This window comes from Arcicella sp. GW458-12-2-14-TSB2 (assembly GCF_059423785.1).
Genome location: NZ_JBWKYN010000009.1, coordinates 1 through 57,290, shown reverse-complemented (window position 1 = coordinate 57,290; position 57,290 = coordinate 1). Strand labels below are relative to the sequence as shown.

Genomic DNA, 57,290 nt, shown 5'->3' with positions numbered 1-57,290 from the left:
GCGAGGGACTTAAGTCCCTCGCTAGAGATAAGGATTGATTATCAATTATTTATATACTCGTGGTTAATCAATAACACTTATGTCCCCCGCTAATAGAAACTACTAAAAATCATTATCATACCGAGATTTTACATACCAATGCCCGCTTGAATAAATCATCGTCACTACCTCCCCCCCTGCTACTTCCACCGTGCCAGCCCTTGCCGTACTGTACAAAAAGTAAGGAGAACTGTCGTTCGTATTGATTAAGGTTACCTCTTTGCCATTATACACCGTCCCGACAAAATGCACGCCGCAAGGATAAGCCAGTGGTGTTCCTTCAATAACATCATATTTGGAAACATCTACTTCATAGTTATATCCAAACATATTGAATGTCAAACACGACCGCCCCTGCAAGGTTGCCTCATTTAACAAAGCCTCTCCTTCAGAAGCAAAAATGGCTAAATTCCTGATTCCTCCGCTTGCTTTGTGCTGAGAACCAATATTCCATCCCGAAGGATTGCTTGCTCCTTGTTCAAATCTGGCACTGCCATAAACAGACGATGACGTTGGATATATATTCGTCCCGATGCCCGTAAACTGATTCTGAGGGTCATTACGTAGTACAATATACGCATCAGCATTAGAATCGTTTTTTAAGGTGTTGCCCGATATTTCCAAAATACCAAACTTCCCTTTACTCGCAATCATCGTCCCATCTGCATAAAACCGACATGGTGCTATTGCCCTGTTGGCATACGTTTCTCCAAACCATGCCCTAATCGACCCGTCGCTTGAATTATCTGCCCCACAAATACCTGCTTGCTCCTGATTGCTGTCGTCCGTCAAGACCAATTTCTCTCTGAAAAACGTCGAGCCATCCTGCAAAACCCTGAACGGGGCTATCGCACGATTTTCAAAAGACGTTCCTGCCCAAAATCTTACCGAGGCGTCGCTCGTTCCCTGCCCAGTGATGCCTGCTTTGATGTTCGTGTCGTCGCCTGCTAACTGGATTCGTCCCGATGTCACCACGCCACCGTCGATGGTCGTTTTCGTGTTGTCATAAAAGGTTGCCATGTTCCAGTCTAAGGCATTGTAGCTACTCCCTGCCAATTTTTGGGTAATGCATCTACGTAAATCCGTGCCGTCTGTCCAGAGGTCGCCCACATCATAAGGCGGATAGGGCGTATCTACAAAAATCCTCCTTTTCCCATCAGCAGTATCCTGTGCCCTACTCGCTAATTCATACGCCGCCAAGGCATCGGTATCCTGTATACGTTCCCACGAATTGGTACTGGCTTTATAACGATAGAGCTTTTTGTCGGTCAAGTGATACCACATATCCTTGTCGTGCTTTGGGCGTTCATCTGCCGTCCAAACGTTCGGGTCGGCATCCTGAAACCATGCTTCTATCTTCCCGTCTAGCTGTGTTTGGGTAGCTGTTTGCGTAGGATAAAAAATATCATCTACAAAACTTATCAAGCTGGCGTCGTCGGTATATTTACTGGCCTTCTCCCAATCTGTTCCTACAAAATCGCCTGTTTCTCGAGCAATTTTACAAACCATTATTTCGCCTGACACACCTTGCGTCCAAAGGTCACCTACATCATACGGCGTATAGGGCTGAACGGCAAAAATTCTCCGCTTATGGTCTGCCGTATCTTGGGCGACACTTGCATTGTTCAGTGCCTCCGTTACGCCAGTATCTCTTACTTCGTCCCAACTGTAAACGCCACCTGCGTGTTTATACCGATAGGCTATCCCTGTGGATGTATTGAAAAATAAATCATCAATGTGCTTATACCTTTCCATTCCCCAACTAACGGCTGGCTCATTTTCTGTTGTCGGTACGTAGTCATAAAACCAAGTCTCTACCTTGCCATCTATTTGACCTTTGATGTCAATTACATCCGTCGGGTACGTAGTATTGATAAAGTTGGTGGTGCTATCTACAAAATCTTCCAAATCTTGATTCAGTTCCTCCAGATTTTTATAGTCGCCATTGGCATTGATAAAACTTATCTTTCCTGCTATCTCATTGGTGTCTAAATCAAAATACGTTTGCCCGTCGAACGACTGGATGCGTCCTGTTTTGATAAACCTCCCATTGATGGCCGTTGCGCCATAAGTCAGTGAAATCCACCGCACGCCATTCGTGACTGAATGAAGGGTACCGACAAGGAAATGAAAATACGACGAGTCGTCATCTACCCTGATTTGCTCTGTCGAGCATATCAGCAGACCGTCGTTGTAGTCGGTCTTATGACATTTGGCGTAAATATACCGTGCGTTATCGTCTGGCAAGGTATAATTCCCTCCTGCTATTTGCCACGTCACGTTGTTTTCAAAAATGGCATAATGCACCAATGTGCCGTTGGACACTTGCACTACATTTTTATGCCCTTGAAAATTGGGTTCTATCACTACTTGCAACACAAACTGCTGTGACTTTACGCCCACCACCAACATAGAAGTATTGATACTCAATGGTTTAATATTGCCAGTATCAAAAAAACCGTCGGTATCAAACACCATGTTCAATAGCTCCTGCGTATTTCTCCAACCCATTCTGGCACGGGTAGCATCATACAACCTGTTCAGTTTGATGATTTGCTTGGTGGTTTTTATCTCGCTAAAAACCTTTTCCACGATGGATACTTGTACGGAATCACCTACTTCAAGGCTGTATCGATAGGGATACTGACAGTCGCGGGTAATGCCCGTAATCCGTGTACTGCCGTTGATTTGCATATCGGCATCAATGATGTTGATGTAGTCGCCAAGGTTGAAAAAGTTCTGAATAGCCCCTCCGCCCGATATGCTTTTAAGGTAATATTCGTAAATCTCCAATCCGTATTGCACCCTTGGCGACTTGTTTTGGTTCAACAGCGTGATGCCTTCGGCCAACAGTTTGGCTTCGGCGGTGGCAATGTAACTGCTTGGCAAATTGATGTCTGTCAACACATAAGTATCCCCAACGGCTATCTGAAAGGCGGTGTCGGTGGCATTCGGGAAGACGTATCCTCGGTCGTCTTGATAAGTATTTACCGTAAAGGTCTGCGTGGCGTGGTCATAGTTTGAAATTTCAAGGGAAATGCCCGATAATCCTCCTGTATTAAAATTGATTTTGGGACTAACCCCTGCTACCAAATTGGCATTGACATCAAAGTCCATCGAGGCATCCGTAAATATCAATTCCGAACTGCCTAGACTGGTTACTGTCCCCAAGCGTTTGGGATAAATGTCTTCCAAAGTGACGGTATTTTCAATCAATCCGAAGGAGGCAATACTGGCATCATCTTGCAAATAGGCATCTGACGTCCTCAGTCTCAGTGAGTTATTGCGGTAGCCCGCAGGAATGTTTTTATTCCCTCCGAACAAATACAAACGGTTGTACACATTTTTATCCAACAACGTATCGCGGTTGAGTTTATACAACCCTCCCGACTGCCCATATTCGTAGGTATGCGCGAGTATCCTACCAATCTTACCCAGATTCAACACCTTGTTACCGTGACCGTCTTCAATAATCTCAAACTCGGTGTCAAACTCCTTACAGATTTTCTGGAGAACCGCCAAACAGCTTTCATCGTTGAAGCTAATCGTTTTTTCTTCCGTACTCACACACGACCCGATGCTCCACTGCCCTGCAAAAACCCTTGCAATATTATTGATGACCAAATCCGCAAAATCTCGCAGGTTGCCCGTGAGCGTAAAATCGGGACTAGTGTTAAAACCACTGACGTCGGTATCAAAATAAATCGCCCTGAGTAAATCGTATTGCACCGACTCAAAGGTAGCTTTAATCTTGAAAACGTGCTGAGAAATCTTTTCGGGCGAAGGCAGGTAATTACACGTATAACGCTCGCCAAACATCAAAATACTATCACCAATTTCAATCACCACCGGCACGCTCGAATCTATCTCGATGCTCAATTCATTGATGCCCAATAGTTGCTTGTGTTGTTCGGCCTTCGTAATGCTGATGACAGGGTTGATGCTCTGTAATAAAACCTGCGTGCCGTTGGCTTTAGATAAAACTATTTGCTGCATTTTGTATGATTCCGTTGGTTGAAAAGCTCGTAATTTCCTCAATTACCCCTGCCACAATGATATAATAATAGCCGTTGGTAGCATAAGTATGGGTTTTGGTGACCTCCCCATACACGTTATCCGTTTTAGTACCATCGCCCCAGTAGATAGTCACCAATTTCGGACTATTCAGCGTTATCGATGCCGTCGTGTTGTCGTCGTTGCGGATAAACAAAATGCTTCTTTTGATGGGCTGAGGCTCATTTAAGGTCAGTTTAAAACTACCAATCATCTGCGAGGGTCGCCATTTTTTCTCTATTTTCAACCCCGTAGCCAGATAGACCTCATACACAAACACCTTGATACCATTATCAAAATGCAAGCGTTTCGTCCCCGAACCATAAAACTGGTTGATAAAACTGGTGCATTTCTGGACAAAATCCTCCGCAGAACTAGCATACAGCCAGCAGTCTAGCTCAATCACTTTTGATTTATAGCGAACATCGTTCAAATCAACAAAATCGCCGTGATAATCCTGCCATTCAATCGTAACAGGAGGTTTTATTTCTGGGGCATCAAACATCCCCGTCGAGGCTTGAACCCGCACGCCATAGTTTTTAAAACTATTGCCATTTATTTTATAAGTTATTTCCATTTCTTTGATGATAGGAGGATTAAAAGTGCCACTTTGATAAACCACGCCATCGTATATTTTCAGTTCGTCGATGGCAAAAAAGCCCGTCGTATAGTTGTTATCGTTCATTAACGAAAAGCCCGTAGGCATTCCCCAGTCGTCTGGGAAATCCTGTTCAGCCACCAAGTGGGTATTCACAAGCAACCTTACCTTTCGTCCTTCTTGAATAATTTCAATCAACGTCCAGTCGATGCACCTCGTCTTGGCATCCAAGTACAGGAAATCAAACACGCCGTGGAATTGATAAAAAAGCCAAGTGCTGTGTGGATATTCCCCCGAGGCCTCCGCTTTAAACCAACACGACAGCGAGAAATCTTTACTGAAATCAATCATTTCATAGCCCACCGTTTGGGCAAGACCTTCGCCCGTGAAATGGAGGGCATGGTCTTCTTTGCCCTCCAGCCATTGCCCACCCTCGATGCTTAAATCATAATGATATTGCGCAATATCGAGAGCAACATCTCCGCTAGTTTCATTAAACGGTACGTATAGTTGTAGTTCATTCATTTAGGAGTTTAGGGTTTAGGAGTTTAAGGTTTACAAGTTGAAGGCTTAGGATTTAGACTTTAAGCTCATAAACTTCAACCTAAAACTTCACTCTTAATATATTGTCTCCAGAATTGAGTTTATTTAAATTATTATCTATTCTTTCCAGAAAAGGTAGGAATTTGGCTTGTAAAGTAAGTTGCTGACTAGCAATCATTTCCACATTACGAAGTGAGACAAGCTGGCTAGTAGCCACCACCCTGAGCTGTGTAATATTCCCTGCCAAAAGCCCTGCCGTATCTTCAGTAATACTTTTCACCGAGCCTGTTAATGAATTAGCACTTGCGGGTTTGTTTTTCCCAAAAATGTCTAAGCCATAACCTTTGCCTGCCGCATTCAAAGCCGTCAGAGCTTCTTCATACATTTTAGTCAGGCTTGGCGCTTGAGCCATAAACTTCTGCATATCGTCTAACACGTTTTGGTCACCATTATCAGGGTCAAAACTATTGGTCATATCTTTTTCTAAGTCATCAAAAGCTTGCTTAAAAATCTGATTGAAAACCAACTGATTCAGCATACTTTCAAGAATTTCAGTAACCGATTTGCCAAAAGCTTCTGCTGCCGAAGTACCATCTTTGAAGGCATTCAAAAGTCCATCTCTTAATTTACCGCCCAAGTCACCTGCCAAATCAGAGATAATTTCTTTAATCTGTCCTTTGGTTTTCTCCATTTGGTCAGACCAAGTGATGGAATCTTGCAACATTTGCTTCGTTGCATCGTCCACTTGGTTATTACTAATCAAGGTTTCGGCTAATTCTTTGTTAAAAATCTCTTGCCCGTTAGTAGCCTTTTGTATTAATTCAGGATACTCCTGTAACAGTCCTGTAAACACATCCTTCTTCTTCTTTCCTCCAAACAACCCAATAATCCCCCCAACGACCGCACCGATAGCAGTACCGATTATAGGTACAATGGCTGTTCCCAAGGCTGCACCCATTGCCGCACCACCACCCACTTTGCCCCAATCTACAGCATTTCGTTGTCCTACCTTTGCTTTCCCCTGCTCTAGCTTTTTTAATGATTCTTGATATTTTGCACTCGCATCATTGTACATCTTGAAGCCGTCTTTGAGCCTAACAGCGTAATCTTTGACAAAAACATTTTCTTTTGTTTTCGCCTCCGCCCCTATCCTCTCATTGATGGCGACCTTATAATCTTGTTCAAACTGCAAGGCATTTTTGCGATATTCTTCTTCGGCTTTTTCTCTTTCGCTAGCTGAACTAGCAACCAAATCAATCAAGCCAATCGTAGCCGTGATACCAGTCATCCATTTATCAGTAGATGTAGCTCCTTTTTTGAAAGCATTGACAAGATTATCCGCATTTTGTGCCAAGCCTGATAACAACTGACCAGTATCCCCAATCGCTCCGTTCATTTGAGACAGTACACCACCTAATTGTCCACCTAAACTAGCGAATTTGGAAACTACACTTAATAGATGGTCGTTAAGATTTTTTTCAGCGTCTTGTACCTTTTTTAGTTGCTGAATGTAATCATCAAAATTTGTTTCTTTATTTATCGTATTGAGAGTCTTTCTTTCTGTCTCAACCTTTTCTTTTAAATACTTAAGGTCAATAATTCGTAAAGAATCTTGAAGGGATTTAAGATAAGCTATTTTCTCTTCATTCGTTTTCTTAATTATATCAAGTTCTTCCTCTTTTCCCTTTTTTAGTTTCTCAAGGTTTTTAAGGTATTCAGCATTTGTTTTGTCTGTATATTGGCTCTCTAAGGCTTCTCTTAATCCTATATGTTTCTTGATGATGTTGTCCTTTTGCTCTTCATACGTTTCATGATTACTTAAATACTCTTTCAGATTTTCAGCTATTTGCTCTTTAGTTTGGTTGGCTTCTTCTACAACCGCATTTGCTTCAGCTTGATCCGTAGATGTATTGCTTTTTAATTTCTCTTTTAGCTTTTCAATATACTCAAGATACTCTACCAAACTTTTGGCTTCTTTTTTAGCCTTCAACATGTCCTCCTTGAGTAACTCCACACCAGATTTTTTCCCAGTGACTATCTGATATTCAACCTTATACTTTACTAAATTGTCTTGTGCTTCGGTTTTGGCGGTAGGGTCAAGATTGACATCATTTTGTTTAGTCTCAAACTCTTTAATCTTTTTACTTAGAAAATCAACATAATTATTTCCTTGAGGAAGTAAATCTTTAAACTGAGGATGATCATCTGCTACCTTCTTTCCGATATTTTTTACCCAATTTTCATACAAAACATATTGTTTCTTTTTCTCCTCAATCTCTTCCTCAAAAGTTTTAATCTTACTTTTTGAAAGCTCATTTTCTAGTTGCTTATCATTTGCTTCTTGTAGCTCAGCCTTTTTTCTCATCGCCTCTCCCTGTTCAACAATCAAGGTAGTCAATGAACTTTGATTAGTTGTTCTTTCTTGAAGATACTTTGAACGAGCGATGATTTGGTCATAATACGCAATTGTTCCTTTTAGTTTTTCATCAACCTGTGGTACATTATTTGTATTATTTGAGCCTTGGTTTACATTATAATTTTTTAATTCGTTTTGAGCTTCTTTAACTGCCGCTTTTAATTTTTCATAATTCTTAGCCCCTTTTTCAACTTTATAAAAATCCTCTTGTCTTCTCTTTAATTCTTCGTCCCAATAAGACTTATTTTTAACTACTGTATTTGATGGCTTATTAGTATTTTGAAGTGAGTCAAGCTCTTTTTGATGCTTTTTAATCGAGTCTTCAAGCTGTTTATATTCTGGACTTAAATTATTTTTTATTCCTTTTAGCCTTATCTTTTCCCCCTCAATAGTAGCTTTTAATGCGTTTACCGCTGGGTCATTTGCATAAATGTTTACTCTATTTTTATTTAATTTTTCAATTTCATCTTTTGATTCTTGTAATTGTATTTTCGCAGCGTCAAGTTCTTTTTTTAATTGTTCGAGGTCGTACATTAAACCTAAATTATCTTGACCATCACCATATAATTTTAGCTTATCAGCTTGTGTACCTGATTTTTTTAACTGGTTTACTCTTTTAAGCTTCTCTTGATATGCTTTATCAATGTTATCATATACTTCTTGAAGGTCATTCCTTTGCTTAATACCCTTTTTTAATGCCGATGAATTACCTTCTAATTGTATCTTTTGTTCTAATTCAGCAATATAGTTTCTTGTTACAAGCGTAAGGTCTTTAATTTTTGCTTCTTCTAAGCTCATACCCTCTAACAACTTAGGGCTTAACTCATTGATTCTTTTGTATGCTTGCTCACGTACTGAATCAGCAACATTTTTATTCTTTAAAACTTGAATATTTGCTAAAACCTCCTCTTTCTCGCCGATATGATTATCTCTTACTTCTTTGATGGATTCTGCCAATAGTTCATTGGCATTTTTCAGTTCTATCGTTTCTTTTCTTGTCAAAACCATAGCACTTACAACCGCAACAATACCAGTAGCCATCAGTACATAAGGGTTTACTGCCATTACAGCATTCAGTTCTGCTGTTGCCATCGATAATCCTTTTGCCCCTACTGCGGCAAGCCCTTCCGAAACAGATAATGCTCTTCCAGCCAATGCAGCTTCAAGTTGCAATTGTGTTTGTATACCCACAACTACATTGTAGATAATAAGTGATGCTTTACTTGCACCATACGTAATAGCTAATACTTCAAGTATTTTAGCAATGCTCTTGTAGTTTTCAAGCATCGAAACACCCATCTGAAGCGTACCTGCAACCAAACCGTCGGTATCTTTCCCTATTTCATTATATACCCTATTGATAGACTCCTCCAAGTTGGTCATTAATGCATCGACAGATTTAGCCTGTTCCTTCATTACCCCTGAAAACATCCCTCCCGTAGAAGTCATGCTTTGGAAAGCTAGCTCTATTTGAGGTAACCCTACCTTACTAGCTTCAACCATTTTTTCCACTCCATCACGGTTGGTATTCAACACCTTACGAAGTTCTTCAAAGATAGGAATGCCTTTTCCAGCCATACCTTGTATATCACTCAGGCTAGCCACTCCGTTTGTTCTGATTGCCCCAAAGGTATTCACAAGGTCTTCAATAGGTATATTCACACCACGGGAAACATCGCCCAACATTTGCAGGTGTTGCATCACGCTATCTACAGAAAACCCATAAGACAATAACATCTTCGCAGATTCTCCTACTTGTGTCAGCGACAAAGGTGTTTTAGTGGCTAAATCAGCAACCTTCGTCATTAGCTCATCTGCCTTTTGCTTAGACCCCAGCATTATCTTAAACGTTCCTTCAAGTGCCTGAAACTCACCACGCACTTTAATGATTTCTAGTGCAACTTCTTTAAGATTATCACTATTAAAAGCATTATCAATAGCATCTCCTAATTTTGAAAATAGCATATCTGTCTTGCTTGCTTCCTCTCCTGCACTCGTCGTAAATCTTTTGATACGTTCCTCCATTTCCTGAAATGATTTCAAGAACTGAGAATTATTTATCAAAGCATCAAAGCTTATGGCACCACCGTTATTGTTCATTTTTCTTTACTTTATGAATGGTCTTTAGGTAATCTTCGAACTTCATTGTCTTTTCTTCAATACTTTCTTTTTTGGGCAGATTGTACCTTGGTTGATCGGCCAAAATCTTTTGAATTGTTACCCACGGAATTTGCCACATCAGTTCGTGCCAACTCCAGCCAAATTCTTTTGAAATAATGCCTATACTGCCATAGATTGATTTTAGTCCAGTATTACTTCTTCCTCCTCCGTCGCTATTTTCTCTATCAAATGAGGAGGCTTGATTATCATCTGATGAATCGAAAGAAATTTGATAGAGAGTATAAAATCCGTTGGATTGCACATTTGGTTGATAATCATCGCCAACTCTAGCAATTGTTTGGGTTCAACCCTGTTCAGAAAATAGTTGGCTACAAAACCGCCAAAGTATTTAATCAACACTTTATTCCTTAACACGGCTATCATAATGATGCGTGAAAGGGGCTCTGGGGCCGTTGCCATCAGGTTTTTTGATTCCGACATCCAGTTGTCATCAATCTTCTGCGGATTAAAATTTATTTTTTTAAACTCCGCACTCAGCATCAGCATTAAGCCTAAGCTAAAGGGTTTGATGATAAATTCACGGGTTTCGGAACCTACAAATCGTAGGATGGAGCTTTTCTTGCAGTTCCATTTTAGACCTCGTTCTATCAGAGCGTCTGTCTCTTTTTTTTCAAGGTTGTTTATTTCTTGTTCAGACATGGGGTGTAGGTGATAAAAAAATTATACAATCGCAGCAGTCGCTCGCTTCCAAGCGAGTGACCATTCTTATAAGGCTTCCAGCCGAAAAAAACTATTAAATTTAAAGCTATAAGTTACTCATGCCATGAATGAAATATCAATCATAGAAGAGCTTTGGAGCTTTATCAATAGCGAGGGACTTAAGTCCCTTGCTATTCATGAAAGTAAATCGAATATTATAACGCTAATAAATATACGTGAACGAAAAACTTTAAAAATCATCATTACTTTTCATGGCTGTTTTTAAAGAACTAGAAATACTATCCAAGATATCTTTTACATTGGATATTCTAGAAGAATAGCTATTGTAGCCTACTTTTAAGCCATTAACCTCTTCCTCATATTTTTTTAATTCTTTTTTAGACATATTACTAGTTGACAATGCAAGTATGTTATCTAATTTTGATTTAACTGAATTAAGTCCCAAAAGCGTTTTTTCAATTGATGAATACGAACTTACAAAGTTACTAGTACCTGCAAATCCAATATTTATCTCAGTAATCGAATACCTATACTTATTCTCTTTTACATCAATGGTAATGGTATATCTAAAATTAGGATAAAATTCTACATTCAAATCAGACAACCCCTTAATAATCAACCTCCCCTGTTCCTTATCTTCAAACTGAATCACAGACTTATAGTCACCAAAGGTTTTGGCTATCCATGTTTGGGCGTTAGCATACAGCTTGGCTTTCGTATTTTTTACTTCCACTACCTCTTCTCTATCAAAACTACTAGGCGTTTGGCAAAAGGTGTAAGTACTCATTAATAAGCTTAGCCCAATAAGTAAGGTCTTTTTCATTTTATTATCTTAAGGTCTTTTTATGTGATTCAGCTATAAAATTAGCTAAAAAGAATTAATAAAATTTAAAAAGAAGCCGTTTTTCAGGGTAGTATTGTGATGCATAACACTTATACAAATATAGCGATTTTAGCAATAATTTTGTAAAAAAAGCCCATAAAAATTACAGGCTTTTTAACAATTATATCATTACTCAAATCTTAATGATTATGATGGATCTTCCCACGTTTCGGCATACACGCCTGCCTTTTGTGGCTTCATTACCGTCAGCGTAACCTCGATGGTTGCCAAGGCTTTTTTACTGAATTCACCCGCACGTTTTGCCGATACCAAGGCTCGGTTTATCGTGATGATATGCCCTGTTTTGGTTTCAATCTGCACAGATTTCTGAATTTTGGAAGTAGTGTCGGGTGAGCTCCAAACGCCTGCGGCTACCGTCCCTCCTAACAAAAATCCTGCAATGTCTGCGTCGGCATTCATCACTGTATATTTATACTGCTTCTTACCCATCGTGATGATGGATTCTTCGGGATAGTCGTTTTCTTCCGACATAAATTCCTGCACTTCATTGTCGCCCGTTTCAATCTTGAAGGTGTCTGAAAGGGTCAATCCTTTTGAAACAAAGGCTGTTGCTGTTCCGCCGTCATTGGCGATGTCGCCATATTTAATGCTTTTTAATCCGTAGGTTACTGTTGCCATTTTATGTGTTATAAAAAGTGAAAATTAATCGTATGTTTTGAAAATGAGTATTGATGGCTCTCTCTTCGATAATCGTGGATGATTGAATAAAAATCGAGTAAGTACTGGTGCTTACTTCTGCTAAAATATCGTATGCAAGGCTGCTTAATTCACCTAAACGCTTGATATTGGGTTGGTTCTGAACTTCGCCATTGAGCTTCACGACGAGGTCGGGCACATGGATATTGACGTTGACGATGCCCCGTTGTAAGTTGCCTTCGCCGATGCTGAGGCTGTTGATGACTACGTCTTCTTGGCTACTGTTGACGGGTCGGCGTAATTTATACAGTCCTCCGCTGATGGCAATTTTCAGGCTCGAATCGTTCAGGATGGCGTAAAGCGTGGCGATTTGGTCGAATTGTGTTTTCATGGCTCTTCTTTCATTTCTTGCTGAACTTTATTAAGTACTTTCAGTATTTCCTTTTTTGCAAATTCTTCTGAAGAGGTCAACACATCTTTCCCTTTGGCTTCCTCCGCAGCAGCATTTTCCATGCCTGCTACCACGATAAGCACAAAGCCTTCGCTATGGTTGCCCGCCAGTTCTTCTGCCAAATCTTTCCCTTTCTGTGAACCATACTTGATGCCTAACGAGCCTTCTATTTGCTTGAACCCTCCTGAATTGACTTCCTCGCCATTATCCAGCACGACATAGCCTATTGAACTGCGGAGGTTTCCCATCGGGTCGTCATAGTCGGCATTTTCTAGGGCGATATCCACACATTCAGCGCCTATCTCATCAAGGCTTTGGATTACTTTTTCCCTAAACTGCTTGTTTACTTTTTCAAGCCTTTTATGGATGCCAAAGAGGTCGAATGTTTTTATTAAACCCATAGTCTGCTATGAAAGGTGTCTTTTGAAAATCCTCGGCAAGTTCCTGATAGCCTGACGCTACCGTCTGGGTTACGTACTTGCACTTTTGACCCAACATTTATCACTTCGCAAGATGCCTCGCAATACACTACCGCATCTGGTATATACGCCATGCCGTCATCAATAGTGGGTATTCGTTGGGCGGAGGTGGTTTCATCACGGCATTTTGCCATCAACACCCATTCGGCTCCGTTGCTGACAAAATCGCCTGTGGCATCTTGGCTCGAGGCCAGTATCTGATACTGGTATAGGCTATAAGGATATTGCGTTGGCACTACCATTGGTTTGATTTATCGGTGATTGATGGTACTGGATTCAGCGTATCGGGAAGACCAAGCTCCAAGCAAAGCGATTGATAATAGGCTTTGATGTTGGCAATGGCGTATTCTCGTGAGTACTGTCCTTCCGACACCTTGGGTACTAACAATAGCATGGGTACAATGGCATACATCAGCTTGTCGACATCAATGGCATTGTCTGTGTTGTATTCGCGACTGCCATCTATGCCTATCTTTGTAATGTATGAATCTAACGTAATCTCAGAAAGTGTAAACCCAAATTCCAAAATCCTTGCTTGAATGATTTGCTTGATGGAAGGCATTTTTTTAGTTGTGAGTTAGTGAATTGTGAGTTGTTCTATTGAGTGATTGAGTGATTAGTTGTGAGTTAGTGTTTTTGCTCTTTTTGCTCTTCGAGATATTCCGAAGGGCATCCAATCCCGTGGTCTGTGGCACACAGAACACAAAGTAATTCACGTGAAAATACTCATGGCATGACTTTGCTAGTTTCATGATAATTGCCAAATAATTTGTAAGTCATGCCATGAGTGAGACCACGGAAGTAGGTATTCTATTGAGTGATTTGTGAATGAGTGATTGAGTGATTTTCTTGCCTTACTCTTTAATATTTTGCTCTTCGAGATGTTCCGAAGGGTAAGTCGAGTAGCGAGGTCATGCCATGAGTATTTTCAAACCATTTTGTGTTCTGTGTGCCACAGACCACGGAAGTAAAAAACAATCACTCATTCACTAAATCACAAATCACTCAATAGAACAACTCACAACCCACTAACTCACAACTAAAAACAATCACTAACTCACTCAATTAAGCCACTGACTTACTATCAAGCGTATAAATCCCCTCCACATCTGAAATCACAGGAATTACTCTTGCTTGGGAAGTCGTAAATTCTGATAACGACGGGCGGTTGGTTCTGAACTTCGATACCAAGATAAAATCATCCGTCACAGAATATGTTACGCCCGCTGTTGGGTGATTTTGTTCCGCCAATTTAGCGTAAAACAACGAGCCAATTGGTCCCGCTGGTGTAAATACTACCATGCCATCTTGCCAAGGTTTGAAGGTCGTCTGCACGCCGTTTTTCTCGTAACGCACCGCCCTGTCGATAATCTGGAGATTTACTCCAAAGCGTGAAAGAATCACCTGACGAGCCTGTTCGATGGATGGCGAAGGAATAGACCCTCCCGAGAAGCCCGCATTGAAAGCAAACATCTCCTTGAACGATGTCGCCTTGGTCATGTTATTAAAGGCCGTTTTGTCCATGTAAATAGTGCCTAACACATTGCCATCAAGACTTGCCTTTGTAAACACATTTTCGATGTCATCGATAGGCTTGGCTGTTGATGCCGACGACCATAGTACCGAGGCAACAAACTTATTATCAGCCTTGTAGCCGTAGTCAATTCTGATACCCGTCCCTACGTTGTCGCTATCTACCAAGGCTACGCCCGTTGAAAGTCCCTGCAAAAACACCTGCTCGTTGCGTTCCCAGATACCCGTAATTACTTTGGGCGTATCGTTGAAGATGGCGCTAATAATCTGACTTTCAGTAGCATTTTGGGCGATGGTTACGTCCAAGTTGGTCAGTTGTTGTTCGTTCATTTTCAGCTCCATGCCAAACTTAGGGATGTCGCCATTGGCTTTGGAGATTGAGTCACGCTTTTTCAAGGGTAATTCGCTATCCATCGCCACGACGTCGGCCATGATGGCGGTGTTCGCCACGCTGATTGACTCCCATTTACCTGTCGCAGAGAACTGTTTTCTCAACAACGCTCTGTGTAAATAGGTCAATTCATTTTTAGCGTCGTTCAACTCTTGCACCACGCGTGTAGTGATACCGGGAAACCATTTGTTTACCCATTCAATAAATAATGATTGTTCCATTTATTCGTCTGCTGTGAAAATCAATTGTGGCAAGGCTGTTTTTACTGCCGACAAAATTGAGGTTAAAGAAAAAGGTGAGGCTACTGTATTAACAGTGCCGCGAATCATGATACCTGCAAAGGGTTTTGCGGTTCTGATGGTGGCTACCAAAATGCCCGCATAGGTATGTCCCGAAGGCAATGATCCATAGACGGTGTCGTTGGTGGCGAGTGGCATGGGCTTGAAAAGTCCCGTGGCTGTTTCACGGATGATTACATGCCCCGCTTTGATGATTGTAGGGCCAAAGCCCATAATATCAAGCGTTTTGCCACCTTTGATGGATTCAAGGTTATTCATGATAACGATTGAATCTTTCTCTGATAAAATGCTTTCATCAGGATTTGAAAGGTTTGCGTATCCTGCCATTTTAATTAATTGTGATTTAGTGATTGATTGAGTTAGTGAGTTGTGAGTTAGTGAATTTTATCCGACGAACGATTGCTTACGCAGTCGCTCGTTTCAAACGAGTGACGACTATTAGTAGTCCTCTGGACGAATATGTAATTGTGATTGAGTGAGTTGTGATTGAGTGGGTTGTGAGTTAGTGATTGAGTGATTTTTTTTATTCAACCGTTACCGTGGTCTGTGGCACACAGACCACAATATTTAAACTCACGTTTTGGTGGTTAGTTAGTTGTGAGTGAGTTAGTTAGTGATTTTCATACGTCAACCTCATCCCCCAACCCCTTCTCCTTCAGAGAAGGGGAGCAGACCTTGGTGCTTAAAACTCCCCTCTCTGAAGGAGAGGGGCTGGGGCTGAGGTTGTTATACATTGATTATCAATAGACCACGGTGGAAAGACCACGATTGAAAAAATCACTCAATCACTAACTCACTCAATCACAACTAATTCACATAATATTCCCCATCACACTATCCAGCTCAGCCTTTGAAGGTTCTTTGGTTTTGCCTCCACTGCCCGCTATCGGTACGGGGCGTGCTAAAAGGCCAACGTTGGCAATCTCTTGGGTGACAGCCGAAAGGTCTGTTTGGGTATCGGTTAGGTAATTTGTGAAGTCATCGTCAGTGCCAAAGTTCATTCTTTCAAAGTCTTTTAAAACCTTGTTCTTAAAAGCCCTTGGGGCATCTTTCAATGTTTCTTCTAATAAGCTTTTGCGTGTTTCAGTTGTCTTTCCAGCCTCCAAAGCCGTCAACTTTTCAGTCAATTGTCTGTTGGCATCCATCAACCCCTTTGCCCACGCAGGCATGTCTGATGTGTCGGGTTCGGTAGCGCCCCCCTTTTTGTTTTCATCCTCTTTTCGCAAGGCGTCGGCTTTGGCTTTGTTGGCTTCCGTTCTGATGCGGTCGGTTTCCGACTGAAAACTTTTGGCTAATGTTTCGACCCCACCTACGGCGGTTTCAATCGCTGATTCTTCGGGAGTAGTGCTTGCCAACATATCGGCAATTCCGTCGAGAATCTTTTCACTCAAACCCAAATTTTTGTACCTGTTTTTGAGAGAAGCTAAGATTTTTTCTTTCATAATTTTCAGAAGAATTGTAGATTTCTTGCACAAAGATATATGAAAAAAAAGTACCGTTGTATGCCCTTTTTGAATAAATTTGTATAATTCTTTTAGCCCAAAAGTTAACCTTCGTATTATCCGAACACTAGAAAATTTAGCTGGAAAAAATAATTTTATTTTTTTTCAAAAGGCAAAAAAAACTACACTTGAACACCTGAAAAAACACCTTTTTTTAAATGAACAAAAAAAAATTCATCCTTACAGTGGGCATTGTATTGAAGTCAGCTATTGCTTTTCCAGCAGACTTCAACCGCTATTTCCCGCATCTCCTCAAAGCCGAGGGTGTCTTGTTTACCGTCACCCAATACGACCGCGGAGGTGCCACCAAATACGGCGTGACCCTCAGCACCTACAAACGTGCCTGCCTGCGGGCCATCGCCCTTGCGTGCGACAAAGATGCCGACGGCAAGGTTTCGGCTTTCGACCTTGCCCTAACGACCCAGCACGACATCAAGCCCATTTACAAAGCCATGTACTGGAACTACGCCAACGCCCAAATCATCCACAACCAAGCCATCGCCGAAACCATCGTAGACATCCTCGTGAACTGTGGCCCTGGAAAAGACAAAGCCAACGTAAAGGCCATCCAGCGTATCGTAGGTGCCACGCCCGACGGCGTATTTGGGAAAGCAACCATCCGCAAAATTAACAAGGCGAACCCTAGAAAGCTTTACAGCAAAATCTACCAATACCGCACCCACTACTACCAAGCCATAGGCGTGGGCAATCAACGAAAATTCCTGCGGGGATGGCTTAACCGCATAGAAAACTTAAAAAAAATCCACCTACATGAAAAGTACATTTAACACCATTTCCTCGCTGATTATCTGGTCAGGCCTTATCATCAGCGGACTAACAAGCTGTCAGGAATCAACGGCTACGACAGTCCACCATGCACCCACAGATTTGGCTGTACAGCTCCAGAAAACTAACCAGATAGCAGTGATGCGCAAGGAAGTCGAGAACGTCGCTGAAAACCAATTTGGGGTATGCGACACCTGCGTAACGGGCTTTAAGTCGGTGATTATCGAAAACCGACTGCTGGCCAACGAGCTGGCAAAACAGAACCTCAGGATGAAACAAATCCTTGATAGCAACGAAGTTGAACTCCAGAAAATCCAAACATTACATTCCACAAACCGCAAAACCCGACACGATTATGAACTTCGCTACGCTTTGGCAAACAATCAATAAACTAAAAACTGAACTCACCGCCGACAAGGTTTCCCTGCTCTTTGCCTGTCTGATTGTGGTGCTGATTGTAGTTTTTTTACAATGCTCCAAGCACTCAAAACCGCAGGAAAATCGACCACAGATAATGATAAAACCCTCTAACAATGATAGCCTTATCCAACAGAAATTTCATAAGATTGATAGCACTATTAATGCTAACAACACCTATATCAACAACTTGCAAGGCGAACGCCTCCAAAATTACATCGACAGTGTGTTTAAACAATAGCGACACTACCATTGCCCACTACCGCAAATTGTTGCCCAAGGGTTACTACATTTTCACAGAACTGGCGGCAAAAGATGCGCTGGCAAGTAAAATCAATGCAGAGGCGTTTCAGCAAAAACTAAGCATCATGCAAAAGAGTTTGGAGCAAACCTCAAGCGATTTAACGCTCAGGACTATTGAGCGAGATTTTTACCAGAATAGTTTAGTTGACAAAGAAAAGACTGTGGCAAAACTCACCAGAAAGCTATTTTTTGCCAAGGTGCTTAATTATGTCGGCGGGGTGGTGATGGTGGTTGTTTTGATAAAATGATGATGCTAACACTAAAGTAGCACGAGTTTCCAACTCGTGAAGTCATGTACAAGTTGAAAACTCGTGAAATCATGTACGAGTTGGAAACTCGTGCTACATACATACCCTTTTCTACAACACATGAAAAAACAACATCGTCTTCAAATCGTAGCCGATTTATACAAAAAAGGCTATTCCGTCAGGAAGATAGCCGAGTTGGCACAGCAACGGATGGCCTCCGACAAAGCCATCAGTGCCCAAACCATTCGGGCAGATATTGCCTTGCTAGTCGAGGAATGGCAACGGCAGAGAATGGGCAATATCGATGCAGCCATTCAATTAGAACTCGAACGCATAGACATGGCGATTACCGAACTGTGGGAAGCTTGGGAGAAATCCAAAACCGACTATCAACAGCATTCGGCGAAGCAGAAAGGGAAAATATCGGTCAGCAAAAAAGAAAAGGAACAAGTCAGCCTGTTTGACGACGAAACCTTTATTAGCCTGACCGACACCGAGCAAGCCACCAAAGACGTAAAGGAATACGGCAACCCTCGATACATCTCCGAAATCCGTTATCAGCTCATGGAACGCAGGAAACTCTTAGGTCTATACGCAACCGAACGAAATTTGAATACTACCAAAAACAGCGAGCCTCCCACCCCTACTGGCAGGATGGTGAACCTCGACGATTTTACCGAAGTCGAAAAAAAACAACTCCTATTAATCGCCCGAAAAATTGAAAACTAATATCGACATACCTGATAGCCTGCTGATTGCCATTGAAAGGGAAGTCTGTAAAAACTCATTCTTCGAGTTCGTTCAGTCGTTCTGGGACGTCGTCATCAAAGAACAGCCCGTTTACAATTGGCACATCCCTTTACTTTGCGATGAACTCCAGACCCTCGCAAAGTCCATCATCAGTCGTGAGAAGAAACCCTACGACCTCATCATTAATATTCCCCCTGGCACTACCAAATCGACCATCAGCACGATAATGTTTCCTGCATGGCTCTGGACGCAAGACCCAAGCATCCGCATCATCACCAATTCGTATTCCAACGATCTGTCGATAGAGCATTCTGTCAAAAGTCGGGATATTATTACGGCAGAGAAATACAAAAGGTTGTTTCCTGAAGTAGTGATTAGGCGAGACAAATCATCCAAAGGGGCTTATGAAAACACCCAGACGGGTGCGCGCTACACGACTAGCACGGGTGGAACTATCACGGGGAAACACGCCCACGTGATTATCTCTGACGACCCCTTGAATCCCTCGCAGGCGGCCTCTGATGCCGACCGCAAGACGGCTAATGAACACACCAAGACGTTGTCGTCACGGAAAGTGAATAAAGAAAATACGCCCGTGATAACCATCATGCAACGCCTCCACGACAAGGACGTCACGGGCTATTTGTTGGATAAAAAGGGCGAAAGCATCAGGCATCTTTGCTTACCTGCGGAGGTCTCCACAAAGGTAAGTCCGCCCGAACTAAAGGAATTTTACACCAATGGGTTGCTAGACGTGAATCGTTTGAACAGGACTGTCTTGGAAGAAGCGAAGGTAGATTTGGGCAGTCGTGGCTATGCAAATCAGTACGAACAGTCGCCTAGCGAAGACGGTGGGAACATCATTAAAAAAGAATGGTTTCAGTATATTTCCCAAAATGAATTTGAACGTATACACACTACCGAACCCATCATTTTCTTTGCCGATACTGCCTATACGAACCGCTCGGAAGAAAACGACCCAAGCGGCATAATAGCCACCTGCCGAATCGGGAACGCCTTGTATATCACCAAAGCCAAAAAGGTATATTATAAATTTCCAGAACTATTACGGTTCTTGAGCGACTTTGCCCTTGCCAACGGCTACACCCACAACAGCAGTATCAGGATAGAACCCAAGGCAAACGGGCTTTCCATCATCCAAGTATTATCGGCACAAACGGCCTTGAATATCACCAAAACACCCTCGCCCAAGGACGACAAAACTACCCGTTTAAACGCCCAAAGTCCGAAGATAGAATGTGGCAGGGTATATTTGGTTTCGGACAATTGGAACGACGATTTTGTCGATGAAGTCTGCGGATTTCCTGTCAAAGAACACGACGAATACGTTGATTTAATCGCCTATGCCCTCGATTATCACCTGCCTAATTTTAACAAAACCGCTAATGATTTAGCAAAATTTTTCTAACAACATGAAAGTAATAGACATCACCAAAACCGAATCGATTGCCGATTCCATCCAAATACTACAGTCGAACATTGACGACATCAACATAGCAGCCTATCAAAAACAGTATAAAATAGACGGACACAGCGTGTTGGACAAAACCAAACGCCCCGACAAGATAGTGCGTACCGACAACGAAGAGCAACGGGTAGAGAAAGTAGGGCGTATTCCGATAGCGTTTCAAAACAAAATCGTATCCACCGCCACGTCGTTTGCCTTTGGCAACCCCGTAGTATTGCACGCCCAACCTAGTACCGACAACGAAAAGGCAGTCGTATTGGCATTACATAAAATACTAGAAGACAACAAGATAGACTCCTTCAATCGCAGGATGTGCAAGGACATCCTCCGCACGACACAGTTTGCCGAAATTTGGTACATCACCGAACTCGCCAAGCCTAGCAATGAGTACGGATTCTCGTCGAAATTCAAGCTAAAAGTACTGCCTATTTCGCCTTGGGACGGCAACCGTTTGTATCCATTCTTCAACAAAAATCAAGACTTGGTGGCGTTCTCGCGACAGTTTTCCTTCAAAGACATCGACAACAAAACGACTGAATACTTTGAAACGTATACGGATGAAGAAACCCTGATTTGGGCAAAACCACAAGGCGGAACTTGGACAGAAGTGAGCCGTACCGCCAACATCATCGGCAAAATCCCCGTCGTGTTCGGGCAAGCAGAACAAACCGACTGGCACGACGTTCAGCACATCATCGAGCGACTAGAAACGCTATTATCTAACTTTGCCGACACCAACGACTACCACGGCGCACCGAAGATTTTTGTGCAGGGCGAAATACAAGGTTTTGCCAAAAAGGGCGAAACAGGCGCAATCATCCAAGGTTCAGTTGGCGCCACGGCACAATACCTTTCATGGGATCATGCCCCCGAGAGCGTAAAGCTAGAAATCGACACGCTTTTCAAGCTAATCTACTCGCTTACGCAGACCCCAGATATTAGTTTTGAGTCGGTAAAAGGGCTGAACCAAATATCGGGCATTGCCCTAGAAATGTTGTTTCTGGATGCCCATTTGAAGGTACAAGACAAGCGAGAAATCTTCGACGAATACCTTCAGCGACGTATCAATATCATCAAAGCCTTCGTCGGCACGCTAAACACCACCCTAGCCAACGACGCCCAAAATGTACGTATCAAGCCCGAGATAGTACCCTTCACCCTCCGCGACAACAAAGAGGTAATCAATAACCTATTAGCCGCCAACGGCAACCAACCCATCCTATCACAAAAAACCGCCATCGCCCAATCAGGCCTAGTTCCCGATGCGGAGTTGGAGTATGAGGCTATTTTGGGTGAAGCGGGTAGAGGGTAGGCTGTCGGGTTTCAGCTTTCGGTCTTCGGCTTTCGGTCGTCGGATGTCGGCTTGTGGTCGTCGGGTTTCGGTCGTCGGATGTCGGCTTGCGTTCTTCGGCTTTCGGATGTCAGGTATCGGTGTTATTGATTAGGCGTTTCGCAGTCGGGAACGCCTAATCCCGAAGGGATGAAAGGATGATAGCAAACAAAAACGATTGCATCACCAAAACCCCGAAGGGGTGATAGACAACGAGTTATCTATCACCCCTTCGGGGTTAAATGTTTCCTAATTTCATCAAATGCTACAATCATTTCATCCCTTCGGGATTGCTATCCTCAGTCGCTCGCTTCCAAGCGAGTGACGACTATTACAAGGGCTTCTAGCCCAACGAAGGATAATAAAAATGGCAAAATCCTTATCTCAATTCTTAAATTTAACTTCTTTTTAAGGTTTTTCAAGATTTCTTGTTCCATTAAAAAACAATATACATTTTACACATTTGTCGCAAATGTATCCGCCTTTAATAGCGTTATATACTATAATTTATCTACCTTTTCATTATTGGGTGAATCTATAAATAAACTCAATATTAATAGAAAAAATCTATAAGTAAAATAAAATACCATAAGGCTAAAAAATAATATTCCAGTTGCTATCATTAAATAGCTAAGATTCATAGGCTCTGATAATAGCGTTTCTACTAAAATAATTAAGTAAGCAAGTATACCAATAGTAGCAATGCAGTAAAAAAAAAAATTAATATGTTGAGGTATCTTGGTTTCTTTTTGATTATTCATATAAAATTTGATATTATAATTTAAGTTCACTAAAAAAAGCCTTAATCTTCGTAAAGCAGTGATATAAGCAAGCACTTACTGAACTTCAATTTTAACTAAGCTATCAATATTCATAGGGATTACAGGAAGCGTGATAAAATGAGATTTGCTCCCATAAACTAAGCTGTCTCGTAAAAAAATAGAATCAAAATAAAGTTGAACTCTCTTTCCTTTTGTATCAGTCAACCGAATGGATGTATTCGTAGTTACAAGCCGTTCTACTGTATTGCCATTTTTGTCTGTTACTTGTATCTTGTCTATACCATTATAAAAATTCTTTCCCCCTTTTAAGGCAACTCCAAGTAATCCAAGTCTAAAATCGTAAGCATCATTGATTTTGTTAGGATTAATATTGTGTAGTTGTTCTTTTAAAGAGGTTGAAGACATGTAGTAAGTCGTACAGGAAGTCAATGTCAAAGAAGTGATTATCAAAATAAAAAATAGTTTTTTCATGTGTTTTTTAGGAATTAAAAGTGAAATGGTTTGGCTACTTCCCATCCTTAGTTGGCTTTATTTCCTTAGCCGTCAGGCTAAGTTAGAAATGCTATCTTTGCGGTATAGAAAAAGTATTTCAAAGATACTTATTTATCATCAACTTGTTTTAAGGGCATACCTAAATTCTCAGTAATTGCTTGCTTCCAAATGAGAGATAATCCCTTCGGGATTGGTTGCTGCCTTTCCTATTGGTTGGAGACTTAAGTCCTACTGATTACCCACATCTTTTAAAAAGTTGAATGAAGATGTAATTATTGATAAAATTGGTTGAAATAGGCTTAAATCGCCTTTCAAACCGAGCGTCGGATGCCTCATGTTACAGCCTGACTACGTGAAGCTCTTATTTCTAGCGAGGGACTTAAGTCCCTCGCTAGAAATAAATATCTTGATTATCAATCATTTATATACTTATAGGGAATCAGTAGGACTTAAGTCACCCGCTAATAGGAAAGGTTACTCCCCCGCTTGGCATAGTCATAGACTACTACGCCAAGCGGAGGAGTAAAATCCACCCTACCCCAAAACAATAGCCCTATTATTAATCAAGTCTTTATACAATTGTTTGGATTTTTCGTCTAAAAAACTTTCGTTAATCTTCGCCAACATCAATGGAATTTTTAGGCTGAACTTTTTATAAATATTATCCTTTGCTTTTTCGTTAATACCAAGAGTACTGGCAAGGATATCAAAATCAGTTTTTTTTAAACGATTTCTCTTTCCGTTGATGGTTAATGCCATTTCTTCTGCATCTTGAGGCATCGCCAGCTTTGTAGAGAGCAAATCGTAAGCAGGACTCAATTGAATTTCACCCATTTCATTGCTCATCAAAGAAAAATTCTTGAGGTGCATATCTGCATTACCTGTTAAAAAACAAAATACACTGATTTCAAAAAAAGAAATTACATCAAGTCCAGCATTGGTACTAAACTTTTTGATAGTTTTCCCAACCTTTTCCATCGATGCCCTGTATTTATGTTCCGTTAATGTTTCTGTTAATTGACATAGGTCTTCTACATGAATCTTCTTTCCTTTTTTTCGGTCAAATCGTTTTGCTAAATAGGCTAACTCACCTGAAATAAGTCTTATTAGCGTATGCTCAGCCGTTTTTATATCACACAGTGCCGCTAACTTCATAGTCAAGTCCTCATTTTCAGGCAATTGAGGATAATCATCAGAGGAAGGTTTTAAAATATAGTCGCCCTGTAAACCTACGATAGTAAACCTACGATGTCGTGTATCTATTTTCTCTAAATCCAACGAAAGTTTAGGCTGTACACCCGTTATAGCAATACTTGTGATAATGAGTTTCCTTGCCATTTCTTGAAGTTCTTCTTTTCCAAAAGCAATCTCAGGAACAGCACTTACGCCAAATAGTTTCTTAGCACATTTCGGGTGAAAGTCACGCTCATTGTCAGCTAGGGCTTGGTAGCAATATAAACATTTATTCATGGTCATCATTATTTAAAGCCTTGATACTTACCGCACCGATACAGTCGCCACAGACAGTTAACAGCAAGCCCATTCTATCACGCCGATTTACTTTCCAGTTTTCAATAGCAATGTTTAGTAGCCAACCTTCAGGGATGAGTCCATCAAAAAAAGGGAACAAGATTTTACTGAAATAAATATGCTCAGTAAGGGGTAATGTCAACGAAATAGCCTGACAATCATTACTATTGAGGTAAGTCTCGTCGTATTGAAAATAATATCCCTCTTCGTTTTCGGTAATAATGCCTGCTAATTGGTCTTGATAAAATACCTTGCCTTTTCTATTCATCTTCAACCTCCTTTTTAATTACGCCTACCTCTGAACCAAAAAGGGCTAAAATCTGGTTGACTTTATCAAGCCTTAAAGTAGGCTTCCCTTGTTCCAAATCTCGAACAAAGCGAAGCCCAACGCCTGATTTCATGGCAAGATCGGTTTGAGTCAGCCCTAAATTCCTTCTTTTCTCTTTGATAAATTGTACAATCTTCATACGATTATACCCTATTGGGTATATTTATAATTGATTTATCTAAATTATACCTTTTCGGGTATAATATCAAGTAGCATGACAAATTGCTAAGGTAAATAAATAATTTTATACCCGATGGGGTATAAAATTAAAAACTACAACCAAATTATACCTGATGGGGTATACTTCATACAATCTCTTGGCTTGATGTATTCTTAGAGACTACGTCAGTGTGTACCACAATGTTACATTGCAAAAATGCAACGCATTTTATAAGGTTGTGGGGTAGGCATCGCCTTCTAAACCCCAAGCTCCCAACCTAATCTATAACCACACCAAGCGAGCGTAGAAAGTAAGTTTTATCCAAATCAATCCCGAAGGGATGAAAGGATGATAGCATTCCGTGAAATCTGGAAACATTTAACCCTATAAGGGTTATAGCATGGCGAGTAACAAAAACCAACTTATAAATCCTCTTATAAACACGCTATACAAGATGTTTTCTTTATCGTTGGATATTGGCTTATCGGAAAGTTCTTCAGATAAGTATAGTCTGTAATCAATGTTTCTATTTCTTTATTATCTCCTAAATTCAACGTTTTCAATACCCGATACATTCCGCCAGCTACAGCAATGTATGCTCCGCTACAATCTACATAACGCAAGGATGTATTATGGCTTAAATCTAGGGTTGGCATAACGACCGAGTACACCTGTAAGTATTTTAAATTGGTAAAGTGCTCTATCCCACTCAACGTTTTCGGGCACTCCCCTGCATTAATGAACTTTAAAGTATCTATGTCCTTTATATCTTTATAAAGTATCTGACCATTGATTTGCTTATCAGAATCATATTTTATTAGATTTCGCTCAAAAAACTCATCAGGTATCAACACAATGCTATTAGCATCTACATCGTCTTTTTTACACGAAAAAAACAATAGCATCAAAATCAATATATTCGTTAGTCGCATAGAGTGTATTTATTGAAGGTTTACAAATTAATCTGTTTTCACAATTTACACTATTCTAATTTCCTCCGCAATGTTAAATCGAATAAATGATAAAATGTTCCTACGCCTGGCATAGTAGTCTCACACTCAACGTCGTCAACTTAAGAAAATCCTCCTATTCACAATGTAGCCCTTTCCTTAATAAAGCTTTTTGTTTGCAAGCGTTTTGCCTGCTTCTATAGAAATTTCTTAATTAGCTTAATAGTGGCTTTTTGTAATAATCTGACAGAGTTATCTTAAGTTGACAACGTTGACTCTAAGGCTACACAAAGCGAGGAAAATGACAATACTAAAAGCTAATCATATCTTTACAAACCTTACCAAATGCCATACTAGGCTTAGATTTTCACATGCAATCTTAAAGCAATTGCATTTTTGGGTAAAACATATCTTAAACGATAATTACATAAAATTCGCATAAAAAAATAAGGCTGACCTTTTCAGACAGACTCAATACGGATGGTGAGATGATTATCAGCTACTTGGACTCAGCAACGCCATAAATACAGGAACAACCCAACCTCACAAACTACGTAAAACACCTAAACTACCGAATAATAAATTTACTTTTAAATATCTGATAATCAATACACTAATCAAGTGTATAAACATTATTATTGTAAAGTTATAGCCATTAAAAAACTCTAATTTATAACAATGTATTAATCAAAAAAACAACATTAATAACACTAATCATGAAAAAGAAAGCCCTATTTATGCTATTATTCAATTTGGTCGTGTGTGGCGTATATGCACAAAATACAATAAATAAGTTGAATATTAAGACAGTCGAAGATAGTCTGTTCAGTGAATTCACAGACGACATTAAACTAAAAAAAAAGGATAGTGATAAAATAAACCTTGTTTCATCCAAAACTCTAGATAAAATATTTACTATTAAAACTAGTATATATTTATCTGAAGCCTCAGATTTGTCACTTTCAAAAGCCTATGCAGTATTAGATAATTCGGATGGACGGTTATTTTTAGGGAGTACTTTCAATCTCAAAAAAAGTAATGAAACCTTTAACCATAACTTATGGACTGCTGGGGTAAAAACCAATGTGGTTGAGGGGTTTTCTAATTTATTCGATTCAAAATCCTTTAAAAATGACATTGGCTTAAGTTTGAAGTACACTTGGTTGGGTTATGGGATATTAGACTATAGTAAACCGGAAGATATTTCTGATAAAGTAAAGAAGAAAAGGAATCGTATTAAAAGTGAGTTACTATATAAATTCAAAAAAGATTTAGGCGATTTTATAGAACAAAATAAAGATATTGACTCATTAATGAATAGCATTAACACTTTAATTCTTATGAAATCTATGTCAGTTGATGACTATACAAATCTTATAAAAATCATTGAATTCAAAACAGTTATCGATTCATTAAAGATTAAAAGTAACATGACATTGGTTAGTCTTCTAAATCTAAAGGAATCTGTAGAAGCCATAAATTCTCCATCATTTAAAGAATCGCTAAAACTTGTCGATACCTTAAAAATTAAAAAAGCTATTAAACCTGGTGAATTTTTAAAGATATATGAACCTTTAAAAGCATTAAAGGAATTTTATGAAGAAACTGAAAAAGACCTTAAAAATAGCTTTTTTTCTGAGGAAGCTGAAAATGTGATAGACAAAAAATTATTCAACTATGTTTATGATCGTTGGTTTGGGTTTGATTTGTATGTTCCAGTAACACATTCTACTTATAATGTTGCAAAAGACAATAAAACAGATTTATCAAAAGAGTACTACAGACCTTTTGAACTAAGTATAAATTATAATTTGTTTAGAGAAGATAATATTAAAAAGTTTCCCTTCAAAGGCACAAAATTATTAACATTAAAAGCAACTGCTATGATGAATAATTCGGTTAATTCTAATTTGATACAAGCCAGTTCGATGGAAGATTATTATAAACGCGGTGCCATTGGAGATTCCGTTTTATTATTAACAAAAACAAAATCAGAGTCTGTTTATATAGGAAAATTTGAACAGTTTATTACTTATAAACTCTCAGCACGATATGTATATATGCCTTTTCCTTTCATTGGTTTTAGTGCCTCTCTTGAAAAAACTTTCGGCACACAAGACAATCTAAACTGGCGATTAGGTATTCCTGTTTCATTAAAGGGTAAAGACGAGAAGAGTAAAGTCAATTTCGAGCTTGTATGGAAAGAAGTAAACAAAGAACACTCTGTTGGGTTAAGCATTGGTCTTCCAATAGGCAATACCAACGTATTTGGTAATTAGAGACCTAACCCTCACTAATGGCATCACTTTATGATTTACTTCTACCAAACCATCAAGTGATTAATGTGATGCCATGAGGGTTGACAAAAGACTTATTCACAAAGTATTAACATCGGCGGAGGAATCAATTAACTCATCTTGATGGATTTAAGATAAAATTAAGCCTATGTAAACATTAGTAACCCCTATTTGAAAGTGAATTATTAATGACTACTTTTCTTACATGAACCATTCCATATCAAATAGTTGAACCTAAAATCACTCTTATAGCAAAACCTCGTTTTATCAATTTTACTACTTATAAATACTCAAAATCTTTACAACTATGAGATTCAGAAAAACAGAAAATGAATTGACCGTCACCGCTATTGCAGGCACTACTTGTGTACTGCTTTCGTTTGACTTACCCGAAGCTAAAACGGCTGGTTTATTAGGCTTTGCTATAGAACGAGAAGACAAAACCGAGAAGGAAAAGTATTTTTTAAAAGGTTTTAAATTTTTTCCTGAGTCTGCCGTGCCCGTTGGCGATGGACAGCTTTTCACAACTTTTGAACAGCCTATTCAGTCATTCTTTTGGGAGGATTTCTCTGCAAAAGAAAAACACGAATATGTCTATAAAGTAATTCCTGTTTATGGCAAACCTAAATTGCTGGAATATGGCGAAAGTTGTGCTATCAATATCACTACACCAAGCAATACCTTAGCCGAGCATGCCGTATATTTCAACCGTGGAGTGGCTGGTAGCAATGCTTATGCTAGTAAGTTTGGTAATAGAAAACCAAGTAAGATGAGTCTCGAAGAAAAAGAAGTAGCCTTAAAATGGCTTTCAAGAGGGCTTTTTGAAGCACTAACGGGATTTATCGCTCTAGCTAAAGATAACAGCTATCAATTAAGGGCATCCCTCTACGAATTTGAATACAAACCAGTACTAGAAGCCTTCAAGGCTGCTAATGAAAGAAACGTTGACGTACACATTATTTATGATGCACGAGGACAAAAAGATAAAAATGAACACGCCATTGCCAATGCAAGCTTGCCTAGTACAATACTTACACCAAGAACAAAAGACCCTCATTTTATTTCACACAATAAGTTTATTATTTTACTTAAAAACGGTGTTCCTATGAAAGTATGGACGGGTTCAACGAATATTACGGAAAAAGGAATCTTTGGGCAATGCAACACTGGGCATATCGTAAACAATACAAGCATAGCCAAACAATACCTAAATTACTGGGAATGCCTTAAAACCGACCCCGACCAAGATACCATCCAAGATAAAACCAACGAGATTCAGCATGATTTAACCATCGACAAAATACCAGATGGAGTATCAGTGTTTTTTAGTCCCAGAAAAAAGAAGGATATACTAAAAACCTACGCATCATTGGTTGATAGCTCCGTCCAGATGGTCTGTGGTATGTTTCCCTTTTCCTTTAATAAGTTTATCAAAGAAGCGGTAGTGAAGCCCACCAATCATATAAAATATATTTTGATTGATAAGGCTGATTCAAACACCAGACTACCCAATACTGATTTTGATAATATAATTGTGTACGGTGGTTATTTTGAAGAACCCCTTTTCGAGTGGCTCAAAGAAACCAGTGCAGGAAGTTTATTTAAAAGCGGTACAAATTTTATCCACAACAAAATATTGCTAATAGACCCCATGAGCGATTCGCCAGTGGTAATCATTGGGTCAGCCAATTTTAGTGATAACAGCATAGCTAATAACGACGAAAATACACTTATCATAAAGGGCAACAAAGACTTAGCCGATATATATTTGACCGAATTTGTAAGGGTGTTTAATCATTATTATGTACGCCAAATAGCTAAAAAGATGGCAAAAGAGACTAATAATGCCATCAATCCATTACACTTATTAACAGACTCAAATGGATGGGTTCCACCCTTTTATAAACTCACAAGCCAAAAAGGAAAACGCAAGAAATTATATGACGAAATGAAAGTATCATAATCCCCATCATCTACCCCCGCTTGGCGTAGTCTTAGAGACTACGTCAGTTTGTACCGCAATGTTACATTGCAAAAATGCAACGCATTTTATAAGGTTGTGGGGTAGGCATCGCCTTCTAAACTAAACCCTAAGCGCACCAACGTACTCTAATCTATGACCACACAAAGCGAGCGTAGAAAGTAAGTTTTATCCAAATCAATCCCGAAGGGATGAAATGTTTATAGAAAAATAAACGAACATCTTTCTACGCTATGCGACTCCTGCGGAGTCGAATCAAGGGTAGTAGGTAAGGCTTTTCAGTGCTATAAACATTCCATCCCTTCGGGATTGCTCTCCGCAGTCGCTCGCTTCCAAGCGAGTGACGACTATTAGAAGGGCTTCTAGCCCTATTGATTACCCACAAGTATATAAACAATTGATAATCAACGTTTTTATTTCTAGCGAGGGACTTAAGTCCCTCGCTAGAAATAAGAGCTTCAAGTAGTCAGGCTATGACATGAGGCGACTGACGCTCAGTTTGAAAGGCGGTTCCCCGCTGTTGTTGGAGTTTGTTCTCCAACAACAAGTGCGAAAGCAACGCACCATATATCAAAACTATATGATGTGGCTAAAGCATAATTTGGCGGTGAAAACACCACCAAAGGCGAAATTACGCTTTTGAATACTTTTCCAATGATAAAATGAGAAAGTCCAGCAGATGAAAACAACGAGTGTTGTAATGAAAATGTATATCATAGTGTTTAGTTTTACTAAATTTATACATTAATCAGATAATTATGACTTCATTCAACAAAAAAATAGCCATCAGATGGGCCGACCTAGACCCTAACTTTCATGTAAGGCACAGTGTTTATTATGATTTTGGCGCACAGCAAAGGGTTGAAATCCTGACAGAACTCGGCTTGACGCTCGATGTAATGCAGACCAACAATTTTGGTCCAATCCTGTTTCGTGAAGAATGTGTTTTCAGAAAAGAAATCAGAATAGGACAAGACATATCCATAGAAGCCAAAATGGCAAAACTGAATGCCGATGCCTCTAGATGGACGATTAGGCATCTTTTCCTCAATACAGAAAATAAAGTTTGTGCCACACTAACGCTAGACGGCACTTGGCTTGATACCAGTACACGCAAACTACTTAACCCCATCCCTGATATTATTCAGCAAGTAATGCATTCCTTCCCCAAAACAGAAGATTTCGTTATGACCTAATAGATATGAATAGGTTTTAAAAACACTCATGGCATGACTTCTAATTCACTGGAAGTCGTGCCATGAGTAAGATTGTTATTCACCCCTCCACTGGCGTGGTCTTAGACTAATACTAACGTAGCAACGATGCCATGAACAAACAATTACGAAACATTATTTATACCTTTGCATCTGCGTAATTTAATCATCAAAACCAATGTACAAAAACCTTTTGGCATACATCAACCAATATGCTAATTTACCCCTTACAAGCGAAGAAGAATCCTTAATTGAAGCGACTTTCCAACCCAAAAAGCTAAGGAAGAAACAATACTTTTTGCAAGAAGGTGATGTCTGTAAATACGTTGGTTTTATTGTAAAAGGTGCGATGCGACAATACAGTGTAGATGACAAAGGGGTGGAACATATAGTACACCTCTACATCGAAAACTATTGGGCAGGCGACCGTGAAAGTTCTATTATGCTTACGCCTTCGAATTATAATATTGATGCTTGGGAAGATACCGAAATGCTTATTATTACAAGAGCCGAAATGCTGGATTTAATGGAAAAAATACCTGCATTGGTAAAAATGATAAGACTCATGGACGAAAGAAATGCCATTGCTAACCAACGAAGACTAAACTCTACTATTAGTAATACTGCCGAAAAACGTTATGAAGAATTTGCAGATAATCACCCCCAGTTTATCCAACGATTTCCGCAACACATCATTGCTTCTTATTTGGGTATTACCAAAGAAACTTTAAGCAGAATCAGAAAACAAGCGATGAAGTAGTTTTCCATTTTAAAGCTTGATTTACAGAACCGTTGATAAATGTCAACGGTTTTTTTTATCATATCTCATCGTTGCAGGGCTTGCCTATGATGCAATTTTGTATCGTTAAATCAATAATGAAAAAATATTAAATTTCAATAAAATGGAAAATACAACAAACACAGCAGCTACTCAACTTCTTCGTAATAGTTTAGATACATTTCTTGCCAAGGATATGAAAGGGTGGTCATCGCTTTGTGCGGAGGATGTAGTTGCCGAATTTCCTTTTGCCCCAGAAGGTACGCCTGCAAGGTTTGAAGGTCGTGAAGCGCTTTATGAATACTTACGTAACTACCCAAGTTTTATAGATGTAAAATCTATCCCTACCTTAAAAATCTATGCTACTGATGATGCGAACGTGGCCATTGCTGAATGGAGTGCATCGGGTGTAGTAATTAGCAATGGCAATCCTTATGAAATGAGCTATGCCACTTTTGTAACTTTCCGTGATGGGCTTATTGTAAACTACCGTGAATACTGGAATCCGCAAGCTTTTATGAAAGCAATGAGCGGTGGTAGTTTTGCTGAATAAGTGATATCAAGTTGAAAAGGTATGGTTTTAAACAAATTTCAAAAAGCGTTGATATATGTCAACGCTTTTTTTTATCAAATCTCATCGTTTTAGGGCTTCGTTCGGGTGCAATTTTACACCATCAAAACATATAGTTATGAAAAAGCAAACAAGTTTTTCAACAAAAGGAAGTAGTGCCGATTTAGGCCCTTTAAGTATCAGTAGAATGTTGCCCAATCGCTACGCCGACAAAGTTGGGCCTTTTGTGTTTCTGGATTATGTCGCACCTGCCATCAAGGAAATCATCACTAAAAATGGCATGGGGGCTCATCCGCATCGGGGCATTGCTACGTTGACGTATGTGCTTCAAGGTGAAGTGGAACATTTTGATAGTGCTGGGAATACTGGCAAAATATATTCGGGCGGGGCACAATGGATGAAAGCAGGCAATGGAATTATCCACGATGAGAATTTTAATTATGATAGCCAAACGGATAGTAAATATATACACGGTCTTCAGTTTTGGCTCAACTTACCTGCAAAAAACAAAGCAGAAAAACCTGCCCACATAGCGATTCAAGCCAATGAAGTACCTATAAAAACATTACCTAACCAAGACGGATGGATAAAGGTAGTTGTAGGCAAGTACGAAGAATTGAGTTCAATTATTCCAAATTATTCAGCGCAGTTTTTGTATCATGTCCATTTGAATGCAGGGAAACAATTTTCGCTTGAAATAAAAGATAAAATTGAAGTCGCAGCTTTTTTACCCACACAAAATGCGGTATTAAATGATACCGAATTTCAAAAAGGAGAGTTTGTAGAATTTGATAGAGAAGCAGGTGAAATTGAGCTAAAAAACACATCCGACGTAGCCATAGATATATTACTTTTTGGTGGTGAAGAATATACAGAGCCTATAGTAGCCGAAGGTCCTTTTGTGATGAACACCCAAGGCGAAATAGCAGATGCCTATCGGGATTTTCATGCTGGAAAATACGGAAAAATTAGATTGACAAAATAAAACGAAGACCATGAAAATACTAGCATTTGCAGGAAGTAACAGTACTGCTTCTATTAACAAAAAGGCAAATTTTGGGGGTAAACATTAAGCAATCATGACAGTATCAACAAAAAAAGTGGCATTAATAACAGGTGCAGCAACAGGTATCGGTCGTGCTATTGCCATCCGTTTAGCACAAGACGGCATTGCAGTAGCCGTTAATTTCATGGGGAACCCCCAACAAGCCGATGAAGTAGTGAATGAAATCAAAGAAGCTGGGGGTTCAGCCATAAGATTTCAAGCAGATGTTAGTTCGGTAGCCGAAATCACTAAGCTATTTAATGATGTCACTACGGCATTTGGCGGTATTGATATTGTAGTAGCCAATGCTGGTATTGCGGTCATGGGTATTCCTATTGCTGATGTTACGGAAGCTGACTTCGACCGTATCAATGCGGTAAATTATAAAGGGACCTACTTTGTGTTGCAACAGGCGGCTAAACACGTTAGGAATGGTGGACGAATTATTCAGATTTCTTCCACAAGCTCACTTTATCCAGCAGCGGGTCTTGGTATTTATGCTCCTAGTAAAGCCGCTGGCAAAGTAGTTACTGAAATATTGGCACAGGAACTTGGTCATCGTCAAATTTCAGTGAATAGTGTTTTCCCCGGTCCAACAAAGACTCCTTTAATGGAAAAAGAGGTTTCAAAAGAAGAATTGGAAAGGATTGGGCAAGCAATGACCCTAGGAAGAATGGGCGAACCAGAGGACATCGCAGGGGTAGTGGCATTCCTTGCTAGTCCAGCAGGAGCTTGGGTAAATGGTCAGCAAATTATTGTAAATGGTGGTGGTAGGGTATAAGCTATCAATATTTCATCCCTTCGGGATTGCTCTCCGCAGTCGCTCACTTCCAAGCAAGTGACGACTATTACAAGGCTTCTAGCCCTATTGATTACCCACCAGTATATAAACAACTGATAATCAACATTTTTATATCTAGCGAGGGACTTAAGTCCCTCGCTAGATATAAAAATCCCCCCCCGTTGTTAGCGTTCGTTCTCCAACAACAAGTGCGAAAGCAACGCGCACTATTCATCAAAACTATTTAACGTGGAGTAGGCATAATTTGGTGGTGAAGACACCAGCCTTGGGCAAAAAAGTATATAAACAATTGATAATCGACGTTTTTATATCTAGCGAGGGACTTAAGTCCCTCGCTAGATATAAGAGTTTCCCCCCTTGTTAGCGTTCATTCTCCAACAACACGTGCGAAAGCAACGCACCATTTATCAAAAAATATGAAGTGGCTGAGGCATAACTTGGTGGTGAAAACACCACCAAAGGCGAAAAGCATATAAACAATTGATAATCAACGTGTTTATATCTAGCGAGGGACTTAAGTCCCTCGCTAGATATAAGAGTTTCCCCTCCTTGTTAGCATTCGTTCCCCAACAACAAGTGCGAAAGCAACGCACTATTTATCAAAAAATATGTCGTGGCTGAGGCATAATTTGGCGGTGAAAATACCACCAAAGGCGAAAAAACAAAAATCCTTTCTCCTAGCTAGTGAATGAATTCACCAACTAAGAAAAAGGATTAATTAATTCCCACACCTTTTCTCTAGTATTGAATAGCCACTTTTTTCATGGTCTTTTTCAAACTTTTCAAATCTGGATGCGGGGTTTTTAGGTTACTACTAGACGGTTTTGTAAAAGTTGTTTTATACTTGGCAAAGCTAATGGCAAAACTAAAATCTCCAAAAATATCATTGTTGATGCTATCTAAGGGATAAGGGGCAATCGTACTATAAACATGGCAACTGGTACAGGTATTTGTTTTCTGGACGTAGCTTTCTAAGGTTGTGTTGGCAACAGTTGGAACGCCACTCTGCATCGATGACGCATTTAATTTTCTCGGTGCATCAATCGGCGTGGTAGGGTCTTTTTGAACACTTTGTGACCATATTACATCTACTAGCTCATAATATTGCCAAACCGAATTGGGATATACTTTCTTGATATTACTTTGCATTCGTTGGTTTATTGGTGCAGCATCGTTTGGATCAATAGGGTTGCTCCTAGTGATTTGGATAGGCACTGGTGCGGCCTGATTCAAATAATATGGGGGTGACTGATTGGGAGTACACGAAACCGTCACTACCGAATCGCCTGTGGCTGTCTTTATTGTTACTTGCTTGGCCGTACAATTAGCATTGTAAAAATTATAACCATAGGGCGGACTGCCTACCGTCGTACTTGTTGGTGCATTATCTACCTGTTCAAAAGTAGCCCAAACCCATGTGGGTTGGTTGGTGGTTTTGTGTAAAATATGCAATCCTACTAGGGCTACGGTCGTTGTCCTTAATTGGTTGGTCGAAGGGTCTAATACGGTGGCACGTGATAATTTATACCTTGCCCACTGTGGTGACTGTGGGTTGGGTACTTCCATCCAAGCTGCTTTTAATTCTATGGCACCTACTTTACTATGATAAACTCCCTGAGGGAAATTGATGGGATGCCCTGCCTTTACGGAATCGTGCTGAATGGCGGCATTATAATAGCCTTTCTGAACCACAAAATCATAATAATCTTTATTAAGCAGAATTTCATACCAAACATTCTTGCCGTTCTGACTGCCCAGCCAACTTGGTTTTCCCTGTGGGGCTGCTTGATCTGCACTAAAGGTATTGAGCGAGTCTGAATTATCAATCTTACTGGTAAACGTTAATAATTTTGTACTCATTTTGTTCATGAGCAAGCGTTGTGTCTTGAACTTTTTCGCATATTTATCCGACACCAACGTTCCCCAAACTGGAGGTTTTACGCCTTGGTCTTGGAACAAAACTTCTCGGGGCATATACGTTTCCCATTGTACTGGTGCTAAATCGTAAGGCGTTCCAAAACTACTACTTGTATTCACTGGCCAATTCAAGGAGATGAATTCTTGCCAAGCAAAACAATCAGCCTGTGATTGATTGTTGAATGCCTTCAAATCACCCGGTACATTATTGTTAAAATATACCTGAATGTTGTAAAGGGAACTCGTTGAATAGCAGTCGCACGAATCGGATGCCGATACAAAGGCATTTTGCTGTATTTTTTTATTATTAGACGGAATCATATTGATAAATATGATTGGAAGAATAAGTAATAGCCATACCTTCTTCATCTTTTTTATAGTCATATCAGGTAAGTTCATTTGATACAATGAGCCATTAAGAGCGTTGTGTTAGTGATATTACTGAAAACCTCACCCCAACGGCGGTCGGCCGCTGCCGTTAGGCGTGAGGTTGACAACCTACAGACTAGTAACCTTCACGATAATACTACCTTCATTATCCGCAAATCCTTGTCCGTAAATGCCATTCAAATCATCGTTGATACATAGTAATAATTCGCCCGAAAGATTGGATGGAATGGTCGTACCCATGCCCACAAAAAACACGGTATCCCCTACTTTCCCGATTAAAGAGCCCTCGTTTTGCCCCGGCATGGTATAGCCTGCTTTTGCTGGAATATTGCTTGGCGTACCATTCGCATTATACAACTGCCCATTATTGTCTTGAGGATTGGCCGTCCATAAGCCACTCACATAAGCAATTGATAACAAGCTCGACGGCTCTACTTGTACCCCAGTGTTTTGCCATTCAATCGCCGCTTGCACCGTGATAGGTAATACAGAAAGTAATGCGGGCATGGCTTGACTAAGCACCTGTCCTTGATTGGTAACATACACCCCTGTTACTCCCGCAGAGGCATTTTCACTTACTGCGACCGTCAGGTATAAGGCAAAGTTCTCACTTGGCTTGCTATTCCCCGGAACGGCATAATAAATATTATTTTGCACCGCCGTCACCGTCGCCGTTACTCCCGAGTTGGTAAAGCTGACTGTCGGATAGGTTGATGGCTCTCCATCGGTATAAGTAATCGTGCCACAGATAAGCACCATTTGTATCGAGCTTGCACCAATAAAAACAGTCGGAGGAATAAATGTGCTATTACTCAATAGAGAAATAGGATTATCTACTGGGTTCGGAACACTGGTATTATATACTTGGTTAAAATAGCTTTCGTAAAATAATTGAATTGGTTGTGCAAACGTATCGGCTGGGTCTGTATCCGCTACGGGGTCATATCCTGCGGGTTTTGTACCTGCATAGGCACTCGCTACGATTTGCATTTTAAAGGTAGCCGCCACCTGCGAACCCCACTCGATAGGACTTCCATTAATGGTAATATCACTTACGGTATAGTCCTTGTCGGCAGGCACTTCATACACGGCATGCAAGATAAAATTGCCCGGCAATTTTGTTCCATCCTGACTATTGAGTGTTTCTGACCCTCTTACAATCGTCCAATAAGCAGAAGGGTCGTCGCCGTTGGGAGCTTCATAATTATTGCCAGCAAAATCAGGCATCTGGATGTATAACCCCGGAGGGTCTGCTAAGGTTACTACATTGGCTGCTGTTACAAAACTGTTTACAGTACCGCCAATGTTGGGGTCGCTGTTTCTATGTTTTTGTCCATACTGGGCATCACAAAGGAGGGCATTATATTGGCTTGATGGCCACGAGGTAGTACCATCAGCGTTATTGCGTTGAACGGTTGCAGCCGTAGCAAGTCCTATTTCTGTTTGCAAAGTATTGGGCGTACTGGTAAGGTGGATGGCACCGCCTTGTGTAGCACTTGAAACGGGACCACTATTCCAAATATTAAGGGGGTTATAAACAGGCCCTTGGGTGATGGGGTCAGTGATATTAGGCACGCTTAGGTCTGCTAAAGTGATTTGTGGTTTACCTAAAATGCTTTGATACAATGCCAAAACTTTATTAGGGTCTATCAGCCACAAGCTATTCCAATATTCAGGGTTTTCGCAGGTGAAGTCTATTCTAGTAATTTTTCCAGCCGCGTTTCTAGTAACTGCCCATTCGCAATACTCATCTTGCCAACCTCTGGGGCCATAAGGGAAATACGGAACGGAATTTCCAGTATCACCACATGGATTATCCGAAATCGGTGCAGGCATCACGCCCGTATCTGCCATTTGATTTAAGCTAGCTTGCGTAGCCGTTGGGTAATTATAGGCTAATCTGCCCGGAAATGCACTCCAAAGCACATTCGCGGTAGCACTGCTTGGGTTATTCTGAACAGGGTTATAATAGTTGGTCGTAGGTGGCGTATTGATTGTATTCCACGGGTTGCTCAACATTCCTTGCTGGGTAAAACCATCAAGGTTGGCACTCCACAACTGATTCATCGCTTCTTGTTTCGCTGGATTATCTGTAAAATCTTGAATGGCAGCAGGCGTTCTAAATTGAAACCCACTCGTGGTTTGATTGATCTCAGCAACGTCTTCTTGTGTTTGTAGGGTATTTTCCATAGTTTAAAAAAGTAAAAGGTTTTTTTTTCGTACTCGTTTGGCTTTTCCGTAACGCCCCGTTTATTAAAGTGGCTTCTGGACTCCACAGGTTTACAAGTGAGTGGTATCATAACACCTAGATGATGACACCATCTATTTGTTTATGAGTGCCGAATTTCCCTTGTAATATTACTTATACAAATGTATCATAGTTGGGCTCAATAAAACAGGGTATAAATATCTGTTTTATGTTGGCAAAAAGCAGGTATTTATATCTGGTTTTACTATTTTAATGCCTAAAAACGGTATTAAATGATGAAATTTTGAGGGATGGCTGTCGGGTTTTGGCTGTCGGTCTTCGGATTTCGGATTTCGGTCTTCGGATTTTGGTCTTCGGATTTCGGTCTTCGGATTTTGCCCCCGCTTGGCGTAGTCTTAGACTATGTCAGTGTGTACTGCAATGTTACATTGCAAAAATGCAACGCATTATTCCGCAGTCACTCGCTTGGAAACGAACGACTGCGGTGGGCACAGTAGGGACGTATAAAAGGACGTATGCAATACGTCCCTACTGTGTGAATTAAGCGTTTCGCCTTTGTTTTTAGGCTTGAAGCCTTTTAATAGTCGTCACTCGTTGGAAACGAGCGACTGCGGAGGGGCAGGGACGTATGCAATACGTCCCTACTGTGTGAATTAAGCATTTCGCCTTTGTTTTTAGGCTGGAAGCCTTCTAATAGTCGTCACTCGTTGGAAGCGAACGACTGCGGGACTCAATTCATCAGCCCACTCACGCTTGCTACTTGCATCCCCAACATAAAGATTTCGTTTTGGTCAGTACTTATCGTAATCTTTACGCTTTCGTCATCACAGCGTTCTACGGTTTGGGTGAGGTATTCAGAATTTAAGTAAAAAGGCCACACCGTGAGGTCAGGGTTATTTTGTAAGGCTTTTACTACGTTTTCATCATAATTCCCAAACACCTGTAGCTCAATAGTGATACCCATCGCTACTAACAAACCACTATTAATATATTTTAGGATACCATTTTTTCCAAACAGCTCGTCCCATGTAACTTTGTCGCCCCCCTGAACCCATGCATCTTGGTTGTGATAAGCGGAGTTAAAAGCACCACTTGAGAACCACCCCGCAGCCCTTATGGGCAAGTTGACTGTATTATCAAAATGTAGTTTGAGGATAAACCGCTCACCATTGGCAACTCTGTTAAAGCTGAGGAACGTATGGTTTAATACGATACTTGGGTAGGAAGGGAAAAGGGAAACATCCAGTGGAGGATAGTTAGAAGAGTCAATGGTGATGTCAACTGACGAACCTCTGGCTATCGAATTCTTAACATCGCTACAGCTTGGCGTATAAATAGGTACCTCCTTAGTCGAAGGACCTTCTATCCAATATTGCTTTTTCTTGTAATTGGTAATGGCCAAATTGTTCATCATTGATGGCTTTTGAGCTTCGAGCAATTCCCAGTATATCGCACTAAAATTCGGAACATCATTCGTTTTAAAAATTAAGCCACTACCAGGAACAATATCAAGCAATGTAAACAAATCGGCATCATTATCAGGCAGGACAGACACCACTGGAAACAGCCTTAGGTTGGCAATATCCAGCGAAAGCCCCGAGGCAATGCCATCAAATATCAAATTTTCATATTCATTTTTCATCATCTGCTTAGATTAATTGTGAAATACAGCAATGCTACGCTCCCATTTGGTTGATAAAGCAAAGAGGCAAGTTTAACGACTATTACACCCTTTGTTCAACTTGCCTGCATCAGCCGCCACTGATGCAGGAAGTTTTGGTTATTGATGTAAGTGTGTCTTTAAACTGGCCTCGGTTTCCTACAACCTTAGATTAATCTTGAGTGGCTAACACCACCCATCGCAAAGCTGGTAGGAATAACACCCATACCGAAAATTTGTAGGCTACCCGGATTACAACCGATAGTAGTAGTAATGGTTTGGTCGGCATTATACGAATGACTTTGTGTGGCAATTGAATTAGATGACGACGTATAGAACGGCCATACGTTGGTCTGACTACTTTTTTGAATCTGTTGGAAATCGTATTCAGAATAAGAAGCATACGATGTTGTAGTGATGGTATAACCATTTACTAACAATACCTGATTCGAAACATTTTGGCACGACCCACTAGGGCCGAATACTTGATCCCAAGCATCCTGTCCACCAGTCCATTTGCTTGGATTTTTGTATTGATCAGTAAAGAAACCTTGTGTAAACCAGCCACCTGCACGTACTTGCAAATAGGCATATTTATTAAGGGTAATCGTCACAGTAATTCTCGAAGACGATGCTTTCTCGTTTAATTCTGTAGAAACAGAACTCGACGATGTTCCCCAGAAACCTACACCTGCTGAGCTAGTACTTTTAGCCCACGACGAGCTAATATCGCTATTAGCGGTGGCAGAATCAAAATAAATAGTTGCCGACGACCCCGCATTTACCTGATTATACAAATCAGCAAAGGCTGGGGCATAGATAGGGTCGGTGCCAATATTGCCATCCACCCAATATTTAGGGTTGAAATAATTATTTTCAGCAAGCTTACTCAAAAAGCTAGGTTTGGCATCACTGATGACAATCTGCATATTACCATTTAACCCATTAATAGGGTTGTTGGTGTACAAAGTTGCGACAGATTCAGGCGGAATACCATCCACAAAATTATAGACGCCTTCAGGAGTGGTTTGCACTGGCAAAACACCTTGAATCATTTGAAATTGTTGATTGCTTATGTGCAATGCATCACAGAGGGCATTGTAAAGACCTGCTGTTGAATTCGGAAGAGATGGTTGTTGGCTCATGAGATTGTGTTGTTTTTGATAGTTATTTTTCTAGTCATAAGGTTTGGCTAGGTACCTCGTTTGATAAAGGGGTTGCTGAACTCCCCTTGTAATATTACCATACAAACTTACTATCCTTATATTCTCCAAAACAGCATATAAATACCTGATTTATGATGGAACAAGTAGGTATAAATATCTATTTTTTGTATTTTAATGAATAAAAAGCGTATTAAGTGCTGAAATACCAAGCATATAGTATAGGAATGGGGACGGTCGGCAGCATAAAACAATGGGAATAAAGGACGTATGCAATACGTCCCTGCCGAGTGAATTACAGTCATCTCCACCAATAAAACAGAAGGTACAAAAACAAGAATTTGTTTTAGGCTGGAAGCCTTAGGATAGGCGTCACTCGTTAGAACGAGCGACAGCGGGGAGTGACACAGCAATTTTTATAAAAGAAAAGCGTTGTTTATATTGTGTTATTTATAATTAGCCGTAATTTTGTATAATGATTTACCCAACAGATAAGACTATGAACCTTTTTTTTACATATACAAAAGAGGAAATAGATAAAATCGGGAATACTATTATATACCTTTCTGAGAAAATCCCTCTCCTTTCAAAAACTAAAGCACTCAAACTCATTTACTTGATTGAAGAAACATCAGTTAAAAAATTTGGACTTCCGATTTTGAACTTAAAGTTTTTTGTTTGGATGTATGGGCCAGTTACAAAGGATATTTTCATTGATTTGTCATCCAATCCTATTCTTTTAAACGAGTATATTAAAAGGGAAGAGAGAGACGGGAATAGCTATATTTTCCCGAATAAAGCGTTCTCTGATGATGAGTTTTCTGACAACGAAATGGCTGTGATAGATTTAGTGATAGACACTTTCAAAAACTACACTGCCGAACAATTAGTGAAACTCACCCATAGAGAGCACTCGCTGTGGTATAAAACTGCCAAAGAAAATAATGTATTAGATTTGCTAGAGAATAAGCAACTTAATAATACTGAGATTGAGATTGATTTTTCAAGATTGTTGGAAGGGGATGACTACAAAAAAGAAATATACCTGCAACATCGGGAGTTTTTAAATGTTTCTCGTTCATTAAAACTATAAACTGGTGTTTACTGAAGGCAATATTTTACTTTATACCCCTTTTTATTTTAGAAATGGGGCTCCTGCAAAAACTAAATACTTTATTGTTATAAAGGTCATTAATGACACAGCCGTACTAGCAAGCCTGCCTAGTAGCCAAGACTATGTTCCTGCTTATATTGACTTAACCAATACTGATTGTTGTATTGAAATAATAGAGGCTAACTTTAATTGCTATTTTTTTCCTGCAGGAAACCCTATAGCTACCAACGGTTGGGCTTTCTCTAAACATACATTTGTATATGGAAATCAACTTGATGATTTTGAAACAACGACTCTTCTTGACATTTATCCTATTGAAAACATAGATTATAAAATTATTGGGCAACTCAAGGATGATATTTTAGCTCAGATAATAACTTGCTTTAAAAATTCTAGTACAGTGAAACGTAAGTATAAGAGACTTCTTTAGGCTATTAGCATTTGATATTTTCGCTACCTTTAATTGAATTATCGTGATTTATACTCATGGCATGGCTGCCAATTGGGGAAGCCATGCCATGAGTAATTTGTTTTAGGCTGGAAGCCTTAGAATAGTCGTCACTCGTTAGAAAGGAGCGACTGCGCTTAATTCATCTTAAAATTTTCTGGTAAAGTAAACCTTAGATTTAAACTTGAATAAAATCCTGATTTGCTATTTGAACTACCAAGGTCATGCCAATTGACGCCTGCATTTACCACTAGCCATATCCCGTCTCTTATATTAAACTCTCCGCCCGCATTAAGAAATGCATCTCTTTTACTATCTAAACTAATGAATTTGTACTGCCCTTCTACAAACCCTTTAACACGGTTTGAGCCAAAATATAAGCGTGATGATGCTGAAAAGGTATTGTATTCATAATTCACCGTTTTATCCGTCTGTTTATTTAAACTATCAGCAAACATATATGAATAGTTTATACCCACTAACAATTGCCCCCATTTTTTAACTGGTACAGCCAAAGTACCCCAAGCAGCGTGCTTTTTTGTTTGTATATTTTTAATTAAACTATCTGGCGAAGCACCTAAATAGGCATAGGCAAATTCCAGTTTTTCTTTATTCCAGTTCTGTTGCTTAAACTCTTCTCTAAGTTTTGATATATCTTCAATGTAGGATAATTTGAGTTCTTTAGTCCTTTGTAACTTATTAATAGAAATATAGGCCTTCATTTTATTGTTTAAGGATGAATCACTTATAACCTCAATAAGCAATTTATTATTAATTTTAAGAAATTCTTTTTTCAATATATTTTCTACTTCCACCTCAATCTTGGTACTCTCAAATAGCTTATCTTTAAACTTTTCATCATTTTTTAAATCACCCTTATCAATTAAAGTAAGTCTGGCTCCGATTGCTAAATTTGAATATTTCATATCGTTGGATGTTGTCGTATTTGTTCCTAACGATACCCGAAAGCTATACCATACTTTATTCTTTTCATAATCATGAAGCGTAAGGCTGTTACTTTTGGCTAATAAAAATGGAGCGACTTCCATTGAAAATGATTTAGGAACAATAATAGACGAACCATTATAAAATTCAGAAGCTAAAATAGATAATGCTTTTACATCACTTGGTCGTAATATATCACTCGGCGAATTGCCTAAAATATTAAAAGCGGGCAAGTCAGGAATTGCAAAATTGGTTTTAAAATCTTTGACTAGCAAAGAATCTTCTTTTGTTTGAGAAAAGCCAATAATTGGCAAAGCAAGCATCATCAAAAGTAATAGCTTATTTTTCATATCATTATTTGGTTTAGCTTTCAAACAAGTATTATATATATCTGTGACAATTGACTATTACCCGTTATTGCTCCTTTATCAACAGCCTCATCAATCATTTTTCCATTTTGAAAAACAGCTACACTGATGGTGTATTCTTTAGATATATCTGTATCCAACCCTACAAATCTTGTTCTTACATCTATTATTCTACCAACATTCTTTGCTACTGGCAAAGGCAGTGAATAAGTATCATCAAATGGATTTTGGTTATTCCCATCTTTCTTTTCTAGTATTTGGTTACTCTGGGCTTCCCAAAGCACGTACTGATACGAGGCTATAATCAAACCTTCAAAGGTTATTTTAACAGCGACCATTTGTCCTGCAGGGTCAATTTTAACTTTCTTTACCATCGTCTTATAGTTTAGATTTTATATTCTAAAAAGTATGTCTCAAAAGTATTAAAACTCATAATTGAACCATAAAAATTATTAAGCTTTCCATTAAAAAACTTATTATACGGCAGGACTGTAACCCCAACAAACGGTAGGGACGTATTGCATACGTCCTTTATCGTAATATAAACCAATACAGCATTAGGACGTATGCAATACGTCCCTACCAAGTGAATTACTGTCATCTCCACCAATAATTCAAAAACTCTTCCTTAATTTTGTTTTCGATACTAATATTTAACTGATGGAAGACAAAGATTTTGTACCCGCCATGCTTACTGCACAATGGAAGACCCTCCAACGGGGCCGTAATGCAAAATTCAGGTCGGGGCGGTTCCGCGATTCGATGATGAAGCATTTATCCCTGCAAGCATCTCAGGTGAATACTTTCTATGCTATCATTAATGGTAAGAAGACTGTAGAAACGGGGTATATTAAATATGCGATGGATTTAATGAAGAATTGTTTGTTGATAAAATAGGTGGGTGGTTTGCTATCTAATCCGTGTTCGTAGATTCTCCTACGAACTGATAACGATAACTTTTGTAGCACGAGTTTTCAACTCGTGAAATCATGCACGAGTTGGAAACTCGTGCTACAACGCCTTTGGTCGTAGATTCTCCTACGAACTAATAACGATAACCTTTGTAGCACGAGTTTTCAACTCGTGAAATCATGTACGAGTTGGAAACTCGTGCTACAAGCATTTATTCTTACCACCTAAAGCTCAAAAATGATACGCCCTGTCTAGGCAATTTCATTTTGATCAGGGCTTGTCCGTTTTTAGTATTAATCCATTCTGGCGAGGTTAGCAATTGCAATTGTCCTGCTTTTTCTAATACCTTGATTTGCTCGGCTGTAGGCTGTTTTGGCGACCCCATGCTTTTCCAAACTTCATACGCATTGCTGTTTTCCTTGTCAATACGATAGTGAAATAGCTGTACTTTTAGGGCTGGCAAACCTTTTACCGTCACCTCTACCCTAGCATCTGCTACTGGAACATTGTCATCATGATAATTCCAGACCATCACGCCTGCCGAATTGGTACTTTTTGAAGCCACCGCATTGATATCGGCCTCGCCACGCACACTTTCGTCACGTACTTTTTTGAAATCATAAGCCAAATTTTGCGTAACCTCTACCCTATTGCCTTCCATCATGCCAAACATACGGAACACATTCAGCACGGGTTTATCCACGCCGTTGGTCGCCAAATCACGGAAACCACGGAACCATGCTTGGTCTTCAAACTCGAATGCCCATGTTACAGCTCCCAAAAGGTTTACGCCTCTGGCCTCCGCCAATTCGTATTTTCTGGCAAATGATGCCGCCGTGTAGCTTGAATACATCGTACTATTACGGTAGGCATTTTGTGGGTTTAGGTCTTCAGAACAAGCCGCACATCCCTCTGGGTCAGACTCGCCAATGATGATTGGGAGTTTTTTCAAGCTTGGATACGATGCCACAATTTCAAAGCCTTTGTCAAGGTCTCGCAATTGCGTACCCATGTTCATTTGTACATGACCGTCCACTACTTTCGGTCCGCCTTTGGCATGATAAGTTATGAAATCCAAGGGCGAACCCGTTTTGCCTGTTACGTAGTTTTTACCTTTGGTTACGTGGTCGAGGAAGGTCTTTAAGAAGGTCGCCGACTTGTCCCACCCTGGCCCAGTTACTTCTGGCCCACCGATTTTGGCGGATGGCAAAGCACGTTTTACAGCATCAGCCGAATAGTCATACAGCTTGATATATTCTTCGGTCGTGCCTTTCCAGTAGCCAATGTTGGGTTCGTTCCAAAGCTCCCAATACCAGCTTTCTACCTCTTTCTGACCATATTTTGCTACCGAATGTTTCACCCATTGATACACTAATTCAGCCCATTTGTTATAGTCTTTTGGCGGATATGCCCAGCCCGTATAGATGTCGTTGTAGTTATCTCCCGGCTTCCAGTGGTGACGATAGGGCGTTGGATGACTCGACAATGCCTCTGGCATAAAGCCTATCTGGGCGATGGGTCTCATGCCACGCTCGATGAAAGTATCAAAGATTTTATCGACAATCGTCCAGTCGTAAATAGGATTTCCGTTCGCATCTTCGGTGTAAGCATTGGTAGAACCCCACTTCAAAGCCGCCGTGCCGTCGCCTGTTACGAGCAAGCTGTGTACCCTGACGTAGACTGGTATTTTACTAAGTTGCGAGATTTCCGAGAGCAATTTCTTGCCATCTTTCATATAAGTATAGTTGGGTTCGTCATAGCCAAACCAAGCCCAAATGGGTTTCATGGGCGCTTTGGTCTTGGCTAAATCCACCTGAATAGCCACAGGGGACTGTTCCTGAGCCAAGGCTGGGACAGACATTCCCACAGATTGGGCTGCCAACAATAACAACAATGATGTTTTTCTTAAGAGCATAGTTATTGATTTAAAAATGTTAATATTTTAATGATATGGTTTATGTATTTATTACGCCGAAAAACGATTTACCTGTCCCTATATCCCTAGCGAGGGACTTAAGTCCCTCGCTAGGGATAAGAGATGTTGGTAATTATACACACATCCCCACAGATTGGGCTGCCAACAATAGCAATAATGATGTTTTTCTTAAGAGCATAGTTATTGATTTAAAAATGTTAATATTTTAATGATTGGTTTATGTATTGTTATGCTGAAAAACGATTTACCTGTCCCTATATTCCTAGCGAGGGACTTAAGTCCCTCGCTAGGAATAAGAGATGTTAGTAATTATCTTCTTAAAAATGTCAATAAACTAACGCAACTATCTATACGAATATATCCAAATAATGTACCTCCTCTGAAATAGGCATAATGCCATGTTTTTGCAGACAGTTGAAATATAGGCTATCCCCTGTTTTGAGGTGATAGTCGATTTCGCCTACCGTCATCTTCATTTCGCCACTGATGATATAAATAAACTCTTCGCCCTCGTGGTGCAATAGGTGCGGTTTCACCTCCCCTTTTCTAGCCACAAACAGCATCGGTTGCATTTTCTTTTGGTGATATTCCTGTCCGAAGGGATAAAAGAAATAGCCCTTGTCGGTTTGTCTGAGGTTGTCCTCCGCTTTTTGTTTGGTCGTGAGGATGGCATTCAAAAACGCCTCCGTTTCTAGCAGACTAGAAATATTAGTCCCCAACGTATTAGCAATTTTGATGAGTGCCGCCACAGAAGGAATCGTTTTGTTGTTCTCAATTTTCGAGATCATACTTTTCGACAATTCGCTTCCATCCGCTACCTCCTGCAAGGTTCTTTTTTGGTTAGTTCTTAATATCCGAATGCGGTCTCCGATATTAATATTATTGGGTTCATCTGTCGCCATATATTCAATATTGGACACTTTGTTTTATGCTGTTTACCATCATTCAACAAAGTTGAATACAAATGTAAGCGTTATAATTGATTTTGCAAGTTGTTTGTAGAATATTTGTGAACTAGTTGTGAGTTAGAGAGTTAGTGAATGAGTGAGTTGTGAGTTAGTGAATTGTGTTTGAGTGAGTTGTGAATGAGTGATTGAGTGAGTGGTGATTGAGTGAGTTGTGAGTTAGTGAATAATATTTGCTTGTTGACTGGTACACGTAGTCGCTTGTTTCACACGCAGTCGCTCGTTTCTAACGAGTGACGACTATTACAAGGCTTCCAGCCGAAAAACAAACCTATGGTTGTGAACAAAAAGTATCTCAAAACCACTTATTTTTTTAAGGTAGTTTTATGTTATTTACTGAATGAGCTTTGTATATTAAAACGTTAACTGCTAACTTGATTGGAAGGATATTAAATTGATATTGTTCATTTAACCAAAACCACTACAAACAATAACGCTCACACTTAGATTTAAATAAAGTCATGAAATTAATATTCAAAATTCTTATTCACTCGTTAGGCTTAATTACTATCTATGGATATACAGTTCTTAATGGATATTATTTTATTTTTCGTAAGTATGTAATTTTCAACATTTCACTTGAATATACAGACTATATGAATTTACTCCCTCTAGCAGATACAATAAATAAAAGTCTATTTTTCTTTTCTCTAAGTAGTCCTTTGGGACTTTTGCCTATTGCATTTTGTATTTTTAAATTTGGTGGTAAAATAAATCGTTATATTAGTTCCTTTTACCTATTGCTTGCTATAATTTGGATGATAGCAATTATAAATTGGTGGATAGATTATAATAGTTAATGACACCACTATTCATAACTCTTTGTAGCACAAAGAGTTAGAACAACAACCATTAGTGACAGTTTTGTTTTTTTTAGGTTAATCTACGTCAGTGTAGTAGTCGTTATAGCAGGAAACATTATCTATATAATAAGCAATTAATAAAAATGTGGTTTGAATACATAGAAAATAAAGAAGGGATTTGTCGTATATACGAAAATATTGAACCGCCATTAGATAATTTGTATATACATGAATTAAGTATAGAAACAGGGGAATCAATGTGCTTAATCCTGCGTTTTGATTTAGCTAAACTTCCTGATAAATTACCTGTAAAATGGAAAAACAAAGACGTTAATACCATTCAAATTGTAATGCTTTTTATCGAAGTAAATATTCACCAAATATCTATTTCTAACAAAAATTTTTACAACGGTCAATTGTTGATTGAGGAAATTGAAGACAATATCAAACAGGTAAAATATATAGATAAATCAGGGGCTGAAGTTTTTAATTTCAATGCTAAATGGATACATATAGAAAATCTCTCTGGCTATCATAATACGAAATCTCTAGTTTGAATATCCCGACAAGTCATCGAAAAACTAAGACTTTATCACAACAAAAACTCTTTAACAAAATCATCATAAAGCACTATGAAAATCATAAAAACTTGCTTCGCTATTAGCATATTGATTGTCCTATTTTCGTCAACAAGGGCATGGGCACAACATAAAAATCTTATGGTACGTATGGCAAAAATTGAAGTAGATTCTGCTCAATTAGAAAACTACAAGGCTATTCTAAAGACCGAAATCGAAACGTCTGTACGGGTGGAATCGGGAGTTTTGAGTTTGAATGCCGTAGCCGATAAAAACAATCCTACGCATATTACTATTTTAGAGGTTTATGCCAACGTGGAGGCATACAAGGCACATATCGAAACCCCACATTTTAAAATATACAAGACTTCAACAAAAGAGATGGTGAAGTCGCTACAGCTTATCGAGCTCGACCCTATTATGTTGGCTAATAAGCTTAAGAATCCGTAGCACTCCTAGCGAGGGACTTAAGTTTTTACCAATTAGCCACATATCCATAAGTACTTGATAATCCATTTCTTATCCCTAGCGAGGGACTTAAGTCCTACCAATTACCCACATATCCATAAGTACTTGATAATCCATTTCTTATCCCTAGCGAGGGACTTAAGTCCCTCGCTAGGGATAAGAAATGGCTATGACATGAGACGACCGACGCTCCGTTTGAAGGACGATTTAAGCACATCTTATCAATAATCACATCTTTATTTCAACTTTTAAAAGATATGTGTATAAATAACCGATAATCATTAATTTTATCCCTAGCGAGGGACTTAAGTCCCTCGCTAGGGATAAGAAATGGCTATGACAAAAGGACGATTTAAACCCATTTTATCAATAATCACACTTTCATGCCCATTATTAGCAATACCGACAAGAAACACCTACCCTATCATCCAACTACTCCATACCACTATTCCATATCTTGAGTGACAAAGCAATACACTTTTGAACGTATTCCTCTAAAATATCCGTCTTGTGCGTATATTCTCTATTATTCCCTTTTAGGTATATGCTTTTAGGCAATATTTTGTATCAAAATACCTGATTTTAGCAGGTATAAATACCTGATTTTGTTATACTTACCTATAATTCTCTTGCATATAAGTTGCTTTTATGACAATCATCATTTATCTTTGGTTAGCTTTATCTATCTATGATAGATTCTTTGTTCTTTTAAATTGCTTGACTATACGTTTTTATGATTATTTCAAACAAACAAATAAGGCTATGCAACGAACAGCTCAACAATTCGAACTTATAATACCCCAATATCAATTCATTTTTGGGGAGAATTTAGCACATAATTCCCTACTGTTAGAAGCCATCAAGCAAGAAATGCCTAACAATGCCAAGGCACATTTTTTTGTCGTTAAAAGATAGTACTAACACACCATCATGCTATTTCTTAGCAACCAATTAGCGTAATCTTTAGGCGGTGAATTAATTCACTGCCAAAGGATTACGCAAACCTGGCGCTTGGGCACTATCAATAGTGTATTCCTTCGAGATTCTCCGCTCACCCGCTGACTCTCAGAATAAGCAGGAAGCCCGTCTTATTTCAAATTCAACATCCGATTATACAGTCGCCAATCATGGTGGCCCTTGCGTTGGTGATAGTTTGCTATCCATCTTTCAAATACCTTGCTGGCGGTATCCTTTATTTTCTGGTTAAGTGCCAAAGTTTCAGTCGCTAGTTTTTCCTTACTTTTCTTGGGGTCTATCAACACGATACGACACTGCTCTATGACATATGCCTTGAATTTCTCGTGTTGAATCATACCGTTTTCCATAAAACGTACATAGTGGTGTTCGCAAATACAGTTAATTTCATAAGGTGTTTTCATCGTGTTTGAGGGGGTTATGGTGGTGTTATAAATGATGTGGTTATTCATTGTTGAAGGGGTGTAAACTTGGTGTAAACTCATGGCATGACTTCAAGTCATGCCATGAGTATTTGAGTGAACATAAACTTAAAGTCAAGCCATCAATATCCCTTTTGCAACCTCCGCTATAAACCGATTATAGGCTATGTTTTTAGCCATCAGCACCAGTTCTTGATGAGTAGCGTTTGTATATTTCCTTTGTAGTTTTTGAAACAACTCTTTCTTCTCATTCACTTCCATTTTCCAGATACCAAACCGCTCAAGGTCGTCGTAGAGGCTGGAGGCTACCTGTACTTCAAAGTCGGGATGGGTGCGTTTGAGGTCGGCATATTGTTGGGCTACCTGCCTACACAGTTCCTTTTCTTCGGCTTCCGTAGGGGGTATTTTCACGTTTTCTTTGGCTTGCTCAAGGGCAGTATATTGTTTCATGACGGGCTGTTTTTTATCAGCTATCCATCTACGAAGCCACTGCACAAAGTTGGAGGACGAAAAAAATACCTTGCCATCAGTCGAAAACTCGCCATTGAGTCCCGCCTTTAATGCCAAATGAATTTCAGTTGGTGTAAGTCCCTGATACTCTCGTAAATCATTTATGATCAATCTAATTTCAGCCTTCAATTCATCTCCTTGCGACTGGCTATATCCTAGTCTCATTTTGGCGGTAAAAATAACTTCGCCTGCTAGCTTGGTAACCTCCGCGTTGGTCATCTGCCCAATGCGTGTGCCGTGGGTTGCTTTCACAATTTCGTGCTGGCGTTCGGTGAGCTTTTCAAGGGCCACCGTAGGCACACCAGCTTGCAGTATTTTTTGGCTTAGTTGAATGGTATTCATCGCTTGATTTAATAATATTTTCTTTAAAAAGAACTTTTGCCAACCTCAATCCAGAAGGGATGGTATATTTATAGAAAAAACAAATAACACCATTCTAAGCTGTGCGACTCCTACGGAGTCGAATTAGTGCGTGTTGGCATCTTTGATGCTATAAATATTTCATCCCTTCGGGATTATTATCGTGCTTTGGCTTAATATAACTTATTGACAGATAGTGCTTTCCTATTAGCGGGTGACTTAAGTCCTATCGATTACCTACATCTTTTAAAACGTTGAAATGGAAATGTAATTATTGATCAAATTAGCTTAAATGTACATAAATAGTCTTTAAAACCAAGCGTTGAAGCCCTTATATCTAGCGAGGGACTTAAGTCCCTCGCTAGATATAAGTATCTGATTATTAATAATTTACAAACTTGTGGGTAATCAATAGAACTTAAGTCACCCGCTAATAGGGAGAATTATACCTTCCACCCTACCCCGACTCCTCGCTAATTTCAAAAATTGCCTGCGTGATTGAGTCATAGTTATGTTGAATTTTCCCTTTTTGGGGCATCGGCCCATGCCTACCTCGGTTTTGACATTGAATCCTAATCCAATTCAAAAAATGCCGTTTATGGTCCGACTCACTTGAAATTCTTTTATCAGTGGCACGGGTTTTGATAAAAAAGTTTTCCAACAATTGGTAATAATCCCCCTCATTGATATTATTTTTCCTTTTCGCCGACTCTTTCAGCAAGGCAGCATTGCGCATATTGGCCTCAATCTCCTCCAAGGTCGTCTGCGGTGCCGTCGCCACCCCCTCTTTAATTTCTTTTTGTTCTTCTTTTACAAAATCAGGTACTTCATTTTCAACAACATCATCATTTGTTGTTGTTATTGTTGTTGTTGTTTTTACTGTTTCTAAGTTTTCTAAGTTTTTATTAGTTTTATTATACTCGCTTTGCTCCTGCAGTGCTGTGGTAGTTGCTTCTGTCGTGCTGTGGTAGGTGCTCCTGCTGTGCTGTGGTAAGTGCTCCTGCAGTGCTGTGGCATTTTTTACCAAAGCAATTATGTTGGCAGTGTACTGGTTTGTAGATTTCCGACACATGTTTATGAAGCCAAAACCAATCAATTCTTCTAGCGTTTTTGTGTACGTTTTATAAGAGGTCATTCCTAAATAGTGCATGGCTTCGTCGCTAGGCAAAGCATAACAATCGGCCCAACCTAGACGATTGCATTTTTCAACACACCAGAAATATAAAGCATGATGATGAGGTTTGACAATTTCAATATTGTTCCCGCACCACTCATACCATTTTTTTGTTAATTCATAACCACTCATTTGTCAACGTTGTTTTATATACGTTTGAAGAAATATTTAATAATGTACTACCCTGATTCGCTACCAACAAAGCTAACCGTTAGAAAATATGTTTGGGTGGGGTTAAGTCCTACTGATTACCAATATGTTGATAATTTATTGATAATCAAATACTTATCTCTATCGAGGGACTTAAGTCCCTCGATAGAGATAAGGGCTTCAACGCTCGGTTTGAAAGACGATTTAAGCCTAATTCAACCAATTTTATCAATAACCTCATCCTCATTTCAACTTTTTAAAAGATGTGGTTAATCAATAGGTTTAAGTCCTATTGATTACCAACAAGTTGATAAATTATTAATAATCAGATACTTATCTCTAGCGAGGGACTTAAGTCCCTCGCTAGAGATAAGGGCTTCAACGCTCGGTTTGAAGGACGATAATACTCCCCTCCTCATATAAATTAGCTACTCTCTCATCTGTTTTTCGGCTTGAAGCCTTTTAATAGTCGTCACTCGCTTGAAGCGAGCGACTGCCTTCTACCTTAAATTCCTTTGAAGGCACAAATTTCACAATCGTCCGTTCGGGTAGTTCGACTATTTCCTTCGACTGTATCTTCCTCAATACCTTAGCCTTACGTGTCACCGACTTAAATGTTCCGAATCTTCTGATGGTTATCTGATTGCCCGACGATACTTGTTGCATTACCTCGCTTTTGAATGCCTCGATAATCTCTGAGACTAGCCCTTCAGCGTGATGTGTTTTTACAGCAATTGCTTCGATTAGTGCTTGTTTGGTCATGGTTGTTAGATTTTTGTGTTGGCTTTCGGTCTTCGGATGTCGGATTTCGGATGTCGGTCGTCGGATGTCGGTCGTCAGCTTTCGGATTTCGGTCGTCGGATGTCGGTCGTCGGGTTTCGGTTTTCGGTCGTCAGATTTCGGCTTTTAGTTTTTGGCTGTTCGCTTTCTGGTTTCTGATGTTAGTTAGGCTTTGATTTTAGTAATTTAATTATCTGACGACCGATATCCGATTCCCGAAACCCGACGACCGATAGCCAAAAGCTAATACCTAAAATCCGAAAGCCGAAAGCCGATATCCGACGTCCCTAATCCGAAATCCGAAAGCCTATTCCCCTTAACCACCTCAAGGGTTTTTAGTGCCGCACTTAGGATACTCCTATTACTTTTATAAATCCTCAAGTGTTGAGCATCCTCCGCATTCACCTGCTCCAACTGCTTGATAGCGTACCTCAATGCCTTCATTTTCTTTTTGATGATGCGTTTTTTGTCAGTCTTATCTTTCTCAAACACCTTCACCATCTTTTGTTTCATCGCCTCAACATTGGTAGGTTCATGCACACGCTTGCAGGTGGGACAAACAAAACTTTCAGCACCCCATTTCACCCGACTGTCGGTTAGCTTTACTAAGGCTTGCTGTTCTCCTTCCAAAGCTTTGTTCAGTCTCTTTAGCTCTGTATTCCTTTGGATGATCTGTTCCTGCAAGTATGCACATTGATATGCTTGTTCTGTCAACTGGAGCTTTATTGCTGCTATATTTCTGGCACGTTGCAGGGCATCGTCTTTAACATCATTTTCTTTTTGACGATTCCCCAACGTTGCGTCATCCTCCTCACGTTTTTCATTGTCATAACGTTTAAGGACATTCATTTGCTCATCCATTGCTAATCCACTCTCCACCGCCACGCTCAATACACCAGATGCGCTGTTCGACTCGCAGATACCTTTCCCAGACAACAACATACAGGTATCGAAGGTAGTTTTATCAGTAAAAAGGTGTGTATTTTTCCCTGAGCCATTGCTATTTTCAAGGCTTAATTCTTCTAAAATTACTTTCATTAGGACGGCGTTTAAAAATTAACGGTTTTAATTATACGAGACTTTAGTCATTGAGTGATTGAATGAATGAGTGATTTAGTGGTTAGGTTTTTTATTTTGCCCCTAGTACCTCCAGTGAGAAAAATCAACATCTCCTCGCCAGAGATACATAGGGGACTACTTTTAATATCGGTGTAAAAGAATCATTAAAAATCCCTTACTCTTAGCGGGTGACTTAAGTCCTATTGATTACCCATAAGTTTGTAAATTATTAATAATCAGATACTTATCTCTAGCGAGGGACTTAAGTCCCTCGCTAGAGATGAGGGCTTCAACGCTTGGTTTTAAAGACTATTTATGTCCATTTAAACCAATTTTATCAATAACCACATTTCCATTTCTACTTTTTAAAAGGTGCGGGTAATCAGTAGGACTTAAGTCACCCGCTAAGAGTAAGGTTAGGTGTTGAACATTGGTTTTTCATAAACTTATATCTTTTGCCCCTAGTACCTCCAGCGAGAAAAATCAACATCTCCTCGCCAGAGATACGTAGGGGGCTATTTTAGTGTCGGTATAGGCATAAAAGGTCGCATCTCTCGTTATGTTCCAGAGATGAGGCAATAATTGGTTTGTGTCAGAGATTTTCTAACACAAACCAACAGGTATTCAATAATAAGAAAAAGGTGTACTACTGGTTTTAAAATTGAGTATAGGTGATTCAACAGGTGTAAAAGATTTTCATTAAAAGGCTAAGAACCAATTCGTTTATAGACCATAGGTGTAACTATAAAAAATTAATCAACATAAAGCCCCCAAGGGGCATTTGACCTCCCATTGAAAGAGAAGAAGGCGCGTATGATATATCGACGGTCGTCGATACAGGTGAAGTAGCACGCAATGCAATATTGAGGAAACAAATTCCTTTGGGCGTATTAATGATAAAGAAAAACAAATCATAGATAATTAAAAAGATTTAGTGCTTGTTCATGCCTCTTCCATGAAGGTTTGCTCTTAAACCTCCTTTAAAAAAACTTCAACAAAACTTGTTTCTATTAAATACTTTTTCGTTACTTTGTTTATTATTAATA

General features: G+C 39.6%; 50 protein-coding genes. 18 read left to right on the top strand and 32 right to left on the bottom strand.

The window, feature by feature from the left end; genetic code table 11:
- Positions 1–102: 102 nt before the first annotated feature.
- From AC07XN_RS02450 to AC07XN_RS02390, 13 genes are all read right to left on the bottom strand, one after another.
- On the bottom strand, positions 103–4,035 hold the full coding sequence (locus tag AC07XN_RS02450; RefSeq protein ID WP_494741923.1) for a phage tail family protein: 3,933 nt from the start codon (positions 4,033–4,035) through the stop codon (positions 103–105).
- Positions 4,013–5,215, bottom strand: coding sequence for a hypothetical protein (locus AC07XN_RS02445; protein WP_494741922.1), 1,203 nt, complete (start codon positions 5,213–5,215; stop codon positions 4,013–4,015). The genes AC07XN_RS02450 and AC07XN_RS02445 overlap by 23 nt, the downstream gene beginning before the upstream one ends.
- A 79-nt stretch (positions 5,216–5,294) precedes the next feature.
- The gene (locus tag AC07XN_RS02440) at positions 5,295–9,749 is read right to left on the bottom strand and encodes a tape measure protein (RefSeq protein ID WP_494741921.1); all 4,455 of its coding nucleotides are present in this window, start codon (positions 9,747–9,749) and stop codon (positions 5,295–5,297) included.
- Positions 9,750–9,950: 201 nt separating this feature from the next.
- Positions 9,951–10,469: a hypothetical protein gene (locus AC07XN_RS02435; RefSeq protein ID WP_494741920.1), complete on the bottom strand. Its 519-nt coding sequence runs from the start codon at positions 10,467–10,469 to the stop codon at positions 9,951–9,953.
- 250 nt (positions 10,470–10,719) lie between these two features.
- On the bottom strand, positions 10,720–11,313 hold the full coding sequence (locus AC07XN_RS02430) for a DUF4468 domain-containing protein (protein WP_494741919.1): 594 nt from the start codon (positions 11,311–11,313) through the stop codon (positions 10,720–10,722).
- Positions 11,314–11,520: 207 nt separating this feature from the next.
- Positions 11,521–12,012 carry a hypothetical protein gene (locus tag AC07XN_RS02425; RefSeq protein ID WP_323253338.1) on the bottom strand — a complete coding sequence of 164 codons (492 nt, stop codon included), beginning with the start codon at positions 12,010–12,012 and terminating at the stop codon, positions 11,521–11,523.
- A gap of 1 nt (position 12,013) precedes the next feature.
- A complete protein-coding gene (locus AC07XN_RS02420; protein WP_494741918.1) occupies positions 12,014–12,421 on the bottom strand; it encodes a hypothetical protein in 408 nt (135 codons plus the stop codon).
- Positions 12,418–12,882: a hypothetical protein gene (locus AC07XN_RS02415; RefSeq protein WP_494741917.1), complete on the bottom strand. Its 465-nt coding sequence runs from the start codon at positions 12,880–12,882 to the stop codon at positions 12,418–12,420. The genes AC07XN_RS02420 and AC07XN_RS02415 overlap by 4 nt, the downstream gene beginning before the upstream one ends.
- Positions 12,873–13,202, bottom strand: a complete 330-nt coding sequence (locus AC07XN_RS02410; protein WP_494741916.1) for a hypothetical protein — start codon at positions 13,200–13,202, stop codon at positions 12,873–12,875. Before AC07XN_RS02410 ends, AC07XN_RS02415 begins: the two co-directional genes overlap by 10 nt.
- The gene (locus AC07XN_RS02405; protein ID WP_494741915.1) at positions 13,196–13,522 is read right to left on the bottom strand and encodes a DUF6706 family protein; all 327 of its coding nucleotides are present in this window, start codon (positions 13,520–13,522) and stop codon (positions 13,196–13,198) included. The genes AC07XN_RS02410 and AC07XN_RS02405 overlap by 7 nt, the downstream gene beginning before the upstream one ends.
- A 503-nt stretch (positions 13,523–14,025) precedes the next feature.
- Positions 14,026–15,105, bottom strand: coding sequence for a major capsid protein (locus tag AC07XN_RS02400; protein WP_494741914.1), 1,080 nt, complete (start codon positions 15,103–15,105; stop codon positions 14,026–14,028).
- The gene (locus AC07XN_RS02395) at positions 15,106–15,510 is read right to left on the bottom strand and encodes a hypothetical protein (RefSeq protein ID WP_494741913.1); all 405 of its coding nucleotides are present in this window, start codon (positions 15,508–15,510) and stop codon (positions 15,106–15,108) included. It lies immediately after the preceding gene.
- Between the two features lie 485 nt (positions 15,511–15,995).
- Entirely contained in the window at positions 15,996–16,625 is a 630-nt protein-coding gene (locus tag AC07XN_RS02390; protein ID WP_494741912.1) for a hypothetical protein, read from the bottom strand.
- Between the two features lie 218 nt (positions 16,626–16,843).
- Here AC07XN_RS02390 and AC07XN_RS02385 point away from each other — a divergent pair, with 218 nt between their 5' ends.
- The 4 genes from AC07XN_RS02385 (at position 16,844) to AC07XN_RS02370 (ending at position 19,168) form a co-directional block, all read left to right on the top strand.
- The gene (locus AC07XN_RS02385) at positions 16,844–17,473 is read left to right on the top strand and encodes a glycosyl hydrolase 108 family protein (protein ID WP_494741911.1); all 630 of its coding nucleotides are present in this window, start codon (positions 16,844–16,846) and stop codon (positions 17,471–17,473) included.
- Complete coding sequence (locus tag AC07XN_RS02380) at positions 17,457–17,861, top strand: hypothetical protein (protein ID WP_494741910.1); 405 nt, start codon at positions 17,457–17,459, stop codon at positions 17,859–17,861. The genes AC07XN_RS02385 and AC07XN_RS02380 overlap by 17 nt, the downstream gene beginning before the upstream one ends.
- Positions 17,862–18,004: 143 nt before the next feature.
- Positions 18,005–18,439, top strand: coding sequence for a hypothetical protein (locus tag AC07XN_RS02375; protein WP_494741909.1), 435 nt, complete (start codon positions 18,005–18,007; stop codon positions 18,437–18,439).
- Between the two features lie 120 nt (positions 18,440–18,559).
- A complete protein-coding gene (locus AC07XN_RS02370; RefSeq protein ID WP_494741908.1) occupies positions 18,560–19,168 on the top strand; it encodes a hypothetical protein in 609 nt (202 codons plus the stop codon).
- A gap of 189 nt (positions 19,169–19,357) precedes the next feature.
- Here AC07XN_RS02370 and AC07XN_RS02365 read toward each other — a convergent pair whose 3' ends face one another.
- A complete protein-coding gene (locus tag AC07XN_RS02365; protein ID WP_494741907.1) occupies positions 19,358–19,576 on the bottom strand; it encodes a hypothetical protein in 219 nt (72 codons plus the stop codon).
- On the opposite strand from AC07XN_RS02365, the gene AC07XN_RS02360 reads away from it, so the two are divergent.
- Both AC07XN_RS02360 and AC07XN_RS02355 read left to right on the top strand, forming a co-directional pair.
- Positions 19,560–20,618 (top strand): hypothetical protein, encoded by a 1,059-nt coding sequence (locus AC07XN_RS02360; protein WP_494741906.1) that lies wholly within the window; start codon positions 19,560–19,562, stop codon positions 20,616–20,618. The two genes, AC07XN_RS02365 and AC07XN_RS02360, sit on opposite strands and share 17 nt — an antisense overlap.
- Positions 20,619–20,622: 4 nt before the next feature.
- Positions 20,623–21,990, top strand: a complete 1,368-nt coding sequence (locus AC07XN_RS02355; RefSeq protein WP_494741905.1) for a phage portal protein — start codon at positions 20,623–20,625, stop codon at positions 21,988–21,990.
- An 854-nt stretch (positions 21,991–22,844) separates the two neighbouring features.
- Here the strand turns inward: AC07XN_RS02355 and AC07XN_RS02350 are convergent.
- The 5 genes from AC07XN_RS02350 to AC07XN_RS02330 all read right to left on the bottom strand — a co-directional run bounded on the left by AC07XN_RS02350 (position 22,845) and on the right by AC07XN_RS02330 (position 26,232).
- The gene (locus tag AC07XN_RS02350) at positions 22,845–23,261 is read right to left on the bottom strand and encodes a hypothetical protein (protein WP_323253303.1); all 417 of its coding nucleotides are present in this window, start codon (positions 23,259–23,261) and stop codon (positions 22,845–22,847) included.
- Positions 23,262–23,816: 555 nt separating this feature from the next.
- Positions 23,817–24,752 carry a HipA domain-containing protein gene (locus tag AC07XN_RS02345; RefSeq protein WP_494741904.1) on the bottom strand — a complete coding sequence of 312 codons (936 nt, stop codon included), beginning with the start codon at positions 24,750–24,752 and terminating at the stop codon, positions 23,817–23,819.
- Positions 24,745–25,080, bottom strand: coding sequence for a HipA N-terminal domain-containing protein (locus AC07XN_RS02340; protein WP_494741903.1), 336 nt, complete (start codon positions 25,078–25,080; stop codon positions 24,745–24,747). Before AC07XN_RS02340 ends, AC07XN_RS02345 begins: the two co-directional genes overlap by 8 nt.
- The gene (locus AC07XN_RS02335) at positions 25,073–25,279 is read right to left on the bottom strand and encodes a helix-turn-helix transcriptional regulator (protein WP_309924058.1); all 207 of its coding nucleotides are present in this window, start codon (positions 25,277–25,279) and stop codon (positions 25,073–25,075) included. Before AC07XN_RS02335 ends, AC07XN_RS02340 begins: the two co-directional genes overlap by 8 nt.
- A gap of 455 nt (positions 25,280–25,734) precedes the next feature.
- On the bottom strand, positions 25,735–26,232 hold the full coding sequence (locus AC07XN_RS02330) for a hypothetical protein (protein ID WP_309924056.1): 498 nt from the start codon (positions 26,230–26,232) through the stop codon (positions 25,735–25,737).
- A 734-nt stretch (positions 26,233–26,966) separates the two neighbouring features.
- Here AC07XN_RS02330 and AC07XN_RS02325 point away from each other — a divergent pair.
- The 7 genes from AC07XN_RS02325 to AC07XN_RS02295 all read left to right on the top strand — a co-directional run bounded on the left by AC07XN_RS02325 (position 26,967) and on the right by AC07XN_RS02295 (position 34,917).
- Positions 26,967–28,529, top strand: coding sequence for a hypothetical protein (locus AC07XN_RS02325; RefSeq protein ID WP_494741902.1), 1,563 nt, complete (start codon positions 26,967–26,969; stop codon positions 28,527–28,529).
- 325 nt (positions 28,530–28,854) lie between these two features.
- Complete coding sequence (locus AC07XN_RS02320) at positions 28,855–30,510, top strand: phospholipase D-like domain-containing protein (RefSeq protein ID WP_494741901.1); 1,656 nt, start codon at positions 28,855–28,857, stop codon at positions 30,508–30,510.
- A gap of 776 nt (positions 30,511–31,286) precedes the next feature.
- On the top strand, positions 31,287–31,724 hold the full coding sequence (locus AC07XN_RS02315) for an acyl-CoA thioesterase (RefSeq protein ID WP_494741900.1): 438 nt from the start codon (positions 31,287–31,289) through the stop codon (positions 31,722–31,724).
- A 196-nt stretch (positions 31,725–31,920) separates the two neighbouring features.
- Positions 31,921–32,502: a Crp/Fnr family transcriptional regulator gene (locus AC07XN_RS02310; protein ID WP_494741899.1), complete on the top strand. Its 582-nt coding sequence runs from the start codon at positions 31,921–31,923 to the stop codon at positions 32,500–32,502.
- A gap of 142 nt (positions 32,503–32,644) precedes the next feature.
- Positions 32,645–33,073, top strand: a complete 429-nt coding sequence (locus AC07XN_RS02305; protein ID WP_494741898.1) for a nuclear transport factor 2 family protein — start codon at positions 32,645–32,647, stop codon at positions 33,071–33,073.
- Positions 33,074–33,209: 136 nt separating this feature from the next.
- Positions 33,210–34,076, top strand: coding sequence for a pirin family protein (locus AC07XN_RS02300; protein WP_494741897.1), 867 nt, complete (start codon positions 33,210–33,212; stop codon positions 34,074–34,076).
- 94 nt (positions 34,077–34,170) lie between these two features.
- The gene (locus AC07XN_RS02295) at positions 34,171–34,917 is read left to right on the top strand and encodes a glucose 1-dehydrogenase (RefSeq protein WP_494741896.1); all 747 of its coding nucleotides are present in this window, start codon (positions 34,171–34,173) and stop codon (positions 34,915–34,917) included.
- Between the two features lie 759 nt (positions 34,918–35,676).
- Here the strand turns inward: AC07XN_RS02295 and AC07XN_RS02290 are convergent.
- The 4 genes from AC07XN_RS02290 to AC07XN_RS02275 form a co-directional block, all read right to left on the bottom strand.
- Positions 35,677–37,239, bottom strand: a complete 1,563-nt coding sequence (locus AC07XN_RS02290) for a hypothetical protein (RefSeq protein ID WP_494741895.1) — start codon at positions 37,237–37,239, stop codon at positions 35,677–35,679.
- 114 nt (positions 37,240–37,353) lie between these two features.
- The gene (locus tag AC07XN_RS02285; protein ID WP_494741894.1) at positions 37,354–39,435 is read right to left on the bottom strand and encodes a DUF8225 domain-containing protein; all 2,082 of its coding nucleotides are present in this window, start codon (positions 39,433–39,435) and stop codon (positions 37,354–37,356) included.
- A 749-nt stretch (positions 39,436–40,184) separates the two neighbouring features.
- The gene (locus AC07XN_RS02280; RefSeq protein WP_494741893.1) at positions 40,185–41,099 is read right to left on the bottom strand and encodes a hypothetical protein; all 915 of its coding nucleotides are present in this window, start codon (positions 41,097–41,099) and stop codon (positions 40,185–40,187) included.
- A gap of 182 nt (positions 41,100–41,281) precedes the next feature.
- On the bottom strand, positions 41,282–42,259 hold the full coding sequence (locus AC07XN_RS02275; RefSeq protein ID WP_309924033.1) for a hypothetical protein: 978 nt from the start codon (positions 42,257–42,259) through the stop codon (positions 41,282–41,284).
- A gap of 517 nt (positions 42,260–42,776) precedes the next feature.
- On the opposite strand from AC07XN_RS02275, the gene AC07XN_RS02270 reads away from it, so the two are divergent.
- Complete coding sequence (locus AC07XN_RS02270; RefSeq protein ID WP_494741892.1) at positions 42,777–43,370, top strand: Panacea domain-containing protein; 594 nt, start codon at positions 42,777–42,779, stop codon at positions 43,368–43,370.
- Positions 43,371–43,374: 4 nt separating this feature from the next.
- On the top strand, positions 43,375–43,821 hold the full coding sequence (locus AC07XN_RS02265) for a hypothetical protein (protein ID WP_309924028.1): 447 nt from the start codon (positions 43,375–43,377) through the stop codon (positions 43,819–43,821).
- A gap of 155 nt (positions 43,822–43,976) precedes the next feature.
- Here the strand turns inward: AC07XN_RS02265 and AC07XN_RS02260 are convergent, their stop codons facing one another.
- Positions 43,977–45,134: a hypothetical protein gene (locus tag AC07XN_RS02260; RefSeq protein ID WP_494741891.1), complete on the bottom strand. Its 1,158-nt coding sequence runs from the start codon at positions 45,132–45,134 to the stop codon at positions 43,977–43,979.
- A 20-nt stretch (positions 45,135–45,154) separates the two neighbouring features.
- Complete coding sequence (locus AC07XN_RS02255; RefSeq protein ID WP_494741890.1) at positions 45,155–45,526, bottom strand: hypothetical protein; 372 nt, start codon at positions 45,524–45,526, stop codon at positions 45,155–45,157.
- 286 nt (positions 45,527–45,812) lie between these two features.
- Here AC07XN_RS02255 and AC07XN_RS02250 point away from each other — a divergent pair, with 286 nt between their 5' ends.
- A complete protein-coding gene (locus AC07XN_RS02250; RefSeq protein WP_309924022.1) occupies positions 45,813–46,049 on the top strand; it encodes a hypothetical protein in 237 nt (78 codons plus the stop codon).
- Between the two features lie 232 nt (positions 46,050–46,281).
- On the opposite strand, the gene AC07XN_RS02245 is transcribed toward AC07XN_RS02250, so the two are convergent.
- Together AC07XN_RS02245 and AC07XN_RS02240 are read right to left on the bottom strand one after the other, a co-directional pair.
- Positions 46,282–47,925 carry a GH39 family glycosyl hydrolase gene (locus tag AC07XN_RS02245; RefSeq protein WP_494741925.1) on the bottom strand — a complete coding sequence of 548 codons (1,644 nt, stop codon included), beginning with the start codon at positions 47,923–47,925 and terminating at the stop codon, positions 46,282–46,284.
- 422 nt (positions 47,926–48,347) lie between these two features.
- Positions 48,348–48,902 (bottom strand): helix-turn-helix domain-containing protein, encoded by a 555-nt coding sequence (locus AC07XN_RS02240; protein WP_494741889.1) that lies wholly within the window; start codon positions 48,900–48,902, stop codon positions 48,348–48,350.
- 1,009 nt (positions 48,903–49,911) lie between these two features.
- Between AC07XN_RS02240 and AC07XN_RS02235 the strand changes: the two genes are divergently transcribed.
- Both AC07XN_RS02235 and AC07XN_RS02230 read left to right on the top strand, forming a co-directional pair.
- Positions 49,912–50,325: an Imm50 family immunity protein gene (locus AC07XN_RS02235; RefSeq protein ID WP_494741888.1), complete on the top strand. Its 414-nt coding sequence runs from the start codon at positions 49,912–49,914 to the stop codon at positions 50,323–50,325.
- A gap of 171 nt (positions 50,326–50,496) precedes the next feature.
- Positions 50,497–50,796, top strand: coding sequence for a putative quinol monooxygenase (locus AC07XN_RS02230; RefSeq protein WP_309924018.1), 300 nt, complete (start codon positions 50,497–50,499; stop codon positions 50,794–50,796).
- A 1,106-nt stretch (positions 50,797–51,902) separates the two neighbouring features.
- On the opposite strand, the gene AC07XN_RS02225 is transcribed toward AC07XN_RS02230, so the two are convergent.
- The 5 genes from AC07XN_RS02225 to AC07XN_RS02205 form a co-directional block, all read right to left on the bottom strand.
- Entirely contained in the window at positions 51,903–52,241 is a 339-nt protein-coding gene (locus tag AC07XN_RS02225) for a hypothetical protein (protein ID WP_494741887.1), read from the bottom strand.
- A gap of 84 nt (positions 52,242–52,325) precedes the next feature.
- Positions 52,326–52,940: a hypothetical protein gene (locus AC07XN_RS02220; protein WP_494741886.1), complete on the bottom strand. Its 615-nt coding sequence runs from the start codon at positions 52,938–52,940 to the stop codon at positions 52,326–52,328.
- A 598-nt stretch (positions 52,941–53,538) separates the two neighbouring features.
- Entirely contained in the window at positions 53,539–54,387 is an 849-nt protein-coding gene (locus AC07XN_RS02215) for a DUF7833 domain-containing protein (protein WP_494741885.1), read from the bottom strand.
- Between the two features lie 480 nt (positions 54,388–54,867).
- Positions 54,868–55,212 (bottom strand): HU family DNA-binding protein, encoded by a 345-nt coding sequence (locus tag AC07XN_RS02210; RefSeq protein WP_494741924.1) that lies wholly within the window; start codon positions 55,210–55,212, stop codon positions 54,868–54,870.
- A 216-nt stretch (positions 55,213–55,428) separates the two neighbouring features.
- Positions 55,429–56,223 (bottom strand): hypothetical protein, encoded by a 795-nt coding sequence (locus AC07XN_RS02205; protein WP_494741884.1) that lies wholly within the window; start codon positions 56,221–56,223, stop codon positions 55,429–55,431.
- Between the last annotated feature and the right edge of the window lie 1,067 nt (positions 56,224–57,290).

What these genes read in the sequence shown, in the direction of transcription:
- AC07XN_RS02450 (WP_494741923.1), bottom strand. Translation starts at nt 4,035, where the DNA reads ATGCAGCAAATAGTTTTATCTAAAGCCAACGGCACGCAGGTTTTATTA.
- AC07XN_RS02445 (WP_494741922.1), bottom strand. Translation starts at nt 5,215, where the DNA reads ATGAATGAACTACAACTATACGTACCGTTTAATGAAACTAGCGGAGAT.
- AC07XN_RS02440 (WP_494741921.1), bottom strand. Translation starts at nt 9,749, where the DNA reads ATGAACAATAACGGTGGTGCCATAAGCTTTGATGCTTTGATAAATAAT.
- AC07XN_RS02435 (WP_494741920.1), bottom strand. Translation starts at nt 10,469, where the DNA reads ATGTCTGAACAAGAAATAAACAACCTTGAAAAAAAAGAGACAGACGCT.
- AC07XN_RS02430 (WP_494741919.1), bottom strand. Translation starts at nt 11,313, where the DNA reads ATGAAAAAGACCTTACTTATTGGGCTAAGCTTATTAATGAGTACTTAC.
- AC07XN_RS02425 (WP_323253338.1), bottom strand. Translation starts at nt 12,012, where the DNA reads ATGGCAACAGTAACCTACGGATTAAAAAGCATTAAATATGGCGACATC.
- AC07XN_RS02420 (WP_494741918.1), bottom strand. Translation starts at nt 12,421, where the DNA reads ATGAAAACACAATTCGACCAAATCGCCACGCTTTACGCCATCCTGAAC.
- AC07XN_RS02415 (WP_494741917.1), bottom strand. Translation starts at nt 12,882, where the DNA reads ATGGGTTTAATAAAAACATTCGACCTCTTTGGCATCCATAAAAGGCTT.
- AC07XN_RS02410 (WP_494741916.1), bottom strand. Translation starts at nt 13,202, where the DNA reads ATGGTAGTGCCAACGCAATATCCTTATAGCCTATACCAGTATCAGATA.
- AC07XN_RS02405 (WP_494741915.1), bottom strand. Translation starts at nt 13,522, where the DNA reads ATGCCTTCCATCAAGCAAATCATTCAAGCAAGGATTTTGGAATTTGGG.
- AC07XN_RS02400 (WP_494741914.1), bottom strand. Translation starts at nt 15,105, where the DNA reads ATGGAACAATCATTATTTATTGAATGGGTAAACAAATGGTTTCCCGGT.
- AC07XN_RS02395 (WP_494741913.1), bottom strand. Translation starts at nt 15,510, where the DNA reads ATGGCAGGATACGCAAACCTTTCAAATCCTGATGAAAGCATTTTATCA.
- AC07XN_RS02390 (WP_494741912.1), bottom strand. Translation starts at nt 16,625, where the DNA reads ATGAAAGAAAAAATCTTAGCTTCTCTCAAAAACAGGTACAAAAATTTG.
- AC07XN_RS02385 (WP_494741911.1), top strand. Translation starts at nt 16,844, where the DNA reads ATGAACAAAAAAAAATTCATCCTTACAGTGGGCATTGTATTGAAGTCA.
- AC07XN_RS02380 (WP_494741910.1), top strand. Translation starts at nt 17,457, where the DNA reads ATGAAAAGTACATTTAACACCATTTCCTCGCTGATTATCTGGTCAGGC.
- AC07XN_RS02375 (WP_494741909.1), top strand. Translation starts at nt 18,005, where the DNA reads ATGATAGCCTTATCCAACAGAAATTTCATAAGATTGATAGCACTATTA.
- AC07XN_RS02370 (WP_494741908.1), top strand. Translation starts at nt 18,560, where the DNA reads ATGAAAAAACAACATCGTCTTCAAATCGTAGCCGATTTATACAAAAAA.
- AC07XN_RS02355 (WP_494741905.1), top strand. Translation starts at nt 20,623, where the DNA reads ATGAAAGTAATAGACATCACCAAAACCGAATCGATTGCCGATTCCATC.
- AC07XN_RS02350 (WP_323253303.1), bottom strand. Translation starts at nt 23,261, where the DNA reads ATGAAAAAACTATTTTTTATTTTGATAATCACTTCTTTGACATTGACT.
- AC07XN_RS02345 (WP_494741904.1), bottom strand. Translation starts at nt 24,752, where the DNA reads ATGAATAAATGTTTATATTGCTACCAAGCCCTAGCTGACAATGAGCGT.
- AC07XN_RS02340 (WP_494741903.1), bottom strand. Translation starts at nt 25,080, where the DNA reads ATGAATAGAAAAGGCAAGGTATTTTATCAAGACCAATTAGCAGGCATT.
- AC07XN_RS02335 (WP_309924058.1), bottom strand. Translation starts at nt 25,279, where the DNA reads ATGAAGATTGTACAATTTATCAAAGAGAAAAGAAGGAATTTAGGGCTG.
- AC07XN_RS02330 (WP_309924056.1), bottom strand. Translation starts at nt 26,232, where the DNA reads ATGCGACTAACGAATATATTGATTTTGATGCTATTGTTTTTTTCGTGT.
- AC07XN_RS02325 (WP_494741902.1), top strand. Translation starts at nt 26,967, where the DNA reads ATGAAAAAGAAAGCCCTATTTATGCTATTATTCAATTTGGTCGTGTGT.
- AC07XN_RS02320 (WP_494741901.1), top strand. Translation starts at nt 28,855, where the DNA reads ATGAGATTCAGAAAAACAGAAAATGAATTGACCGTCACCGCTATTGCA.
- AC07XN_RS02315 (WP_494741900.1), top strand. Translation starts at nt 31,287, where the DNA reads ATGACTTCATTCAACAAAAAAATAGCCATCAGATGGGCCGACCTAGAC.
- AC07XN_RS02310 (WP_494741899.1), top strand. Translation starts at nt 31,921, where the DNA reads ATGTACAAAAACCTTTTGGCATACATCAACCAATATGCTAATTTACCC.
- AC07XN_RS02305 (WP_494741898.1), top strand. Translation starts at nt 32,645, where the DNA reads ATGGAAAATACAACAAACACAGCAGCTACTCAACTTCTTCGTAATAGT.
- AC07XN_RS02300 (WP_494741897.1), top strand. Translation starts at nt 33,210, where the DNA reads ATGAAAAAGCAAACAAGTTTTTCAACAAAAGGAAGTAGTGCCGATTTA.
- AC07XN_RS02295 (WP_494741896.1), top strand. Translation starts at nt 34,171, where the DNA reads ATGACAGTATCAACAAAAAAAGTGGCATTAATAACAGGTGCAGCAACA.
- AC07XN_RS02290 (WP_494741895.1), bottom strand. Translation starts at nt 37,239, where the DNA reads ATGACTATAAAAAAGATGAAGAAGGTATGGCTATTACTTATTCTTCCA.
- AC07XN_RS02285 (WP_494741894.1), bottom strand. Translation starts at nt 39,435, where the DNA reads ATGGAAAATACCCTACAAACACAAGAAGACGTTGCTGAGATCAATCAA.
- AC07XN_RS02280 (WP_494741893.1), bottom strand. Translation starts at nt 41,099, where the DNA reads ATGATGAAAAATGAATATGAAAATTTGATATTTGATGGCATTGCCTCG.
- AC07XN_RS02275 (WP_309924033.1), bottom strand. Translation starts at nt 42,259, where the DNA reads ATGAGCCAACAACCATCTCTTCCGAATTCAACAGCAGGTCTTTACAAT.
- AC07XN_RS02270 (WP_494741892.1), top strand. Translation starts at nt 42,777, where the DNA reads ATGAACCTTTTTTTTACATATACAAAAGAGGAAATAGATAAAATCGGG.
- AC07XN_RS02260 (WP_494741891.1), bottom strand. Translation starts at nt 45,134, where the DNA reads ATGAAAAATAAGCTATTACTTTTGATGATGCTTGCTTTGCCAATTATT.
- AC07XN_RS02255 (WP_494741890.1), bottom strand. Translation starts at nt 45,526, where the DNA reads ATGGTAAAGAAAGTTAAAATTGACCCTGCAGGACAAATGGTCGCTGTT.
- AC07XN_RS02250 (WP_309924022.1), top strand. Translation starts at nt 45,813, where the DNA reads ATGGAAGACAAAGATTTTGTACCCGCCATGCTTACTGCACAATGGAAG.
- AC07XN_RS02245 (WP_494741925.1), bottom strand. Translation starts at nt 47,925, where the DNA reads ATGTCTGTCCCAGCCTTGGCTCAGGAACAGTCCCCTGTGGCTATTCAG.
- AC07XN_RS02240 (WP_494741889.1), bottom strand. Translation starts at nt 48,902, where the DNA reads ATGGCGACAGATGAACCCAATAATATTAATATCGGAGACCGCATTCGG.
- AC07XN_RS02235 (WP_494741888.1), top strand. Translation starts at nt 49,912, where the DNA reads ATGTGGTTTGAATACATAGAAAATAAAGAAGGGATTTGTCGTATATAC.
- AC07XN_RS02230 (WP_309924018.1), top strand. Translation starts at nt 50,497, where the DNA reads ATGGCAAAAATTGAAGTAGATTCTGCTCAATTAGAAAACTACAAGGCT.
- AC07XN_RS02225 (WP_494741887.1), bottom strand. Translation starts at nt 52,241, where the DNA reads ATGAATAACCACATCATTTATAACACCACCATAACCCCCTCAAACACG.
- AC07XN_RS02220 (WP_494741886.1), bottom strand. Translation starts at nt 52,940, where the DNA reads ATGACCAACGCGGAGGTTACCAAGCTAGCAGGCGAAGTTATTTTTACC.
- AC07XN_RS02215 (WP_494741885.1), bottom strand. Translation starts at nt 54,387, where the DNA reads ATGAGTGGTTATGAATTAACAAAAAAATGGTATGAGTGGTGCGGGAAC.
- AC07XN_RS02205 (WP_494741884.1), bottom strand. Translation starts at nt 56,223, where the DNA reads ATGAAAGTAATTTTAGAAGAATTAAGCCTTGAAAATAGCAATGGCTCA.